This is a genomic window from Pseudomonas sp. NBRC 111143, from assembly GCF_001320965.1.
GTDB classification, from domain to species: Bacteria; Pseudomonadota; Gammaproteobacteria; order Pseudomonadales; family Pseudomonadaceae; genus Aquipseudomonas; species Aquipseudomonas machongensis.
Window position 1 is genome coordinate 1 of record NZ_BCBT01000044.1, and the last position, 55183, is coordinate 55183.

59 protein-coding genes (1 of these 59 cut by a window edge) are annotated in these 55183 nt (G+C 63.3%); 25 read left to right on the forward strand and 34 right to left on the reverse strand.

The genetic code is table 11. The features are described from left to right. The first annotated feature begins 131 nt into the window (after window positions 1–131). Both APH44_RS20760 and rlmF read left to right on the forward strand, forming a co-directional pair. On the forward strand, window positions 132–2978 hold the full coding sequence (locus APH44_RS20760; RefSeq protein WP_054894357.1) for a valine--tRNA ligase: 2847 nt from the start codon (window positions 132–134) through the stop codon (window positions 2976–2978). A gap of 170 nt (window positions 2979–3148) precedes the next feature. Then, complete coding sequence (gene rlmF, locus APH44_RS20765; RefSeq protein ID WP_054894358.1) at window positions 3149–4105, forward strand: 23S rRNA (adenine(1618)-N(6))-methyltransferase RlmF; 957 nt, start codon at window positions 3149–3151, stop codon at window positions 4103–4105. Between the two features lie 50 nt (window positions 4106–4155). Here the strand turns inward: rlmF and APH44_RS20770 are convergent, their stop codons facing one another. Continuing rightward, complete coding sequence (locus tag APH44_RS20770; RefSeq protein ID WP_054894359.1) at window positions 4156–4437, reverse strand: HU family DNA-binding protein; 282 nt, start codon at window positions 4435–4437, stop codon at window positions 4156–4158. A gap of 23 nt (window positions 4438–4460) precedes the next feature. Further along, on the reverse strand, window positions 4461–4742 hold the full coding sequence (locus tag APH44_RS29820) for a hypothetical protein (RefSeq protein ID WP_125930668.1): 282 nt from the start codon (window positions 4740–4742) through the stop codon (window positions 4461–4463). Between the two features lie 85 nt (window positions 4743–4827). On the opposite strand from APH44_RS29820, the gene yejK reads away from it, so the two are divergent. Continuing rightward, a complete protein-coding gene (gene yejK / locus APH44_RS20775) occupies window positions 4828–5835 on the forward strand; it encodes a nucleoid-associated protein YejK (protein ID WP_054894360.1) in 1008 nt (335 codons plus the stop codon). Here the strand turns inward: yejK and APH44_RS20780 are convergent. Then, window positions 5816–6154 carry a GIY-YIG nuclease family protein gene (locus tag APH44_RS20780; RefSeq protein ID WP_054894361.1) on the reverse strand — a complete coding sequence of 113 codons (339 nt, stop codon included), beginning with the start codon at window positions 6152–6154 and terminating at the stop codon, window positions 5816–5818. The two genes, yejK and APH44_RS20780, sit on opposite strands and share 20 nt — an antisense overlap. A 36-nt stretch (window positions 6155–6190) precedes the next feature. Here APH44_RS20780 and APH44_RS20785 point away from each other — a divergent pair, with 36 nt between their 5' ends. Continuing rightward, window positions 6191–7060, forward strand: coding sequence for a hypothetical protein (locus tag APH44_RS20785; RefSeq protein ID WP_156343775.1), 870 nt, complete (start codon window positions 6191–6193; stop codon window positions 7058–7060). Window positions 7061–7068: 8 nt separating this feature from the next. Here APH44_RS20785 and APH44_RS20790 read toward each other — a convergent pair whose 3' ends face one another. The 13 genes from APH44_RS20790 to APH44_RS20850 form a co-directional block, all read right to left on the reverse strand. Continuing rightward, window positions 7069–7536: a nuclear transport factor 2 family protein gene (locus APH44_RS20790; RefSeq protein ID WP_054894363.1), complete on the reverse strand. Its 468-nt coding sequence runs from the start codon at window positions 7534–7536 to the stop codon at window positions 7069–7071. 102 nt (window positions 7537–7638) lie between these two features. Beyond that, window positions 7639–8919, reverse strand: a complete 1281-nt coding sequence (locus tag APH44_RS20795) for an MFS transporter (RefSeq protein WP_054894364.1) — start codon at window positions 8917–8919, stop codon at window positions 7639–7641. Window positions 8920–8932: 13 nt separating this feature from the next. Next, window positions 8933–9580, reverse strand: a complete 648-nt coding sequence (locus APH44_RS20800) for a FadR/GntR family transcriptional regulator (RefSeq protein WP_054894365.1) — start codon at window positions 9578–9580, stop codon at window positions 8933–8935. Window positions 9581–9700: 120 nt separating this feature from the next. Continuing rightward, window positions 9701–10750 (reverse strand): histidinol-phosphate transaminase, encoded by a 1050-nt coding sequence (gene hisC / locus APH44_RS20805; RefSeq protein ID WP_054894366.1) that lies wholly within the window; start codon window positions 10748–10750, stop codon window positions 9701–9703. 2 nt (window positions 10751–10752) lie between these two features. Further along, entirely contained in the window at window positions 10753–12075 is a 1323-nt protein-coding gene (gene hisD, locus APH44_RS20810; protein WP_054894367.1) for a histidinol dehydrogenase, read from the reverse strand. A 127-nt stretch (window positions 12076–12202) separates the two neighbouring features. Beyond that, entirely contained in the window at window positions 12203–12838 is a 636-nt protein-coding gene (gene hisG, locus APH44_RS20815) for an ATP phosphoribosyltransferase (RefSeq protein ID WP_054894368.1), read from the reverse strand. Window positions 12839–12941: 103 nt separating this feature from the next. After that, the gene (gene murA / locus APH44_RS20820; RefSeq protein ID WP_054894369.1) at window positions 12942–14207 is read right to left on the reverse strand and encodes a UDP-N-acetylglucosamine 1-carboxyvinyltransferase; all 1266 of its coding nucleotides are present in this window, start codon (window positions 14205–14207) and stop codon (window positions 12942–12944) included. A gap of 24 nt (window positions 14208–14231) precedes the next feature. Continuing rightward, window positions 14232–14471, reverse strand: a complete 240-nt coding sequence (locus APH44_RS20825) for a BolA family protein (protein WP_054894370.1) — start codon at window positions 14469–14471, stop codon at window positions 14232–14234. Between the two features lie 118 nt (window positions 14472–14589). Then, window positions 14590–14892 (reverse strand): lipid asymmetry maintenance protein MlaB, encoded by a 303-nt coding sequence (locus APH44_RS20830; protein ID WP_054894371.1) that lies wholly within the window; start codon window positions 14890–14892, stop codon window positions 14590–14592. Next, window positions 14889–15542 carry a phospholipid-binding protein MlaC gene (locus APH44_RS20835; protein WP_054894372.1) on the reverse strand — a complete coding sequence of 218 codons (654 nt, stop codon included), beginning with the start codon at window positions 15540–15542 and terminating at the stop codon, window positions 14889–14891. Before APH44_RS20835 ends, APH44_RS20830 begins: the two co-directional genes overlap by 4 nt. 9 nt (window positions 15543–15551) lie before the next feature. Next, a complete protein-coding gene (gene mlaD / locus APH44_RS20840; RefSeq protein WP_054894373.1) occupies window positions 15552–16037 on the reverse strand; it encodes an outer membrane lipid asymmetry maintenance protein MlaD in 486 nt (161 codons plus the stop codon). Then, window positions 16037–16834: a lipid asymmetry maintenance ABC transporter permease subunit MlaE gene (gene mlaE, locus APH44_RS20845; RefSeq protein ID WP_054894374.1), complete on the reverse strand. Its 798-nt coding sequence runs from the start codon at window positions 16832–16834 to the stop codon at window positions 16037–16039. The genes mlaD and mlaE overlap by 1 nt, the downstream gene beginning before the upstream one ends. Further along, the gene (locus APH44_RS20850; RefSeq protein WP_054894375.1) at window positions 16834–17643 is read right to left on the reverse strand and encodes an ATP-binding cassette domain-containing protein; all 810 of its coding nucleotides are present in this window, start codon (window positions 17641–17643) and stop codon (window positions 16834–16836) included. The genes mlaE and APH44_RS20850 overlap by 1 nt, the downstream gene beginning before the upstream one ends. Before the next feature lie 245 nt (window positions 17644–17888). On the opposite strand from APH44_RS20850, the gene APH44_RS20855 reads away from it, so the two are divergent. From APH44_RS20855 to APH44_RS20900, 10 genes are all read left to right on the forward strand, one after another. Beyond that, entirely contained in the window at window positions 17889–18863 is a 975-nt protein-coding gene (locus APH44_RS20855) for a KpsF/GutQ family sugar-phosphate isomerase (protein WP_054894376.1), read from the forward strand. Further along, on the forward strand, window positions 18864–19388 hold the full coding sequence (locus APH44_RS20860) for an HAD family hydrolase (protein ID WP_054894377.1): 525 nt from the start codon (window positions 18864–18866) through the stop codon (window positions 19386–19388). It begins immediately after the preceding gene. 8 nt (window positions 19389–19396) lie between these two features. After that, entirely contained in the window at window positions 19397–19969 is a 573-nt protein-coding gene (gene lptC, locus APH44_RS20865; protein ID WP_054894378.1) for an LPS export ABC transporter periplasmic protein LptC, read from the forward strand. After that, window positions 19956–20480, forward strand: a complete 525-nt coding sequence (gene lptA / locus APH44_RS20870; RefSeq protein ID WP_054894379.1) for a lipopolysaccharide transport periplasmic protein LptA — start codon at window positions 19956–19958, stop codon at window positions 20478–20480. The genes lptC and lptA overlap by 14 nt, the downstream gene beginning before the upstream one ends. Next, window positions 20481–21206 (forward strand): LPS export ABC transporter ATP-binding protein, encoded by a 726-nt coding sequence (gene lptB, locus APH44_RS20875; RefSeq protein WP_054894380.1) that lies wholly within the window; start codon window positions 20481–20483, stop codon window positions 21204–21206. 173 nt (window positions 21207–21379) lie between these two features. Next, window positions 21380–22873: an RNA polymerase factor sigma-54 gene (locus APH44_RS20880; protein WP_054894381.1), complete on the forward strand. Its 1494-nt coding sequence runs from the start codon at window positions 21380–21382 to the stop codon at window positions 22871–22873. A 78-nt stretch (window positions 22874–22951) separates the two neighbouring features. Next, window positions 22952–23260 (forward strand): ribosome hibernation-promoting factor, HPF/YfiA family, encoded by a 309-nt coding sequence (gene hpf, locus APH44_RS20885; RefSeq protein WP_054894382.1) that lies wholly within the window; start codon window positions 22952–22954, stop codon window positions 23258–23260. A 12-nt stretch (window positions 23261–23272) separates the two neighbouring features. Continuing rightward, the gene (gene ptsN, locus APH44_RS20890) at window positions 23273–23737 is read left to right on the forward strand and encodes a PTS IIA-like nitrogen regulatory protein PtsN (protein WP_054894383.1); all 465 of its coding nucleotides are present in this window, start codon (window positions 23273–23275) and stop codon (window positions 23735–23737) included. Window positions 23738–23739: 2 nt separating this feature from the next. After that, complete coding sequence (rapZ, locus tag APH44_RS20895) at window positions 23740–24594, forward strand: RNase adapter RapZ (protein ID WP_054894384.1); 855 nt, start codon at window positions 23740–23742, stop codon at window positions 24592–24594. Between the two features lie 20 nt (window positions 24595–24614). Further along, window positions 24615–24887 carry an HPr family phosphocarrier protein gene (locus APH44_RS20900; protein ID WP_054894385.1) on the forward strand — a complete coding sequence of 91 codons (273 nt, stop codon included), beginning with the start codon at window positions 24615–24617 and terminating at the stop codon, window positions 24885–24887. Between the two features lie 34 nt (window positions 24888–24921). Here the strand turns inward: APH44_RS20900 and APH44_RS20905 are convergent, their stop codons facing one another. The 6 genes from APH44_RS20905 to pmbA all read right to left on the reverse strand — a co-directional run bounded on the left by APH44_RS20905 (window position 24922) and on the right by pmbA (window position 30176). Further along, a complete protein-coding gene (locus APH44_RS20905; RefSeq protein WP_054894386.1) occupies window positions 24922–25815 on the reverse strand; it encodes a ZIP family metal transporter in 894 nt (297 codons plus the stop codon). 11 nt (window positions 25816–25826) lie between these two features. Further along, entirely contained in the window at window positions 25827–26438 is a 612-nt protein-coding gene (locus APH44_RS20910) for a superoxide dismutase (RefSeq protein WP_054894387.1), read from the reverse strand. Between the two features lies 1 nt (window position 26439). After that, the gene (locus APH44_RS20915) at window positions 26440–26901 is read right to left on the reverse strand and encodes a hypothetical protein (protein ID WP_054894388.1); all 462 of its coding nucleotides are present in this window, start codon (window positions 26899–26901) and stop codon (window positions 26440–26442) included. Window positions 26902–26929: 28 nt separating this feature from the next. Then, window positions 26930–28306 (reverse strand): lyase family protein, encoded by a 1377-nt coding sequence (locus tag APH44_RS20920; RefSeq protein ID WP_054894389.1) that lies wholly within the window; start codon window positions 28304–28306, stop codon window positions 26930–26932. After that, window positions 28299–28700 (reverse strand): FagA protein, encoded by a 402-nt coding sequence (locus tag APH44_RS20925; RefSeq protein WP_082421003.1) that lies wholly within the window; start codon window positions 28698–28700, stop codon window positions 28299–28301. The genes APH44_RS20920 and APH44_RS20925 overlap by 8 nt, the downstream gene beginning before the upstream one ends. 129 nt (window positions 28701–28829) lie before the next feature. Next, on the reverse strand, window positions 28830–30176 hold the full coding sequence (pmbA, locus tag APH44_RS20930; RefSeq protein ID WP_054894390.1) for a metalloprotease PmbA: 1347 nt from the start codon (window positions 30174–30176) through the stop codon (window positions 28830–28832). A 109-nt stretch (window positions 30177–30285) separates the two neighbouring features. On the opposite strand from pmbA, the gene yjgA reads away from it, so the two are divergent. Beyond that, window positions 30286–30807, forward strand: coding sequence for a ribosome biogenesis factor YjgA (yjgA, locus tag APH44_RS20935; RefSeq protein WP_054894391.1), 522 nt, complete (start codon window positions 30286–30288; stop codon window positions 30805–30807). A 140-nt stretch (window positions 30808–30947) separates the two neighbouring features. On the opposite strand, the gene tldD is transcribed toward yjgA, so the two are convergent. The 8 genes from tldD to mreB form a co-directional block, all read right to left on the reverse strand. Further along, a complete protein-coding gene (gene tldD, locus APH44_RS20940; protein WP_054894392.1) occupies window positions 30948–32387 on the reverse strand; it encodes a metalloprotease TldD in 1440 nt (479 codons plus the stop codon). 2 nt (window positions 32388–32389) lie between these two features. Further along, the gene (locus tag APH44_RS20945; RefSeq protein ID WP_054894393.1) at window positions 32390–33241 is read right to left on the reverse strand and encodes a carbon-nitrogen hydrolase family protein; all 852 of its coding nucleotides are present in this window, start codon (window positions 33239–33241) and stop codon (window positions 32390–32392) included. Window positions 33242–33249: 8 nt separating this feature from the next. Further along, window positions 33250–37071, reverse strand: a complete 3822-nt coding sequence (locus APH44_RS20950) for a YhdP family protein (protein ID WP_054894394.1) — start codon at window positions 37069–37071, stop codon at window positions 33250–33252. A 73-nt stretch (window positions 37072–37144) separates the two neighbouring features. Beyond that, entirely contained in the window at window positions 37145–38602 is a 1458-nt protein-coding gene (rng, locus tag APH44_RS20955) for a ribonuclease G (RefSeq protein ID WP_054894395.1), read from the reverse strand. 54 nt (window positions 38603–38656) lie between these two features. Then, window positions 38657–39253, reverse strand: coding sequence for a nucleoside triphosphate pyrophosphatase (locus tag APH44_RS20960; RefSeq protein WP_054894396.1), 597 nt, complete (start codon window positions 39251–39253; stop codon window positions 38657–38659). 29 nt (window positions 39254–39282) lie between these two features. Next, complete coding sequence (gene mreD / locus APH44_RS20965; RefSeq protein ID WP_054894397.1) at window positions 39283–39771, reverse strand: rod shape-determining protein MreD; 489 nt, start codon at window positions 39769–39771, stop codon at window positions 39283–39285. After that, the gene (mreC, locus tag APH44_RS20970) at window positions 39771–40817 is read right to left on the reverse strand and encodes a rod shape-determining protein MreC (RefSeq protein ID WP_082420955.1); all 1047 of its coding nucleotides are present in this window, start codon (window positions 40815–40817) and stop codon (window positions 39771–39773) included. Before mreC ends, mreD begins: the two co-directional genes overlap by 1 nt. 175 nt (window positions 40818–40992) lie before the next feature. Then, the gene (gene mreB / locus APH44_RS20975; protein ID WP_003255163.1) at window positions 40993–42030 is read right to left on the reverse strand and encodes a rod shape-determining protein MreB; all 1038 of its coding nucleotides are present in this window, start codon (window positions 42028–42030) and stop codon (window positions 40993–40995) included. Window positions 42031–42232: 202 nt separating this feature from the next. On the opposite strand from mreB, the gene gatC reads away from it, so the two are divergent. The 6 genes from gatC to APH44_RS21005 all read left to right on the forward strand — a co-directional run bounded on the left by gatC (window position 42233) and on the right by APH44_RS21005 (window position 47396). Continuing rightward, window positions 42233–42520, forward strand: a complete 288-nt coding sequence (gene gatC, locus APH44_RS20980; protein WP_054894398.1) for an Asp-tRNA(Asn)/Glu-tRNA(Gln) amidotransferase subunit GatC — start codon at window positions 42233–42235, stop codon at window positions 42518–42520. Between the two features lie 15 nt (window positions 42521–42535). Further along, window positions 42536–43987: an Asp-tRNA(Asn)/Glu-tRNA(Gln) amidotransferase subunit GatA gene (gene gatA / locus APH44_RS20985; protein ID WP_054894399.1), complete on the forward strand. Its 1452-nt coding sequence runs from the start codon at window positions 42536–42538 to the stop codon at window positions 43985–43987. Window positions 43988–43998: 11 nt separating this feature from the next. After that, window positions 43999–45444, forward strand: a complete 1446-nt coding sequence (gene gatB, locus APH44_RS20990; RefSeq protein WP_054894400.1) for an Asp-tRNA(Asn)/Glu-tRNA(Gln) amidotransferase subunit GatB — start codon at window positions 43999–44001, stop codon at window positions 45442–45444. A gap of 112 nt (window positions 45445–45556) precedes the next feature. Continuing rightward, window positions 45557–45907, forward strand: coding sequence for a septal ring lytic transglycosylase RlpA family protein (locus tag APH44_RS20995; RefSeq protein ID WP_054894401.1), 351 nt, complete (start codon window positions 45557–45559; stop codon window positions 45905–45907). Window positions 45908–45967: 60 nt separating this feature from the next. Continuing rightward, window positions 45968–47011, forward strand: coding sequence for a calcium/sodium antiporter (locus APH44_RS21000; protein WP_054894402.1), 1044 nt, complete (start codon window positions 45968–45970; stop codon window positions 47009–47011). 10 nt (window positions 47012–47021) lie between these two features. After that, on the forward strand, window positions 47022–47396 hold the full coding sequence (locus APH44_RS21005) for a carboxymuconolactone decarboxylase family protein (protein ID WP_054894403.1): 375 nt from the start codon (window positions 47022–47024) through the stop codon (window positions 47394–47396). Between the two features lie 107 nt (window positions 47397–47503). On the opposite strand, the gene APH44_RS21010 is transcribed toward APH44_RS21005, so the two are convergent. Both APH44_RS21010 and APH44_RS21015 read right to left on the reverse strand, forming a co-directional pair. Next, window positions 47504–48865: an amino acid permease gene (locus APH44_RS21010; protein WP_054894404.1), complete on the reverse strand. Its 1362-nt coding sequence runs from the start codon at window positions 48863–48865 to the stop codon at window positions 47504–47506. Between the two features lie 52 nt (window positions 48866–48917). Continuing rightward, window positions 48918–49859: an AEC family transporter gene (locus tag APH44_RS21015; protein ID WP_054894405.1), complete on the reverse strand. Its 942-nt coding sequence runs from the start codon at window positions 49857–49859 to the stop codon at window positions 48918–48920. A 190-nt stretch (window positions 49860–50049) separates the two neighbouring features. Here APH44_RS21015 and APH44_RS21020 point away from each other — a divergent pair, with 190 nt between their 5' ends. Continuing rightward, a complete protein-coding gene (locus APH44_RS21020; RefSeq protein WP_156343776.1) occupies window positions 50050–51675 on the forward strand; it encodes a phospholipase in 1626 nt (541 codons plus the stop codon). A 14-nt stretch (window positions 51676–51689) separates the two neighbouring features. Then, on the forward strand, window positions 51690–51878 hold the full coding sequence (locus APH44_RS21025; RefSeq protein ID WP_054894407.1) for a hypothetical protein: 189 nt from the start codon (window positions 51690–51692) through the stop codon (window positions 51876–51878). 58 nt (window positions 51879–51936) lie between these two features. Here APH44_RS21025 and APH44_RS21030 read toward each other — a convergent pair whose 3' ends face one another. Further along, window positions 51937–52497, reverse strand: coding sequence for a response regulator transcription factor (locus APH44_RS21030; RefSeq protein WP_054894408.1), 561 nt, complete (start codon window positions 52495–52497; stop codon window positions 51937–51939). After that, the gene (locus tag APH44_RS21035) at window positions 52494–53753 is read right to left on the reverse strand and encodes an ATP-binding protein (protein ID WP_054894409.1); all 1260 of its coding nucleotides are present in this window, start codon (window positions 53751–53753) and stop codon (window positions 52494–52496) included. The genes APH44_RS21030 and APH44_RS21035 overlap by 4 nt, the downstream gene beginning before the upstream one ends. Window positions 53754–53952: 199 nt before the next feature. Here APH44_RS21035 and APH44_RS21040 point away from each other — a divergent pair, with 199 nt between their 5' ends. Then, the gene (locus tag APH44_RS21040) at window positions 53953–54666 is read left to right on the forward strand and encodes an SIMPL domain-containing protein (RefSeq protein ID WP_054894410.1); all 714 of its coding nucleotides are present in this window, start codon (window positions 53953–53955) and stop codon (window positions 54664–54666) included. A 374-nt stretch (window positions 54667–55040) separates the two neighbouring features. Continuing rightward, window positions 55041–55183, forward strand: partial view of an ABC transporter substrate-binding protein gene (locus APH44_RS21045; protein WP_054894411.1) — the start only. Its footprint extends 1483 nt past the window's final position; the window shows 143 of its 1626 coding nt (coding positions 1–143); its start codon is at window positions 55041–55043; its stop codon lies off the right edge, out of view.

Genomic DNA, 55183 nt, shown 5'->3' on the forward strand with positions numbered 1-55183 from the left:
GCCTGTGGGAGCGGGCTTGCCCGCGAAAAGCACACCATCGTCGTGCAATATAACGATCCCATGTCCCCTGCGCCCTGCCCGTTGTATACTCTTCGGCTTTTCCGTATTTATGCCTAAGGGTCCCGCCGCGCATGGATAAGACCTACCAGCCGCACGCCATCGAAACTTCCTGGTACAACACCTGGGAGTCCGAGAACTATTTCGCCCCGCAAGGTGCAGGCGAGTCCTACACCATCATGATCCCACCGCCGAACGTGACCGGCAGCCTGCACATGGGTCATGGGTTCAACAACGCGATCATGGACGCCCTGATCCGCTTCCGCCGCATGCAGGGGCGCGACACCCTGTGGCAGCCGGGTACCGACCACGCCGGCATCGCCACGCAGATGCTGGTGGAGCGCCAGCTCGAGGCGAAAGGCCAGAACCGCCACGACCTGGGCCGCGAAAAGTTCCTGGAGAAGGTCTGGGAGTGGAAGGATCAGTCCGGTGGCAACATCAGCCGCCAGATCCGTCGCCTGGGTTCGTCGGTCGACTGGAGCCGCGAACGCTTCACCATGGATGACGGCCTGTCCGAAGCCGTCAAGGAAGCCTTCGTGCGCCTGCATGAAGACGGCCTGATCTACCGCGGCAAGCGTCTGGTCAACTGGGACACCAAGCTGCACACCGCGATTTCCGACCTCGAAGTGGAAAACCACGACGAGAAAGGCCACCTGTGGAACCTGCGCTACCCGCTGGCCGATGGGGCCACCACGGCCGAAGGCAAGGACCACCTGGTCGTTGCCACCACCCGCCCGGAAACCCTGCTCGGTGACGTCGCCGTTGCCGTCAACCCGACCGACGAGCGCTACCAGGCGCTGATCGGCAAGTTCGTCGAGCTGCCGCTGGTCGGACGCCGCATCCCGATCATCGCCGACGACTACTGCGATCCCGAGTTCGGTACCGGCTGCGTGAAAATCACCCCGGCCCACGACTTCAACGACTATGAAGTCGGCAAGCGCCACAACCTGCCGCTGCTGAACATCTTCGACAAGAACGCCACCGTGCTCGCCGCGGTCCAGGCCTTCAACCTCGATGGCAGCGTCAACGAAAACCTCGACACCTCGCTGCCTGCGCAGTACGCCGGCCTCGACCGCTTCGTGGCGCGCAAGCAAATGGTTGCCGACCTGGACGCGCAGGGGCTGCTGGTCAGCGTCGATGACCACGCCCTCAAAGTGCCGAAAGGCGACCGCTCGGGTACCGTCATCGAGCCGTGGCTGACCGACCAGTGGTACGTCTCCACCAAGCCGCTGGCCGAGCCTGCCATCGCCGCCGTGGAAGACGGTCGCATCCAGTTCGTGCCGAAACAGTACGAGAACATGTACTTCTCCTGGATGCGCGACATCCAGGACTGGTGCATCAGCCGCCAGCTGTGGTGGGGCCACCGCATCCCGGCGTGGTACGACGAGGCCGGCCAGGTCTATGTCGGCCGCAACGAGGAAGAAGTGCGGACCAAGCACGGCCTGGGCAGCGATGTGGTCCTGCGCCAGGACGACGACGTGCTCGACACCTGGTTCAGCTCGGGCCTGTGGACTTTCTCCACGCTCGGCTGGCCGGAACAGACCGAGTTCCTGAAGAAATTCCACTCCACCGACGTACTGGTCACGGGCTTCGACATCATCTTCTTCTGGGTCGCCCGGATGATCATGCTGACCATGCACCTGATCAAGAACGAGGATGGCACCCCGCAGGTCCCGTTCAAGACCGTGTATGTGCATGGCCTGGTGCGCGATGGCCAAGGCCAGAAGATGTCCAAGTCCAAGGGCAACGTGCTCGACCCGCTGGACATCGTCGACGGCATCACGCTCGAAGCGCTGCTGGAAAAACGTACCAGCGGCCTGATGCAGCCCAAGCTCGCCGAGAAGATCGCCAAGCAGACCAAGGCCGAATTCCCCGAGGGTATCGCCAGCTACGGCACCGATGCCCTGCGCTTCACCTTCTGCTCGCTGGCTTCCACCGGCCGTGACATCAAGTTCGACATGGGCCGCGTCGAAGGCTACCGCAACTTCTGCAACAAGATCTGGAACGCTGCCCGCTACGCGCTGGACAAGGGCGAGGACTGCGGCCAGAACGGCGAGGCCTACGAGTTGTCGCTGGCCGATCGCTGGATCATCTCGCAACTGCAACGCACCGAAGCGGAAGTGACCCGCCAGCTCGAGCAGTTCCGCTTCGACCTGGCCAGCCAGGCGCTGTACGAGTTCGTCTGGAACCAGTACTGCGACTGGTACCTGGAGCTTTCCAAGCCGGTACTGTGGGATGAAAATGCGCCCATCGAGCGCGCCCGCGGTACTCGCCGTACCCTGGTCCGCGTGCTGGAAGTGGTACTGCGCCTGGCGCATCCGTTCATGCCGTTCATCACCGAGGAGATCTGGCAGCGCATCGCGCCGCTGGCGGGCGTCCAGGGCAAGACCATCATGCTGCAGCCTTGGCCGGTGGCCAATGAGAGCCGCATCGATGCCGGCGCCGAAGGCGACATCGAATGGCTCAAGGAGCTGATGGTCGGCCTGCGCAACATCCGCGCCGAGATGAACATCGGCCCGGGCAAGCCCCTGCCGCTGTTCCTGAAGAACGCCAATGCCGACGACCAGCGTCGCCTGCAGGAAAACGAAGCGCTGCTCAAGAAGCTGGCCAAGGTCGAGACCTTCACCGTACTCGGCGAGCAGGACGAAGCGCCGCTGTCGGCCACCGCACTGGTAGGCGATCTGCAGGTACTGGTACCGATGGCCGGCCTGATCGACAAGGACGCTGAGCTTGCACGCCTGAACAAGGAAATCCAGCGCCTGCAGGGTGAGGTCCAGCGTGTCGGCGGCAAGCTGTCCAACGCCGCCTTCGTCGACAAGGCACCGCCTGCGGTGATCGAGAAGGAACGTGCCAAACTGGCCGAGTCCGAACAGGCCCTGGCCAACTTCACCGAGCAGCATGCGCGGATTGCAGCGCTGTAACCTGACATTGCTGAACTGACCGGCGAGGGCTTCGCCCTCGTTCGCGGCCAAGGCCGCTCCCACAGGAATGGGCTGTCTTCAAAGAGCCCCACTATCCTGTGAGAGCGGCCTTGGCCGCGAATGGGCCGCCGTGCGGCCTTTGGCCAGTGCAAGCGACACCGGACACGAGCATGACCCAGAACAAACCCACCCTGCATCCGCGCAATCGCCACCAGGGCCGCTACGACTTCCCCAGCCTGATCAAGGCCCATCCTGACCTGGCCCGGTTCACCATCACCAACCCCCACGGCAAACCGAGCATCGACTTCGCCAACCCCGAGGCCGTGCGCGTGTTCAACCGTGCCTTGCTAAAGGCCCAGTACGGCATCCAGCACTGGGACATCCCCGCGGACTACCTGTGCCCGCCGATCCCAGGACGCGCCGACTACATCCACGTGCTGGCCGACCTTCTGGCCGAAGACAACGGCGGGCAGGTCCCACGCGGCGCCCAGGTGCGCGTGCTGGACGTCGGCGTCGGCGCCAACTGCATCTACCCGCTGCTCGGCCATAGCGACTATCGCTGGCGCTTTCTCGGCTCGGATATCGACGCCACGGCGCTGGCCTCGGCCAAGGCGATCGTCCAAGCCAATGGCCTGAACAAGGCCATCACCTTGCGTCAGCAGGCCAACCGCAAGCACATCCTCAGCGGCCTGCTGCAGGACGACGAGCGCTTCGACCTGACCCTGTGCAACCCGCCCTTCCACGGCTCGCGCGAGGAGGCCACCCGTGGCAGCCAGCGCAAATGGAAGAATCTGGGCAAGCAGGATCCCACCCGCAAGCTGCCAGTGCTGAACTTCGGCGGACAGAACAACGAGCTGTGGTGCGAGGGCGGCGAGATCCGCTTCGTCACCCAACTGGTGAACGAAAGCGTGCAGTACGGCGAGCAGGTGCTGTGGTTCACCAGCCTGGTGTCCAAGGTCAGCAACCTGTCGGGTATCGAAGCGGCGCTCAAGAAAGCGGGCGTGAAAGCCCAGCGCGTCGTCGAGATGGGCCAGGGCCAGAAACAGAGCCGCATGGTGGCCTGGAGCTTCCAGGACGACGCCATGCGCAGCGCCTGGCATGTCGCGCGAGGCAAGGCGCAGGCATGAAAAAACCGCGCCCGGACAAGCCGGGCGCGGTATCAATGAAGCATCGACAATTACTTGTTGATGGCGTCGTTCAGGACCTTGGCTGGTACGAACTTGACGACTTTCTTGGCAGCGATTTCGATGGCAGCGCCAGTCGAAGGGTTACGGCCAGTGCGGGCAGGACGCTCGGAGACTTTCAGCTTGCCGATGCCTGGCAGGGTGATTTCAGCGCCGTTTTCCAGTTGGTCAGCGACGATCTGGCCCAGTTGCTCCAGAGCGTTGCGCGCGGTGGTTTTCGGCGCGTCGATGGCTTCGGCGATGTCGGCAATCAGTTGGTCTTTGGTCAATGCCATGGTGGTGTTCCTTCCCTATCAAATCAGAGGTATGCAACGTGCTTCATCGTTATCGGGCCTGCACGGAAGGTCCGGCGAGCCTCGCCAATCGCGTATGTAGATACGAAAATCAGCGTTTGGTTCGACACGACGCAAGCGAGCTGCCAGCAATGCGCCACCCCAAGGGGCGCAAGACGGCGCAAAGCTAACACAGGAACCAGGAAATATCCGCTGTCGACCGTGATTTTATTGAGGTTTTTCGGGGGTTTGCCCGAAAAGCGCAGATTTTTGAACAAAAAACGAACAACTGGCATTTCCGCCAACATCTGGCCACTGCATCACCCCTGCCCTGCGGTAAACTGAGCCACTTTGCAGCGCGGTATCGCACCGCCCATCCTTTCAGAGAATTCCATGCCAATCCGTCATTGCATCGTTCACCTGATCGACAAGAAGCCCGACGGCAGCCCCGCCGTGCTCCATGCGCGAGACACCGAACTGGCGGCGTCGGAGGCCATCGAGAACCTCCTGGCCGACCTCAACGACAGCTATAACGCCAAACAGGGCAAGGCCTGGGGCTTCTTCCACGGAGAGTCCGGCGCCTACCCGCTCAGTGGCTGGCTCAAGCAGTATCAGGAAGAGGAAAAGGACTTCACCACCTTCAGCCGCATCGCAGTCGAGCACCTGCAGAAGCTGATGGAAGAGTCGAACCTGTCCACAGGCGGTCATGTGCTGTTCGCCCATTATCAGCAAGGCATGACCGAGTACCTGGTCATCGCCCTGCTGCACCACAGCGAAGGTGTGGCGGTGAACGCCGAACTCGACGTCACCCCGTCACGCCACCTGGACTTGGGGCAACTGCACCTGGCCGCGCGAATCAACCTGTCCGAGTGGAAGAACAATCAGCACTCGAAGCAGTACATTTCCTTCATCAAGGGCAAGAACGGCAAGAAGGTGTCGGACTACTTCCGCGATTTCATCGGCTGTCAGGAAGGTGTCGACGGCCCTGGTGAAACCCGAACCCTGCTCAAGGCGTTCAGCGACTTCGTCGAGAGCGAGGATCTGCCCGAGGAAGCGGCGCGCGAGAAGACCCAGACCCTGGTTGACTATGCCACCAGCCAGACCAAGCAGGGCGAGCCGATCACCCTGGAGGAGCTGTCGAGCCTGATCGACGAAGACCGCCCCAAGGCGTTCTTCGACCACATCCGCAACAAGGACTATGGCCTGTCGCCGGAAATTCCTGCGGACAAACGCACCCTGAACCAGTTCCGCCGTTTCACTGGACGTGCCGAGGGTCTGTCGATCAGCTTCGAGGCCCACCTGCTGGGCTCGAAGATCGAGTATGACGAAGAAGCCGGAACCCTGGTGATCAAGGGCCTTCCGACACAACTGATCGATCAGCTCAAGCGCCGCAAGGACTGAGTTCGACCGTCGCCCCACCCTGCGCGAAGGAGGCGACCAGCGCCTCCTTCGCCGATTTGCGCAGCTTTTTCACCAGCCGCTCCTGACGCAGGGCTTCGCCTTTGTCCGGCCACTGCTCGACATAGACCAACGCCTGCGCCGGGCTGGTCTTGAAATAACGCGCGCCCTGCCCTTTCTGATGCTTCTGGAAGCGTCGCTGCGGATCGTCACTGATGCCGCAATACAGCGAGCCATTGGCCGCTCGTACGAGGTACACGTACCAGGGCTTGGCCTCCCGTTCGGGAATATCTTCACTCGCCACAGGGATCCTGAGTGTCATTAGTTTGGAGAGCCCATCCATATCCAGGGCTCTACCATGTTGAAAAAATGTTCCCGGCTACTAGCCACAGCTGCGCTGCTAACGCCATTCCTGGCCCAGGCGTCCCTCGGCGAGCGAACCGCTGCGCAGATGCAGGAAAACTATGATGCTGCACCGGTTGACTGTGGGGGTTCGGCCATTTCGGCCCACGGTTGTTCGGGCGTACTGATCCGCGCGACCAAACCATCCCCCAAGTATCACACCTGGCATCATAGCCCGAACAACAAGGAAAAAGGCGGCGTCTCGTTCTCTTACCTGCGCACCGACCTGCCAATCACAAGCCTGGCTGCCGATGCCCGCAGCGGCTTTACCCTGTACCCGCGCATGCAGCGCCCGGCAGGGTCGATCAGCTATCAGGTGCTGTGCGCCTGGCCAACCGATGGCGATACCTGGACGCGCGAACAACAAGGGTGTGGCAACAACAGCCAAACCACCTCGACCGAGCGCCTGTGCCATGAGCAAGGCATCACGACCGCTCACGCCTGGATCGACGAGTTCCGCCGCTCCGGGGACTACAAGCGCCAATGCGCATTCGATGTGCGTGACACCCGCAAGAGCGAGCGCGCCGACGCCTTCTACCAGAGCCTGACGGCACAGCGAATGTTCGCCTCCGAACTACCATTCCCTTGGAATGAAGTCATCGTTCAAGCCTGGGAAGAGGACCAATCCCACAGACTGCCGATCCAGTCGTTCTTCCACATCGAAGGCATGTGGGGGGCGCTCGAGCAAGCACAGGCGGACCAGAAGGACTGGTACGAGACCTACGGCGCCTACATCCCGATCATCCGCATCCGCATGCCGCAAGAGGCCCATGACAAGGCCACCTTCAGCTATCACAGTAACGAACAGGCGGTTCCCACGTCCTGAAAAAGCGATCAGCGCGCCTGGAATGCCAGCAGGCCTTTGGTGGCCTGCTGGCGGACCTTGTTTCTTACCAGAGGGCTCCACCCCAGTAACAAGCCGGGCGTACCCAGGGCTTGGCGCGACCAACGCCACAGGTCGAAACTGTCGTCATGCTGACAGATCAAGCCGTCACGGATCACGAAACGAGCCTGGATATCATTGACCACGGTACGGCCGGTCTGGCTGAACAGGTAGGTGGCGACCCAATGGGCACTGCCACCCTGTGCATCCGCGTGCACGCTGTCGAAGGTCAGGGAAAAGTCCTTGGCGCGGGTGGTCAGCATCCGCCACATGTCACCCACGTCCTGGCCACGCAAAGTACCGAAAGCCGGATCACTGAAGACGATGTCACCGCTGTAGCAGGCCACCATGGCCTCGGCGTCCAGGCGCTGGAAGGCCTGATAGAAACGGGTGATCAGGGCGCTGTTGGCGTCACTCATGGGGCAGGTCCGTCCAGGGAATCGAAAGCTGCACGATAATCCGCGCCCCGCCTTCGCGCCATGGTCATTTGCGCCATGAATGCATCCAGCGTCACACCAGTTTCACACCCGCTCGCTGACGACCTGCACATGCAGCGCCCGCCCGGCCCCCAGACCGAAGACGATCGCCCCCAGCCCCAGCACCGCGAAGATCCAGCCGACCGCTGCCCAGCCACCGGTGAGGTCATGTACCAATCCGACCGCGAACGGGCCCATCGAAGCTAGCGTGTAACCGACGCCCTGGGCCATGCTCGACAAGTTCGCCGCCACGTGCGAATCCTTCGAACGCAGCACGATCAGGGTCAAGGCCAGGGCGAAAGTACCGCCTTGCCCCAGCCCCAGCAGCACCGCCCAGCCCCACAGCCCCGAGATCGGCGCATACAGGCATCCGAACAAGCCGCCGAGGGTGACCAGCATCACCACCACGATCGCCAGCCGCTGATCCTTGCCGCGGGTCGCCAGCCAGGGCGCACTGAGCGAGCTGATCAACTGCACCAGCACCGACCCCGAAAGCACCAGACCGGCTTGCGTGGGGCTCAGGCCACGACCGATGAGAATCGACGGCAGCCAGCCGAACACGATGTAGGCCAGCGAGGACTGCAGCCCCATGTACAGCGTCACCTGCCAGGCCAGTCGATCGCGCCACAGCCCACGCACCCGATAGGCCGCCTGGTGCGCGCCATGCCCTTGGCGCGCCTGGGGCGCCCACACCAGCATCGCCAGCAGCGCGGGCAACAGCCAGAAGCCCAGCCCCATGGCCCAACTGTCGCCGAAGTACTGGCTCAAGGGCACAGTGCTGCCCGCGGCCATCGCTGCGCCGAGGCACAGGGCCATCGTGTAGACGCCAGTCAGGGTGCCGGCATGAGCGGGGAAATCACGCTTGACGATGCCCGGTAGCAGCACGCCGATGATGCCGATGCTGGCACCGGCGATCAGGCTGCCGACGAATACCCCGGTCGCACCGAGTGCACTGCGCAGCAGGATCCCCAGCGCCAGGGTAAGGAGGATGCCCAGAATCACCCGCTCGCTGCCAAAACGACGCGCCAGGATCGGCGCCAGCGGCGCGAACAGGCCCAGGCACAGGACTGGCAAGGTCGTCAGTAAACCTGCCGCGGAAGCATTGAGCCCCAGCCCCTCGGACACCTGGCCCAGCACCGGCGCCATGCTCGACAGCGCCGGGCGCAGGTTCAACGCGACCAGTACCAACCCCAGCAACAGCAACCAAGGTCGGCGCAGCACCACGGGCTGCTGCTGGACCTGTTCGTCGTCAGCCTCGGCATCGATCAGCAGCTCATCGAGTTCAGGGTCGTGCTTGGAGTGGTTGTACGTCAGTTGTTCAGGCATGGGGCACTCGGGCTCAGGATTCGATGAGGGCCCGGCTCAGGCGCTTGGCCGCGTCCGGGTCGCGTTGTTCGATGGCGTCGAGGATCTGCACATGCAGGTCGAACACTCGTTGACTGCGGGGAAGCGCACTCATGTTGTGCTGCACCGCTGCAGCGACGACGCTGGAAAAGTAGCGGTACAACTCGCTCAGTGCCGGGTTGTGCGCAGCGTCCACCAGGCGCTGGTGGAACACCAGGTCACAGGCCACATAGGTGTCCAGATCGCCGTGGAAGTGCCCACAGCTGCGCTCCAGGGCCTCGCGCAAGTCGCGCAGATCATCGTCGGTGCGCCGCAGGGCGGCGAGGCCGATGGCCTCGGCTTCGAGGATGCAACGGGTCTCGCGGGCCTGCTCGACCGTGCAGCGCGAGATGGCCTGCACTGCCTGCAAAGGGTCTTGGGCGGTGCGCAGATAGCTGCCGTCGCCCTGGCGCACTTCTACCAGACCACTGAAGGCCAGCACACGCATGGCCTCACGCACGGTATTGCGGCTGATGCCCAGTTCCAGGGCCAGTTCCGGCTCGGTGGGCAGGCGCTGTCCTACAGCCCAGGCGCCCTGGGCAATGCGCTCGCGCAATTGGTCCACGGCTTGCTCCACCAGAGAGCGCTTGATCAACAGGGACATACTAACGTCCAGTCATCGGATGAATTTACAAGCGGCAACAATAGCGCTGAAAAGCATCGCGGGGCAAGTCGGAGCGGCGATGCAGCGATCCGACTTGCCCCGCGACAGGAACGACGCGAACTACCCGTTCAACGCATCGATCAACGCCTGGTTCATCTCCGGCGTGCCTACGGTAATCCTCAGGAACTGCGCGATCCGTGCCTGCTTGAAGTGCCGCACGATCACCCCCTGCTCACGCAGGCGCGCCGCCAGTTCAGCCGCATCCTGTTGCGGGTGCCGGGCGAAGATGAAGTTGGCCGCCGATGGCAGTACCTCGAAGCCCCGCGCCGTCAACTGCTCGACCAGGGCCTCACGGCTGTCGATGACCTTGCGGCAGGTCTCGTCGAAGTAAGCGCGATCTTCGAACGCTGCCGCCGCGCCGATGATCGCCATGCGATCGAGCGGATAGGAGTTGAAGCTGTTCTTGATCCGCTCCAGTGCCTCGATCAGGTCCGGATGCCCCACTGCCAGCCCCACCCGCAGACCCGCCAGCGAGCGCGACTTGGACAGGGTCTGGGTCACCAGCAAATTGTCATAGCGGTCCACCAGTGCGATGGCGGTTTCGCCGCCAAAGTCGATGTAGGCTTCGTCCACGACCACCACCGAGTCGCGATTGGCCCGGAGCAATCGCTCGATGGCCTCGAGCGGCAGCAGGCAGCCAGTCGGTGCGTTAGGGTTGGGGAAGATGATCCCGGCATTGGGCTTGTTGTAGTCCTCGATGCGGATCTGGAACTGCTCGTCCAGCGCCACCTGCTCGAAGTCGATACCGTACAAGCCGCAGTACACCGGATAGAAGCTGTAGCTGATATCCGGGAACAGCAGCGGCGCGCCGTGCTGGAACAGGCCGTGGAAGATGTGCGCCAGCACTTCGTCCGAACCGTTGCCGACGAAGACCTGCTGCGGGGTGACCTTGTAGTAATCAGCCACAGCCTGCTTGAGCCGGTCGCTGTTCGGATCCGGGTACAGGCGCAGGTTGTCGCTCAGCTCGCCACGCATGGCCTCCAACGCCTTGGGCGAAGGCCCATAGGGGTTTTCGTTGGTATTGAGCTTGACCAGGCGAGCCAGCTTGGGCTGCTCACCCGGCACGTAAGGCACCAGGTCCTTGACGAAGGGGCTCCAGAATCGACTCATGTTCAGTTCCCCTTCTCGTTGAGGATGCGGTATTCGGCGCTACGGGCATGGGCGGTCAGCGACTCGCCACGGGCCAGTACGGATGCAGTGTGACCGAGCTCGGATGCGCCCTGCTCGGAGCAGAAGATGATCGACGAACGCTTCTGGAAATCGTACACCCCCAGCGGCGAAGAGAACCGTGCGGTGCCGGATGTGGGCAACACGTGGTTAGGGCCTGCACAGTAGTCACCCAGGGCCTCGCTGGTGTGGCGGCCCATGAAGATCGCACCGGCATGGCGGATCTGCGGCAACCAGGCCTGCGGATCGGCGACCGACAATTCGAGGTGTTCCGGGGCGATGCGGTTGGCGACCTCGATGGCCTGCTGCATGTCACGCACCTGGATCAGGGCGCCTCGACCGTTGATCGACTTCTCGATGATCTCGGCGCGCTCCATGGTGGGCAGCAGCTTGTCGATGCTGGCCGCCACGCGGTCGAGGAAGGCCGCATCAGGGCTGACCAGGATCGCCTGCGCATCTTCGTCGTGCTCGGCCTGGGAGAACAGGTCCATGGCGATCCAGTCCGGATCGGTCTGGCCATCACATACCACGAGGATTTCCGAGGGTCCGGCGATCATGTCGATGCCGACTTGACCGAACACATGGCGTTTGGCGGTGGCTACGTAGATATTGCCAGGACCGACGATCTTGTCGACCTGCGGCACGCTCTCGGTGCCGTAGGCCAACGCCGCGACTGCCTGGGCGCCACCGACGGTGAACACGCGATCGACGCCGGCGATGCAGGCCGCAGCCAGCACCAGCTCGTTGATCTCTCCACGCGGGGTCGGCACTACCATGACCACCTCACCGACACCGGCGACCTTGGCGGGGATGGCATTCATCAGTACCGATGACGGGTACGACGCCTTGCCGCCAGGCACGTACAGCCCTGCGCGATCGAGCGGGGTGACTTTCTGGCCGAGCACGGTGCCATCAGCTTCGGTGTACTGCCAGGAATCCTGCTTCTGTCGTTCGTGGTAGCTGCGCACGCGGTTGGCGGCAGTTTCCAGTGCCTCGCGCTGGGCTGCGGAGATCCGAGTCAGGGCCAGTTCCAGGCGCTCGCGACCCAGGATCAGGTCATCGATGGACTTGGCATCAACGCCATCGAAACGCTGGGTGAACTCCACCAGCGCCGCATCGCCACGCTCGCGCACGGCTTTGATGATGTCGAGCACCCGCTGGTTGACCGCGTCATCGGACACGCTTTCCCAGCTCAGCAGATGATCCAGATGTCGCGCGAAATCCGGATCAGCAGCGTTGAGACGGGCAATTGCAGTGGACACGGTCATGACGAGGGCCTCGTTTTATTGGCGAATGCTCAGGCGCCCTAGGCTACCAGTCCATCCGCGCGGGCACCCGAGAAAAGTGGCTATGACGCGGATAGACGGGCGCGACAGCGAAGGTCGCGCGCAGAAGTCAGCCGCGGTGTCGCGATTCGACAGCCTTGCGCAGGGTGTCGATGAGATTCTGGATACGGGCGTGCTGCATCTTCATGGAGGCCTTGTTCACCACCAGGCGCGAACTGATCGTGGCGATCAGCTCCTGTGGCTCGAGGCCATTGGCGCGCAGGGTGTTGCCGGTATCCACCACGTCGATGATCTTGTCGGCGAGGTTGATCAGCGGGGCCAGCTCCATGGAGCCATAGAGCTTGATGATGTCGACCTGGCGGCCTTGTTCGGCGTAATAGCGCTTGGCTACGTTGACGAACTTGGTGGCCACACGCAGACGCCCCTTGGGCTCGGGTGCACCAACGACGCCAGCGGTCATCAGCTTGCACTTGGCGATCTGCAGGTCGAGCGGCTCGTACAGGCCCTGGCCGCCGTATTCCATCAACACGTCGTTGCCGGCCACACCCAGGTCGGCGGCACCATGCTCGACGTAGGTCGGCACGTCGGTGGCACGCACGATGAGCAGGCGCACGTCGTCCTGCGTGGTGGGGATGATCAGCTTGCGGCTCTTGTCCGGGTTCTCGGTCGGCACGATACCGGCCTCGGCCAGCAGCGGCAGGGTATCGTCGAGAATACGGCCTTTGGAAAGCGCGATGGTCAACATTGCAACGTCGGTCCTTAAGCGGCTACAGCCGGCCAGGTCATCGACCTGGCCGTGTTCGATTCGGCTGGCACGTCCGTGTGCCGATCACAGGCAGATAGCGCGACTAGCCCGGTACGCGACGGATCTTCGCGCCCAGCATCTGCAGTTTTTCCTCGATGCACTCGTAACCACGGTCGATGTGGTAGATGCGGTCGATCAGGGTATCACCTTCGGCGACCAGCGCAGACAGTACCAGGCTCGCCGAAGCGCGCAGGTCGGTAGCCATCACGGGCGCACCCTTGAGCGCCTTGACCCCGGTGACGATGGCGGTATTGCCCTCGACCTGGATCTGCGCGCCCATGCGGTGCATCTCGTACACGTGCATGAAGCGGTTTTCGAAGATCGTCTCGATCACGGCGCCCGTGCCTTCGGCAATGGCGTTGAGGGAGATGAACTGTGCCTGCATGTCGGTCGGGAATGCCGGATACGGCGCGGTACGCAGGTTGACGGCCTTGGGCCGCTTGCCGTGCATGTCCAGCTCGATCCAGTCTTCACCGGTCGTGATGTCGGCACCGGCTTCCTTGAGCTTCTCCAGGACGGCTTCGAGGATGGTCGGATCGGTATCCTTGACCTTGACGCGGCCGCCGGTAACAGCAGCAGCGACGAGGTAGGTACCGGTCTCGATACGGTCGGGCATCACACGGTAGCTGGCCGAGTGCAGGCGCTCGACACCATCGATGGTGATGGTGTCGGTACCGGCGCCCTGGATATTCGCACCCATGGCGATCAGGAAGTTGGCCAGGTCGACCACTTCAGGCTCGCGCGCGGCGTTCTGCAGCACGCTGCGGCCCTTGGCGAGCGCAGCAGCCATCATGATGTTCTCGGTACCGGTCACGCTGACCGTGTCGAAGAAGAAGTGCGCGCCACGCAGGCCGCCTTCTGGGGCCTTGGCCTTGATGTAACCGCCTTCGACTTCGATCTTCGCGCCCATGGCTTCAAGGCCACGGATGTGCAGGTCGACCGGGCGCGAACCGATGGCGCAGCCACCTGGCAAGGCGACTTCGGCCTCGCCGAAGCGGGCGACCATCGGGCCGAGCACCAGGATCGAGGCGCGCATGGTCTTGACCAGCTCGTAGGGCGCAACCAACGTCTTGATGGTGCGTGGATCGATCTCCACCGCCAGCTTCTCGTCGATCACAGGCTCGATGCCCATGCGCCCGAACAGCTCGATCATGGTGGTGATGTCGTGCAGGTGCGGCAGGTTGCCGACGGTGACCGGGCCATCGGCCAGGAGCGTGGCCGACAGAATCGGCAGGGCGGCGTTCTTCGCGCCGGAAATGCGGATCTCGCCGTCGAGGCGCGCGCCGCCAGTAATAATCAGTTTGTCCATTTCAATCTCGCCGCCAACGTTGGCTCAGGTGCGCTCAGCCCAGGCTGCGCTGCTGAAAAATTTCATCGTTACCGCATGGATGCTGCCGTTGGCGATCCACGGATTCAGGTGAGCATAGATCGCCTGCTGACGCTTGACCGGGCTCTGGCCGGCCAGCTCGTCGCTGATCACGTTCAACTGGAAGTTGCAGCCTTCGCCTTCAACTTCGACCCGGGTTCCCGGCAGTTTTTCTTCAAGGAAGCTCTTAACTTCTAAGGCCTGCATGCTCAACCTCAATCGGCGCCCAGTGCGCGCGGGTCGGCCATGATACAAAAAAGCCCCTCGCCTGCGAAGCCCATACGAGGACGCGCTGACCGAGGGGCCTTCCCTTGATGACGGGCCATCAGCCCGCCAGCACTTCATCGAGGTCGTAGACCTCGGCGATTTCACGCATGTCTGCAGGCATGCCGCGCACTTCCCAGGCCTTGCCAGCGGCCTGGGCATCACGCATGAACGCCAGCAACAATGACAACCCCACGCTGCTGGACTTGCTCACGGCCGAGCAGTCGAGCACCAGCCGCTGCTCGCGGCTGGCGGCGATCAAGGCCTTGCCCTGCTTGCGCAGTGCCGGCCCGCTGCGGTAGTCCAGCACACCGGCCAGGCGCAAGACACCCGGCTCGGTCATCGTCATGTCGGCTTCACTCATTTGACCGTCTTCTCGGGAGAGCTGTCGGCAGCTTCCTTGGCCTTGGCCACTTCGCCAGCCCAGCCGTCGATGGTCTTGTCGAGGTTGTTGCCATTACGGTTCATCGCGTCGGCGAACTGATCGCGGAACAGCTTGCCGATATTGATGCCATTGACGATGACATTGCGCACCTTCCACTCACCACCGATGTTTTCCAGGGTGTACTGGACCGGGTATACCGCACCATTGTTGCCAGACACCTTCATGCCCACCGAGGCACGCTGGCCATCATCCGGCTTGGCTGGATCGACGGTGATGCCCTGGTTGTCGTATTCAAGCAGTGCGTTGCCGTAGAACTGAAACAGGCTGCGGCGGAAATTCTCCTGGAAGCGCTGCATCTGCTCGGGCGTGGCCTTGCGCGAGTACTTGACGGTCATGATGCTCCGGGAGATGCCGTCAGCGTCGACCACCGGGCCAAGGATGCGATTGAGCGCATCATAGAAAGCTGTCGGGTTGGACTTGTACTGCTCCTTGTTCGCCTTGAGGTCGGACAGCAGTTCAGTGGTGGTGCCCTGAACCACGTCGCGCGGAGACTGGCCCGGCGCCGCCAGGGCCATCAGGGGGAAGGCCGCCAGCAGGACCAGCAAGCCACGTCGCAGGATCGAAATCATGGAAACTCCTCAATTAGCTGGTTGGGCTTCTTTCGGTTCCTTGCCAACGGAGTTGAGCAGGAACTTGCCAATCAGATCTTCCAGCACCAGGGCCGACTGGGTGTCGTGGATGGTGCTGCCATCCTTGAGCACCTGCTCTTCACCGCCCACGCTGATGCCGATGTACTTCTCGCCGAGCAACCCGGCGGTCAGGATCGAAGCAGTGGAATCGGTCGGCAGGTTGTCGACCGACTTGTCCAGCTGCAAGGTGACCCGACCGGTATAGGAGTCGCGATCCAGATCGATGGCCGTGACCTTGCCGATGGTCACACCGGCCATGGTCACTTTAGCTCTGACAGTCAAACCGGCGATATTGTCGAAGTACGCATAAACTTTATAGGTGTCGCTGGTCGGACTGGCCGACAGGCCGCTGACACGCAGGGCCAGCAGCAGCAGCGCCAGGATCCCGGCCAGGAGGAACAGGCCGACACCGATTTCCAGGGTGCGGTTTTGCATCAGAAATCTCCAAACATCAAGGCGGTCAGAATAAAGTCCAGACCCAGGACTGCCAACGAGGCATAGACCACGGTCCTGGTGGTGGCACGGCTGATCCCCTCTGAAGTGGGTTCGCAGTCATACCCCTGGAATACGGCGATCCAGGTGACGACGAAGGCAAACACCAGGCTTTTGATCAGCCCGTTGATCACGTCATCGCTGAAGGAAACACTGTTCTGCATGTTGGCCCAGAACGAGCCCTCGTAGACCCCCAGCCAGTCCACGGCCACCCACGATCCACCCCAGATGCCGACCACGCTGAAGATCAGCGCCAGCAGCGGCAGCGAGATGAAGCCGGTCCAAAGGCGCGGGGCGACGATGTACTTGAGCGGGTCGACACCGATCATCTCCAGGCTGGAGAGCTGCTCGGTGGACTTCATGTTGCCGATCTCGGCCGTCAGCGCCGAACCCGCACGCCCGGCGAACAGTAGCGCCGTGACGACCGGTCCCAGCTCGCGCAGCAGCGTCAAGGCGACCATCTGGCCGACGGCCTGCTCGGAGCCGTACTTGGTGAGGATGCTATAGCCCTGCAGGGCCAGCACCATGCCGATGAACATGCCGGATACCACGATGATCGCCAGCGACAGCACACCCACCGAATAGAGCTGCTTGGTCAACAGCTGGAAGCCGCCACCGATGCCGCCACGTCCGGCCAGGGCATGGAAGAGGAACAGGCACGAGCGCCCGAGCACGGCCAGCACGTCGATGGCGGCGCGCCCGAACAGGCGAATGCGTTCGAGTATGGATTTTCTGCGCATCAACGCGTCCCCAGCAGATCGGCGCGGTAGTCTGGCGCAGGAAAGTGGAATGGCACCGGACCGTCCGGATCGCCCTTCATGAACTGGCGGATACGCGGGTTGTCCGAACCCATCAGTTCGTCCGGCGTGCCCTGCCCCAGCACCTGGCCATCACCGACCACATAGATGTAGTCGGCAATGCTCGCGGTCTCGGCCAGGTCATGCGAGACGACGATACTGGTGATGCCCAGGGCGTCGTTGAGCAGGCGGATCAGTCGCACCAGAACGCCCATGGCGATAGGGTCCTGGCCGACGAAAGGCTCGTCGTACATGAGAATCTGCGGATCCAGCGCAATCGCCCGGGCCAGCGCCACACGGCGCTTCATGCCGCCTGACAGCTCGTCCGGCATCAGGTCGATGGCACCGCGCAGGCCCACGGCCTGCAATTTCATCAGGACGATGTCGCGAATCATCTCGTCGGACAACTGGGTGTGCACGCGCAGCGGGAAGGCCACGTTCTCGAAGACATCCAGGTCGGTGAACAGCGCACCACTCTGAAACAGCACCCCCATCTGCTTGCGGGCATCGAACAGGTCGCTGCGCGACAGGGCCGGCAGGTTCTGCCCGCCTACCCAGACTTCGCCACTGGAGGGGCGCAGCTGCGCGCCCATCAGGCGCAGCAGGGTTGTCTTGCCGCACCCGGAAGGCCCCATGATGCCAGTGACCTTGCCGCGGGGGATACGGATGTCGACATTGCTGAAAATGCTGCGCGAACCGCGTTTGAAGGTGACGCCCTTCAACTCGACCGCGTAGGCGCTATCCGAACTCATCTAGACTCCTTGCAATGCAGCCTCGTCTACATGGACGCCTGCCTTCATCATGAAGGCACACGCATCCCTGGCGGGCCGAATAGCGGCGAACTATAGCACCGCGCAAAGTTGTCCCCAAGGCCATTTCCCCGAGTCGTTCAGGCACCGTACAGCAATTTTGCAACTGCCTACGACAACTCGAAGGTGAGCGTTTCAAACATTGCCGCTATAATCGGCGCCTTTTCATCAGGCATTGCTTTTTCGACATGAGCCAATCCAGCGAGCTGATCCAATCTGCCCAGCGCACCCTGCGCCTGGAACTCGAGGCCGTAGAAGGCCTGCGGGCCCGTATCGACGACAATTTCGTCAAGGCCTGCGAGCTGATCCTGGCCAGCAAGGGGCGGGTTGTCGTGGTCGGCATGGGCAAGTCCGGCCATATCGGCAACAAGATCGCCGCCACCCTCGCCAGCACCGGCACCCCGTCGTTCTTCGTGCACCCGGCCGAAGCCAGCCACGGCGACATGGGCATGATCACCCGCGACGATGTCATCCTCGCCCTGTCCAACTCCGGCAGCACCGCAGAGATCGTCACGCTGCTGCCGCTGATCAAGCGCCTGGGCATCCAGATGATCAGCCTGACCGGTAAGCCCGACTCACCACTGGCACAGGCCGCCGAAGTCAACCTCGACGCCAGCGTCGCCCAGGAAGCCTGCCCGCTGAACCTGGCACCCACCTCGTCCACCACCGCCGCCCTGGTCCTGGGCGATGCCCTGGCCATCGCCCTGCTCGAGGCTCGCGGCTTCACCGCCGAGGATTTCGCGTTCTCCCATCCGGGTGGCGCCCTGGGCCGTCGCCTGCTGTTGAAAGTCGAGAACGTCATGCACGCGGGCGACGAACTGCCCCAGGTGCAGCGCGGCACACTGCTCAAGGACGCCTTGCTGGAAATGTCGCGCAAGGGCCTGGGCATGACCGTGGTCATGGAGCACGACGGCCGCCTGGCCGGCGTCTTCACCGACGGCGACCTGCGTCGTAGCCTGGATCGCAACATCGACGTGCACAAGACGCTCATCGACGAAGTCATGACCGTTCACGGCAAGACCGCCCGCGCCGAAATGCTCGCCGCCGAAGCCTTGAAGATCATGGAAGACCACAAGATCAGCGCACTGGTAGTGGTCGATCACCAGGATCGTCCGACCGGCGCCCTGAACATGCACGACCTGCTGCGTGCCGGAGTGATGTAAATGACCCAGGACCTGATGCAACGCGCCCAAGCCATCAAGCTGGCCGTCTTCGACGTGGACGGCGTGCTGACCGACGGCCGCCTGTACTTCCTCGAGGACGGCAGCGAATTCAAGACCTTCAACACCCTCGATGGCCACGGCATCAAGATGCTCATGGCCTCGGGCGTAACCACCGCGATCATCAGTGGACGCAAGACCCCCGTGGTCGAGCGCAGGGCAAAGAACCTGGGCATTCCACACCTGTTCCAGGGCCGCGAAGACAAGCTGGTGGTGCTGGACGGCCTGCTCGCCGAGCTGGGCCTGAGCTACGAGCAGGTCGCCTACCTGGGCGACGACCTTCCCGACCTCCCGGTAATCCGCCGGGTGGGCCTGGGCATGGCCGTGGCCAATGCCGCGACCTTCGTCCGCGAGCACGCCCACGGCGTCACCCAGGCACGCGGCGGCGAAGGCGCAGCCCGCGAGTTCTGTGAACTGATCATGCAGGCCCAGGGTACCCTGGACGCTGCCAACGCCCATTACCTGTAGGCCACGCCATGCTCAGCAAGAAACTTCGAAATGCCGTGCTGCTGGCAGCCATCGCTGCGCTGCTGGTGGCGGTCGGCTACTGGAACATCAGCCCCGAGAGCTTCCTCGACAAGCCCACGGCCCAGGTCGACGAAAGCGCCATCGACTACTATGCGATCAACGCCCACAGCGTACAGTACCTGCCCGACGGCAGGCTGCAATACGAAATGACCGCGGACAAGGTCGAGCACCTGAAGGCCAGCGAAGTCACCCTGGTGACCACGCCAGACATGCACATCTACCGCGGGACAGCGTTCCCATGGCATGTGCAGAGCGTGCGCGCCGAGGTCAACCCGGACGGTACCGAGGTCGAACTGATCGACAACGTGCGGATCGCCCGCACCGACGAAAAACAACGCGACACCCTGATCACCAGTAGCCGCATGACGGTGTTCCCGCAGAAGCAATATGCGCAGACCGCCCAAGCCGTTAGAATCGACGGCGCCGGTGGCACGACTACGGGTGTAGGAATGAAAGCATATTTGGAAGACGGCAGGATGGACCTGCTGTCCAACGTAAGAGGACAGTATGAGGCTCGTTAAAACCCTCCCCCTTTTGCTCAGCCTGAGCGCAGCACTGGGAAGCGCGAGCGCCTTGGCCCTGCCGAACGACCGTGACCAGCCAATCCGCATCCAGGCGGACAACGCGCATCTGGACGACAAACAGGGCGTTGCCACCTACACCGGCGATGTGATCATCACCCAGGGCTCGATGATGATCAAAGGCAACACCGTGACCATGACTCGCGCCGCCTCCGGCGACATCGACGTCGTGACCTCGGTGGGCAACCTGGCCTACTTCGAGCAACAGCAGAGCGCTGCAAAACCCGACAAGATGAAGGGCTGGGCCGTCACCATCCAGTACCAGGCGCAGAAGGATATCGTCATCCTCACCGACCGCGCCAAGGTCGAGAACGAAGGCAACACCACCGAAGGCGAGAAGATCGTCTACAACACCAAGACCCAGGTGGCGACCGCTGGCCGTGGTGGTAACGTGACCGCACCTCGTCAGCGTATCGACATGGTGATCCAACCGAAGAAAAAGGCCGAGTAAATGGCAACCCTCAAAGCCCAGCACCTGGCCAAGAGCTACAAGGGCCGCCAGGTCGTCCGCGACGTCAGCCTGTCGATCGACAGCGGCCAGATCGTCGGCCTGCTCGGCCCCAACGGCGCCGGCAAGACCACCTGCTTCTACATGATCGTAGGGCTGGTCCAGGCCGACCAGGGCCGCGTGCTCATCGACAGCAACGATGTCAGCCACCAGCCCATGCATGGCCGGGCCCAGGCAGGCATCGGCTATCTGCCGCAGGAAGCGTCGATCTTCCGCAAGCTGTCGGTCGCCGACAACATCATGGCCATCCTCGAGACCCGCAAGGACCTGGATCGCGATGGACGGCGCAAGGAGCTGGAAAGCCTGCTGCAGGAGTTCCATATCAGCCACATCCGCGACAACCTCGGCATGAGCCTGTCCGGCGGCGAACGCCGTCGCGTCGAAATTGCCCGCGCGCTGGCGACTGCGCCGAAATTCATCCTGCTGGACGAACCCTTCGCCGGCGTCGACCCGATTTCCGTGGGTGATATCAAACAGATCATCCACCATCTGAAGGCCAAGGGCATCGGCGTACTGATCACCGACCACAACGTGCGCGAAACGCTCGACATCTGCGAGACCGCCTATATCGTCAACGATGGTCAACTGATCGCCGAAGGCGACGCCGAGACCATCCTGGCCAACCAGTTGGTCAAGGAAGTCTACCTGGGCCACGAGTTCCGACTCTGACGCCCGGGAGCTGCCTGGAGCATTGGAAATGCCTGGTGAAACGGGCTTAAGTGTTACAGTGCTCTAGGCAAACGCTACAATTTCAGGCATATAACTTGCTTAAGATTTGGCGCTCCGGCGCCCTGTAGTGGATGGCGCATGCGCGCCGGCGAACAAGGTATTAAGCCCCAGCCATGAAACCATCGCTCGTCCTAAAAATGGGCCAGCAACTGACGATGACCCCGCAGTTGCAACAGGCCATCCGTCTGCTCCAGCTCTCCACCCTGGACCTCCAGCAGGAAATCCAGGAAGCGCTGGAGTCCAATCCGATGCTCGAACGTCAGGAAGACGGCGACGACTTCGACAACAGCGATCCGATGGCGGAAAACGGCGAAAGCAAACCTGCCGCCGAAGCCCAGGACAACAGCTTCCAGGAAACCACCGTCAGCACGGAAAACCTCGAAGAAGGCGAGTGGAACGAGCGCATCCCCAACGAATTGCCGGTCGACACGGCCTGGGAAGACATCTACCAGACCAGCGCCAGCAGCCTGCCCAGCAACGATGACGACGAGTGGGACTTCACCACCCGCACCTCTGCCGGCGAAAGCCTGCAGAGCCACCTGCTGTGGCAGCTCAACCTGGCACCGATGTCCGACACCGATCGCCTGATCGCGGTCACCCTCATCGACAGCATCAACGACCAGGGCTACCTGGAAGACAGCCTCGAGGAAATCTGCGCCGGATTCGATCCCGAGCTGGACATCGAGCTGGATGAAGTCGAAGCGGTGCTGCACCGCATCCAGCAATTCGAGCCGGCCGGCGTCGGCGCCCGCAACCTGGGCGAATGCCTGCTGCTGCAACTGCGCCAGCTGCCGGCAAGAGTGCCGTGGATGGCCGAGGCCCAGCGCCTGGTCACCGACTACATCGACCTGCTCGGCAGCCGCGACTACAGCCAGCTGATGCGTCGCATGAAGCTCAAGGAAGACGAGCTGCGCCAAGTCATCGAGCTGGTGCAAAGCCTCAATCCGCGCCCGGGTTCGCAGATCGAATCCAGCGAGCCGGAATACGTGATCCCGGACGTCATCGTACGCAAGGACAGCGACCGCTGGCTGGTCGAACTGAACCAGGAAGCGGTGCCTCGCCTGCGAGTCAATCCGCAGTATGCAGGCTTCGTCCGCCGCGCCGACACCTGCGCCGACAACACCTTCATGCGCAACCAACTGCAGGAAGCGCGCTGGTTCATCAAGAGCCTGCAAAGCCGCAACGAGACGCTAATGAAAGTGGCCACGCAAATCGTCGAACATCAGCGCGGCTTCCTCGATCATGGCGACGAAGCCATGAAACCGCTGGTGCTGCACGACATTGCCGAAGCGGTAGGCATGCACGAATCGACCATTTCGCGGGTCACCACACAGAAGTACATGCACACCCCCCGCGGCATCTACGAATTGAAATACTTTTTCTCGAGCCACGTGAGCACCGCCGAAGGCGGCGAATGCTCGTCTACGGCAATCCGCGCGATCATCAAGAAACTGGTGGCCGCGGAAAATCAGAAAAAGCCATTGAGTGACAGCAAGATCGCTGGTTTACTGGAGGCACAAGGCATCCAGGTAGCCCGCCGCACCGTCGCCAAGTACCGCGAATCGCTGGGGATTGCCCCGTCGAGCGAGCGCAAGCGATTGATGTAGCGCCGGGATGTGCCACAGCGTTTCAGTGGCAGGTGCAATACCTGCCTCTTTATGCACGGGCAACAAAGGAGAAGCTGTATGCAAGTCAACATCAGTGGCCAGCATGTAGAAGTCACCCAACCACTGCGCGAATACGTGCTCGAGAAGCTCGCCCGCGTGGAAGGACATTTCGACAAGATCACCAATGCAACGGTGATCATGAAAGTCGAAAAGCTGCAGCAGAAGGTTGAAGCGACACTCCAGATTCCCGGCGGCGAAGTGGTCGCCAACGCCGAACACCAAGACATGTATGCCGCGATCGACGCACTGGCTGACAAGCTCGACCGCCAACTGAAAAAACACAAGGAAAAACAGCAAAGCCTGCTGCAAGGTGCAGCTGCCCGCTGATCCCCCTCATCCATGATCCGACTTGAAACCATCCTGACCCCCGGCCGTTCCCTCGTGAACGTGCCGGGCGGCAGCAAGAAGCGCGCCCTGGAAAAGGTCGCCAACCTGATTGCCGAGCAAGTACCTGAGCTTGCGATGCAAGACGTCTTCGAGAAGCTCATCGCTCGCGAAAAACTGGGCTCCACCGGTTTCGGTAATGGCATCGCCATTCCTCATTGCCGCCTGGAAGGTTGTACTGCCCCCGTCAGCGCCCTGCTGCATCTGGACGCTCCCATCGACTACGACGCCATCGACGGCGCCCCTGTGGACCTGCTGTTCGTGCTGCTGGTCCCGGAAGCGGCCACCGATGCCCACCTCGAACTGCTGCGCCAGATCGCCAGCATGCTCGATCGCAAGGAAGTCCGTGATCGCCTGCGTGCCGCCGACAGCAGCGAAGCCCTCTACCAGGTAGTCCTGGACGCACAGAACGAGCACTGAACATGCGCCTGATCATCGTCAGCGGCCGGTCCGGCTCCGGCAAGAGCACCGCGCTCGATGTGCTGGAAGACAACGGCTACTACTGCATCGACAACCTGCCCGCCGGGTTGCTGCCGCAGTTGGCGGAAAACGCGCTGATCAATACCGAACTGATGCAACCCAAGGTCGCCGTGTCCATCGATGCGCGCAACCTGCCAAGCCATCTGTCGCGCTTCCCCGAATTGCTCGAGGACGCTCGCGCGCGCCACATCCAATGTGACGTGCTGTACCTGGACGCCGACGAGGACACGCTGCTCAAGCGGTTCTCCGAAACCCGCCGTCGCCACCCTCTGACCAACGCGGACCGTTCGCTCGCCGAAGCGATCCGCGTCGAAAGCGAACTGCTCGGCCCCATCGCCGACCTCGCCGACCTCAAGATCGATACCACCAGCCTTAATCTTTACCAACTGCGTGACTCGATCAAGCTGCGCCTGCTCAACCAGCCTGAACCCGGCACCGCTTTTCTCGTCGAATCCTTCGGTTTCAAACGCGGCATGCCGGTGGACGCCGATCTGGTGTTCGACGTGCGCTGCCTGCCAAACCCTTACTGGAAACCCGAGTTGCGCGAGCACTCGGGCCTTGAAGCGCCAGTGATCGAGTACCTGGCAGCACAACCGGACGTCGAGGAGATGTTCCAGGACATCTCCAGCTACCTGTTGAAGTGGCTACCGCGCTTTGCCGCCAGCAACCGCGCCTACGTCACCATCGCCATCGGCTGCACCGGCGGACACCACCGCTCTGTCTATATCACCGAGCGCCTCGGACAACTGCTGCAGCGAACCCTGAAAAACGTCCAGGTCCGTCACCGCGACCTCTAACCCACAGGATCCACCCCACGATGCCCGCCCGCGAAATCACCATCATCAACAAGCTGGGCCTGCACGCCCGGGCGGCAGCCAAGTTCGTCGGCGTGGCCGGGAAGTTCCCCTGCCAGGTTCGGGTCGGGCGAGCCCCCGACAAGCTGGTGGACGGCAAGAGCATCATGGCAGTGATGATGCTGGCCGCGGGCAAAGGCACCCAAGTGCACCTGCATACCGAAGGCGAGCAGGACAACGACGCACTGGATGCACTGGTGGCGCTGATCAACAATTATTTCGACGAAGGCGAGTAAGCTCCCGCCCCGTCCCGTCCCTCGCCTGACAACCTCAGGACATCGCAGTGTCCATCACCATCATCAGGCAGAAGCCGATGCATAACCCCAGGCTTGCCAGGCGATGATTGCCATTGCTGCGTGACTCGGGAATGATTTCCTGGGTCACCACCAGCAACATCGCTCCTGCCGCACACGCAAGCCCAAGCGGTAGCAGCAGCTCGGCAACATTCACCAGCCAGGCACAGATCACCGCCGCTACCGGCTCCACCAGCCCGGATGCAGCACCGATCATGAAGGCCTTGAACCGCGACATCCCTGCACCTGCCAACACCAACGCGATCACCAGCCCCTCCGGCACGTCCTGCAGGGCAATGCCCATGGCCAGGCTGTCGGCGTCTGGCATGCCGCCGCCAGCGGAAACACCAATAGCCATGCCTTCCGGGATGTTGTGCGCGATGATCGCGGCCACGAACAACCAGATCCGCGCAGCGATCACCGGCTGATTGCCTTGCCCGACCATGGACTCCGGCGAAACCCCGGAGATTCTCAAGTCGACCAGGAACAGGCACAGCGCCCCGAACAACAGCCCGGCACTGATCAGGCCACCGGCGCCCCAAGGGCTGAAGCCAATGGACTGAGCCGCATCAAGGCCCGGGATGATCAGAGAGAACGCGGTGGCTGCCAGCATCACCCCGGCACCGAAGCCAAGCAAGGTGTCAGCCACCGCCACCGGCATGTTGCGGATCACCAGCACCGGTACCGCGCCCAGCGCCGTGCCCAGTGCGCACAATGCACCGCCTTCAAGCGCACGTAACATGCGCGGCTCCAGGTCCAACCAGGCGATGCCCCGCGCCACCAACAGCGCGGTGCCGACAAGCAACAGCAAAGTCCCAAGCGCCAGTCGGAACAGGCGCACACTGCTGACAGACATCACCTCGGAGCGCATGACAGATCGACTCACTTCAGGGCTTCAAGGTAGCGACGCTCAACTTCCGTCCAATCGACGACGTTGTAGAAGGCACCGATGTATTCCGGACGACGGTTCTGGTACTTCAGGTAGTAAGCGTGCTCCCACACGTCCAACCCCAGGATCGGTGTGTTGCCGTGCATCAGCGGGCTGTCCTGGTTGCCGCTGCTCTCCACCACCAGCGTCTTGGCCGGGGTCACGCTGAGCCAGGCCCAACCGCTGCCGAAACGGGTCAGCGCGGCCTTGGTGAACGCCTCCTTGAACGCCTCGAAGCCGCCGAGCTGCGTATCGATGGCTTGGGCGATCTGCCCCTGGGGTTGACCACCGCCCTTGGGCGACATGACGGTCCAGAACAACGCATGGTTGGCATGGCCACCGCCTTGGTTGATCACCGCTCCTTGCAGCTTTTCGGGCAACTGCTTGACCGCGCCGACCAGCTTGTCGATCGGCCATTCGGCCCACTCGGTTCCCTCGATGGCGGCGTTGAGGTTGTTCACATAGGTCTGGTGGTGCTTGCTGTGGTGAATCTCCATGGTCTGGGTATCGATGTGCGGCTCCAGCGCATCGTAGGCGTAAGGCAGTGCAGGCAAGGTGTGGGGCATGTCAGTGAATTCCGTATGCAGGTGAACGGTGGGTGGCATCCGGCCGGGCAGCCAGTTCGCTTGCTTCAGGCACGTGGCGATTGAGCAAGCGCTCGGTGCGTGGGTACTGGCCGTATTCGGCGATAAAGCTCAACAGCTCGGTGTAGGTACGCCCGCTGTGGCGCAACGCGGCATCACGCAGGGCCAGGGGCAGGCGCGGCTCCTGACTGGCATGGAGCAGCCGCTGATGGGCCGCACACAGGTAATCGGCGCTTTCGTGGGGCTGATTCAGGCGCAGGTGCAGGTCAGCCAGGTTGTGGTGGGCGATGACAAAGGCCGCTACCGCCTCGTCAACGTCATGCCAGCGCTCGAACAGCACCTGCGCCAGGGCCAGGGCTTGCAGGTAGTGCTCCCGGGCGTCTACCAGTTCGCCTTGGTCGAACAGGCGATTAGCGGTTTCCGTAGTGCGTTTCCAATGCTGCATGACGTGTCTCCTGGGCGAGGACCGTGGATCAGATACCGCCAGCTGTGAGTTTTTCCGGATCCAGCAGGGCCTCGAGCTGATCACGCGACAAGTCGGTATGCTCCAGCGCCACTTCCACGATCGGGCGACCTTGCTTGTAGGCGGTCTTGGCAATCTCGGCGGCCTTGAGGTAGCCGATGATCGGGTTCAGTGCCGTGACCAGGATCGGATTGCGCGACAGCGCCTCCTTGAGCTTCGGCTCATTGACCTTGAAGCTGGCGATCGCCTTGTCTGCCAGCAGTCGACTGGCGTTGGCCATCAGCTCGATGCTCTCCAGCAGGTTGCGGGCGATCACCGGCAGCATGACATTGAGTTCGAAATTACCCGACTGGCCGGCGACGGCGATGGTCGCGTCGTTGCCGATAACCTGGGCGGCAACCATCGCAGTGGCCTCGGGGATCACCGGGTTGACCTTGCCCGGCATGATCGAAGAGCCCGGTTGCAACCCCTCGAGCTCGATTTCGCCAAGTCCGGCCAGGGGGCCGGAGTTCATCCAGCGCAGGTCGTTGGCGATCTTCATCAGCGCGACAGCGGTGGTCTTGAGCTGGCCGGACAACGCCACGGCCGTGTCCTGGGAGCCGATCAGGGCGAACAGGTTTTCCCCAGGGGTGAACGGGATACGGGTCAGGTCGCTCAGTTCACGGGCAAAGCCCACGGCGAATTGCGGGTGGGCATTGATCCCGGTGCCGACCGCTGTGCCGCCTTGGGCCAGCGCCTGCAGGGCGGGCAAGGTGGCTTCCAGATGCGCTTGGGCGCCCTTGATCTGTGCCGCCCAGCCCCCCAGGACCTGACTCATGCGCACCGGCATGGCATCCATCAGGTGGGTGCGGCCGGTCTTGACGTAACGGTGAACCTCGACAGCCTTGGCCTCGATCACCTGAACCAGATGCCCCAGCGCCGGCAGCAGTTGCTCGTGCAGGGCCAGCGCTGCGCTGACATGAATGGTGGTCGGAATGATGTCGTTGCTGCTCTGACCGCAATTGACATGGTCGTTGGCGTTGATCTCGTCACCCAGCACACGACTGGCCAGGGTTGCGATGACCTCGTTGGCGTTCATGTTGGAGCTGGTGCCGGAGCCGGTCTGGAACACGTCCACCGGGAAATGCTGGATGAAGCCCTCGGCCAGCAGTTGCTCGACCGCCTTGACGATGGCACCGCCCTGCTCCGCGCTCAGTTGCTCCAGCGCGATGTTGGCCTTGGCTGCTGCGGCCTTGGCCAACAGCAGTGCCCGAATGAACTGCAGCGGCATGCGCTGGCCGCTGACCGGGAAGTTGTCGACCGCGCGCTGGGTCTGGGCACCATATAGCGCCTGGGCAGGCACCTGCAGTTCGCCCATGCTGTCACGCTCGATACGGGTATTACTCATCATCGGATCCTTGCATCAGTTCATCGGGGGAAATCGAAGGCAGCAACACGCAACTGGCCAGTTGCATCGCATAGGGCTGCCAGCGCTCGTTCTGCTCGCAACGGTCGAGGTTGCGCAGGTCAAGCAGCGGGCGCCAGGCCTGATCAAGGCACTGGCAGCGCCAATGCCAGGGCAACATGCGGTCGCAGGCGGTATCCAGCAGCAGACGGAAGGAGGTCAACGCCACGGTCCAGGGCGAGGTCTCGGTGCAACAGACCAGATAGCGCCCCTCGGCCAGATAGTGTTCGATCAGCCGCGGCTCGTCCGGCTCGAGGGCACAGCGGATGCGCCGACTCAACCAGCGCCAGTTTTCCAGGTAGGGCAATTCGTGGAGGACGGTTTTCATGAACATCATCGCCGGGGTTACTGGATAATGATATTCATTATTAATTGATAATTAGAATCACTTCAAGGGCGGAGCCACAAACAAAAAACCCGGCGCGATGGCCGGGTTTGTCGTCAAGCGTGGGTCAGCGGTGCGCCGTCAGCTACCGGCGACGGTCATCCGTTCGATCAGCACCGAACCGCTGTGAATATTGCTGCGCGTTTCAATATCGCTGCCAATCGCCACAATCTGCTGGAACATGTCTTTCATATTGCCGGCGATGGTCACTTCCTGGACCGGGAACTGGATTTCACCGTTCTCCACCCAGAAACCCGCAGCGCCACGGGAGTAGTCGCCCGTTACCATGTTAAGGCCATGCCCCATCAGTTCGGTCACCAGCAAGCCGCGCCCCATGCGACGGATCAGTGCAGCCTGGTCCTCGACGCCATGGGTGACGAACAGGTTATGCACCCCGCCTGCGTTGGCGGTGCTGGGCAGTTTGAGCTTGCGACCGGCATAGGTACCCAGGATGTAGGACACCAGTTCGCCCTTGTCGATGAACGGTTTGGCATAAGTGGCCAGGCCATCGCCGTCGAACGCGGCACTGCCCAGCGCACGTGGAATGTGCGGACGCTCGTCAAGGGTCAGCCAGGTCGGGAACAGACGCTGGCCCAGGGTGCCTTCAAGGAACGACGACTTGCGGTAAAGGTTGCCGCCAGAGATCGCCGACAGGAAGCTGCCGAACAAGCCGCCGGCCAGTTCCGCAGCGAACAGCACCGGCACCTCGCAGGTCGGCACTGGACGTGCGCCCAGACGGCTGGCGGCACGCTGGGCAGCGCGCTGGCCAATACTGCGCGGGTCGGCCAGCAATTGGCCCTGGCGATTGACGTCGTACCAGTAGTCGCGCTGCATCTGCCCTTCGCCTTCGGCGATCATCACACAGCTCAGGCTGTGGCGCGTCGAGGCGTAGCCACCGATGAAGCCGTGACTGTTGCCATACACCCGCACGCCCTGGTGCGTGTTGAGGGTGGTGCCGTCGGCATTGAGAATACGCTTGTCGGCATCGAAGGCGGCCGCCTCGCACTCCAGGGCCATCTCGATGGCACGCTCGGGCTCGATGTCCCAATCGTGGTAGAGGTCGAGGTCGGGCATTTCACGCGCCATCAGTGCCGCGTCGGCCAAGCCCGAGCACTCATCCTCTGAGGTGTGGCTGGCAATTGCCAATGCAGCAGCCACTGTTTCGCGAATGGCCTCCGGACCGCTCGCCGAAGTACTGGCCGAGCCCTTGCGCTGGCCCACGTAGAGGGTGATGCCAAAGCCCTGGTCGCGGTTGAACTCGACTGTTTCGACCTCGCGCTGGCGCACGCTTGTGGACAGGCCCTGCTCCAGCGAAACCGCCACCTCGCAGGCGCTGGCGCCCTGGCGGCGCGCTTCGGCAACGATCGCCTCGACCTGCTCCTGCAACGCTGGCAGGTCCTTAGGACCTACGCTCTGGACTGCACTCATGGTTTTCTCCACTCAAATTCTGCGTTCGGCGAGGGCCATTCTTCGACCGGGCCGGACAAAGCGGCCCCCGACTGGTTATCATGGCGGCGATTTCCTGCGGACTGCCACCATGGTTGATTCATACGACGACGCCTTCGACGGCGAAAAAAGCAAGACCCAGATCAAGCGCGAGCTGCATGCACTGGTCGAACTCGGCGAGCGCCTCACCACGCTCAAGCCCGATATCCTCGCGCGCCTGCCACTCACCGACGAGTTGCGCAAAGCACTGGAGGAAGCGTCCAAACACACCGCCCACGGTGCCCGCAAACGCCACATGTCGTTCGTCGGCAAGCTGATGCGCGTACAGGACCTGGATGCCATCCATGCGCTGCTCGAGCAGATAGACAGCTCCACGCGCCAGTACAACGAACGTTTCCACGGCCTCGAGCGCTGGCGCGACCGGTTGATCGACGGCAACGACGAAGACCTCGAGCGCTTCGTCCAGGAGTTCCCCGATACCGATCGCCAGCAACTGCGCTCGCTGATCCGCCATGCCCAGCACGAAAAGGCGCGGAACAAGCCGCCTGCCGCTGCGCGCAAGGTGTTCAAGTACATCCGTGACCTCGACGAGCTGCAACGCGGCCTGCGCTGAGCACCGCCACCGACCGCTTGTAGGCGCGGCATCGCGTCGCGAAAGGGCTGCACGGCAGCCCCGTCTGTGTCGCCGAGATCTCGAGGCCGCCTGGCGGCCTTTGCGCGACACAAGGCCACTCCTGCAGGCAGGGCTTGTCATCAAGCCCCGGTACCGCCCACGGTGATCGCGTCCAGCTTCAGGGTCGGCTGACCAACGCCAACCGGCACCGACTGCCCATCCTTGCCACAGGTACCGACTCCGCTGTCCAGGGCCAGGTCGTTACCGACCATCGACACTCGGCTCATCGCCTCCGGCCCATTGCCGATCAGGGTCGCACCCTTGACCGGCGCGGTGATCTTGCCGTCTTCGATCAGGTACGCCTCGCTGGTGGAGAACACGAACTTGCCACTGGTAATGTCCACCTGGCCGCCGCCGAGATTGGCGCAGTAGATGCCCTTCTTCACCGAGGCGATGATCTCCTGCGGGTCACTCTCGCCGGCACGCATGTAGGTGTTGGTCATGCGCGGCATCGGCAGGTGCGCGTAGGATTCGCGTCGACCATTGCCGGTCACCGCCATACCCATCAGGCGGGCATTGAGCTTGTCCTGCATGTAGCCCTTGAGAATGCCGTTCTCGATCAGCGTGGTGCATTCGGTCGGCGTGCCTTCGTCATCGACGCTCAGCGAACCGCGACGGCCTTCCAGCGTGCCGTCATCGACGATGGTGCACAGCTTCGACGCCACCGCCTCACCGATCCGCCCGCTGTAGGCCGAGCTGCCTTTGCGGTTGAAATCACCTTCCAGACCGTGGCCGACCGCTTCATGCAGCAGTACGCCCGACCAACCGGGACCGAGCACTACCGGCAGCGTGCCGGCCGGTGCAGGTTGCGCCTCGAGGTTGACCAGCGCTTGGCGCAGCGCCTCGCGGGCATAGCCCATCACCCGCTCTTCGGTGAAGTAGCGGTAGTCGGTACGCCCGCCCCCGCCCTGGCCGCCCCGCTCGCGGCGACCGTTGTGTTCGACGATGACGCTGACGTTGAAACGCACCAGCGGCCGCACATCCGCGGCCAGGCTGCCATCGGCCGCCGCCACCAGGATCCGCTCCCACACGCCCGCCATGCTCACGCTGACCTGCTGGATACGCGGGTCGAGGGCACGAGTGGCAGCATCGACGCGCTTGAGCAGTTCGACTTTCTCGGCGCGGCTCAGGACATCGAGCGGGTTGCCCGGTGCGTACAGGGCGGTCACGTCCTGGCTGCGGAAGGCCTGCACCTTGCCGTTCTGGCCGGCGCGGGAGATCGAGCGGGCGGCGCGCGCCGCTGACGTCAGGGCTTCAAGGTTGATTGCGTTGCTGTAGGCGAAGCCGGTTTTCTCGCCAGACAATGCACGCACGCCGACACCCTGGTCGAGGTTGAAACTGCCTTCCTTGACGATACCGTCTTCCAGTGCCCAGGTTTCCGAGATCTGCCCCTGGAAATACAGGTCGGCAGCGTCGATGCCGGGCCCTGCCAACTCACCCAGCACAGCCTGCAGGCTGTCCAGGGTCAGTCCGCCCGGGGCCAGGAGCTGCTCGCTGACGGTGGATAACATCTGGCTCATAGTCACTCCGAGGTGTGCGCAGGCCGCAAGGCGTCCTGCGAGAAAAAGCGCCGGTGCGAAACTACCGGCATGCGCGCCCGTATGGACGCTTGTTCTTCAGCGTCGCGCTCGGCGAGCAATATCGCTTCGCCATGCGCATGTTCGGCGACGATCCGCCCCCAAGGGTCGACGATCGCCGCATGGCCATGGGTTTCCCGCGGGCCTGGATGAATACCGCCCTGCGCGGCGGCCAGCATGTAGCACTGGGTTTCGATGGCGCGGGCACGGATCAACACTTCCCAATGTGCCGCGCCGGTCACCGCAGTGAACGCCGACGGGGCGCTGATCAGCTCGGCCCCGGCAGCGCGCAGGGCGCTGTAGAGCTCGGGAAAGCGCAAGTCGTAGCACACCGACAAGCCCAGGCGTCCAACCGGCGTATCGGCCACCACCACCTGCGCGCCATGGGCGTAATCGTCCGATTCACGGTAGCGCCCGCGGTTGTCGGCCACGTCCACATCGAACAGGTGCAGCTTGTCGTAACGCGCGGCGATCTCGCCGTGTTCGTCGACCAGCAGCGAGCAGGCATGGGCCTTGGCCTCGGGCTCATCGACCGGCGGCAACGGCAAGGTGCCGGCAACAATCCATAACCTGAGGTCGCGTGCGGCGCGTTTCAACCACGGCAGGATCGGGCCTTCGCCAAGCGCCTCGGCGCGACCGATCGCCGCCGCATCGCGCCGCCCCATGGCCGCGAAATTCTCCGGCAGCACCGCCAGCCGTGCACCGCTGTCAGCGGCCTGCTCCAGCAGCACGTGAGCCCGCTGCAGGTTGGCCAGTACGCCGTCCTGGCTGACCATCTGGATCACTGCTGACTTCATGACCACTCCTAGCGCGATTTATCGAAAGGTTTCACAAAGGTGATTTTAGGCTCTTTGACCGGACCTTCGACCCGATAGTGCACGCTGGCGAAGCGCGCGACCCGATCGCCGATCAGCCGATCGACAAGGAACAACGCGCCGCCGACCGCAGGTGCCCCGACGAGCAGCGCCGCCAACGGCAGGTTGTTGGTGACCGGCAGGGTCACCTGCAGGTTGGCATCGATACGGTCGCGCACAAAGTCGAGGGTGCCATCGAGCTCGAAATTGCTGGAGGGGCCGGTGACAGCGATCGGTTCACGGGTGACATAAACGCCCTCGCTGGCCACCAGCAGGCCCTTGACCCGATCATAGGCCAGCCCCTCGCCGAACAGGTCGGAGAAGTCCAGGCGCAGACGACGACCAATGGAGTTGAAGTTGAGCAGGCCGAACACCCGCAACGCCTGGGCGCTCCCCTCGACCTCGACGAACTGGCCGGTGCGCAGCGAGGCATCGAGGCTGCCGGAGAATCGCTTGAGGTTGACCCAGGCCGGCGAACCCGGCCAACGACCATCGACATCCATGCGGAAATCGCGGCTGGTGACCGTGGGCGCGAAGCCCCAGGCCTTGAGCACGTCACCCAGGTCCTTGCCGTCCAGGCGCCCCTTGTACCAACTGTTGGTGCTGCCGGGAACACCTTCCCAGCCGCCGCTGCCGTCGATGTGAAGGCCCTTGAGATTGAGGTCGATGTCGTCCAGCGACACACCACGGGCATTCGGCCGCAGCTTGACCGAGGCGCTGCCGAACAGGTCGTCACCGCGATACAACTTGTCGATGCTCAGGTCCAGGACCGGCGCCTTGCGCGGGTCGAAGGTGGCCAGCGGATCAGGCGCATCTTCGGCCTGGGCTTCCTGCGGATCGGCCGGCGGCAGGCGCAAGGTCTGCAGTTTCACCACCATGGGCGCGGCCTTGGCATCCGGGATCCGCGCATTGCCGATCACTTCCTTGCTGTCCAGGCGCAGGTCCCAGGCGCTGGCAACACGAGCCAGGCGCACCACTGCCTGGTTGAGGTCGGTGCCGAATGCCTTCAACTGGCCAATGCTCACATCCACGCTCTGCAGGCCCTGTCGTGCGCTGCCACCTGGGTCTTGACCTGCATATTTGTCCAACTGCTGCTGCCAGGGCTCAAGGTCCAGCGATTCGAGGCGCCCACGCACCCGCAGGCCCTGGCCGCCCGGCACGCTCGCATCGCCACCGCCGAGCACCAACTCGCCGCGTCCCTGGGCCAGCTTGTCGAGCGAAGCTGCGTAGGCCAACCGCGCCACATCGGCGTAGCTTGCGTCAAAGCGCCGCTCGGCACCTTGCAGGTTCATGCTGAAGCTACTGTCGCGTGACTCGCCCGCCGTCTTGCCGAAGGGCGCTGGCAGGTCGATGGTCAGGCCCTTGAGCGACGAGTTGACGCTCAGGCGATTGTCGCGGCTCCCCAGGCTGACCTGAAGTTGGTAGGGAATATCGCCCGAGGCCGGGAGTGCCTGCTTGAACTGCAGCCAGTCGGTCAACGACTTGAGCGGCACCTGGCCGGTGGCGTTGATCCGGGTCTGAATCTGGCCACCCTGCCCTTCGGCGAGAATCTGCGCAGTCACCGGCCTGTCGAAGGCCTGGAGGCTGATGCCCTTGCCGCTCAAGCCCTTGTCGAGGTCGAAGGTGAAGTCACCCTTCAAGCGGCTCAGATCGAGTGCCGGCGGCTCCACCTTGAGCCGGGCATCCGAAGTCGAGAAATCCACCAGCACCTTGGGACGCAGACCGTGCTCCAGCGGGATGTCCAGCTTGACCTTGCCCTGCAGCGGGCCCTCGCCTTCCCAGCCGGCGAAGATCTCGCCAGTACCGATCGGCGCCTCTTTCAGAATCTTCAGGCCGTCGCCCAGGCTGCCGTCGAACTCGCCGTCCAGGTACAGGCGGCTATGCTGGTCGCCCTCGACATGGGGAATGTTGACGCTGACATCACTGACCCGGGTGTCGAGCAGCAGACCCTTGCTGGCCTGGATGCGCACACCGGTATCCTCGATGTACACATTGCCGTCCACCTGCTGCACCTGCGGCCAGCCCGGCTGGAAATCGAGCGCTGCGTCATGCACCTTGAAGAACAGGCTGATACTGCGCGAATGCGCCGGGGCGTTGTGGTTCAGCGATCCCTGGTACTGGAAATAGCCCTCGTCGACCGCACCCTTGACGATGGCACTGCGAAGCCACTCATCCAGCGCCGGGCTGAGCACTTCCGGCAGGTACTTGGCCGTGTAGCGGCCATCGCCCTCGGTGAGGCCGACACGCAGGTCCATATAATCGGCCTGCTCTTCGTGGAACCTGAAACGAATGAGAAAATCGGCGGCGATCTTGCCCTCATCGCCCAGCACCTTGATGTAGGGCGCGATGAGGGTGAAGCCGTCCTTGTCGAGCGCCCAGGTCAGGCGGGCATTGGCTTTCTGGTAGTGCCAGGGTTTGCCGAAGATGGGGTACAGATGCAGCATGAAGGCATCGGTATCCAGGCGTAGTTCGCCGTGCCCGAGATCGCCGCTGATGCTGCCGCTGACATTGCCCGCTGCGGGCGCTCCGTGATACGCATCGAAGCCGATCTTATCGAGATTGGCGGCGAACTGCAGGCGCTGGTCACCTTCGGCATGGGGACGGATGTCGAGCTGGACGTTACGCAGCGTGCCGGTCACGTTAAGGGCGTCGACGACGGTCATCAGGTTGTCCGGCAGCGGTGCCAGGCCATCGATCAGCGGGGTCAGCGGCGTCAGGTCGAGACGATCGGCCTGGACATGCCACACATCCTCGGCAGCCTCCTGCCCAGGACGCTGGCGCGCTTGCAAATGTGTTTCCCAGCGGGTTTCACCGATACTCGCAGCCAACGAATCGACCACGATCTCGTAGCCCTCCTTGCCGCGGCGCACCCAACTGGACAGCGCCAGGTTGTCGAGAGTCACGGTCTTGCGCCCGGCATAGGCGCCCCGCAGCTGCGGCGCGTTCAGGCGGGCGACGGCGCGCTGCAACTGACCTTTGTTCCAGTCGATCCAGAATTCGCCCCCCGCACGCAGGGTCTTGGCTCGCCACTGCCCGAGCAGGCTTGGCGGCACCCAGCGCGCCCAATCGCTCTGCGGCAGGCTGACATAGGCCTCCAGGCGTCCATCGCGCCAGGCGTCGGGGGTGGCGCGGCTGCGCAGGTTCAACGCCAGGGGCTGGCCGTCGGGCAGGGTCGCGCGCATCTCCAGGCGCTGGCGCGACGGACCGGCTTGCAGACCAAGGCTGACATAGGTGAGCGTGACCGAATCACGGCGCCACGGCTGGAAGGTAACCTGGCTGTCGAACACATCGACCCTGCCCAGTTGCTGGAGGCGTTGCAGCAATTGGGCGGGGTCGATGGGCGCATCGTCTTTCTTCGGCAGGCCTTCAAGGGTCCAGGCACCTTGCTGGTCTTCATGCAGGATCAGTTGCAGGCCGCCGAGCTGGACATGCGCCAACCGCACTTCGCGAGCCTTCAAGCTGGCCCACAGGTCGGGCACCAGCTTGACGTCATCCAGGCGCAAGGCTGCAGAGCCTTCGCCCAATTGCAGGTCGCGCAGCCTGAGCAACGGGGCCAGACCACTCCATCGCCCTTCGAGCGCCCCCACATGCACAGGCAAGCCCAAGGCTTGCTGGGCCTTGTCTTCGAGGTCGGCCCGGTATTCGGCCACCAACGGCACCAGTTGCCGACCGAGGCTGACATACAGTGCCACCAGCACCGCGAGCAAGGCGCACAGCCCCAGCCCCCAACGGGTCAACGCGCCTAGAACGCGGGTCAGACGTTCCATGGCCATTGCCCTCCGAGTCGTCCATTAACTATGGCCGCAAGCGGTGTTTTCGCCACTGGGCGAACGGTTTCAGAACGCGTCAGAGCAGCACCACATCATATTGTTCCTGGGAATACATGGACTCGACCTGGAAGCGAATGGTTCGCCCGATGAAGGCCTCCAGTTCGGCGACGTTGCCTGACTCTTCGTCCAGCAGCCGATCGACTACCTTCTGGTTGGCCAGCACGCGGTAGCCTTCTGCCTGGTAAGCCCGCGCCTCACGAAGAATTTCGCGGAAGATTTCGTAACAAATAGTCTCTGGCGTCTTCAGCTTGCCGCGCCCCTGGCAGGCCAGGCAGGGCTCGCACAGCACCTGCTCTAGGCTTTCACGGGTACGCTTGCGGGTCATCTGTACCAGGCCCAACTCGGTAATGCCGATGATATTGGTCTTGGCATGGTCGCGCTCGAGCTGCTTTTCCAGCGTGCGCAGGACCTGGCGGCGGTGCTCTTCGTCCTCCATGTCGATGAAGTCGATGATGATGATGCCGCCGATGTTGCGCAGGCGCAGCTGTCGCGCAATGGCGGTGGCCGCTTCGAGATTGGTCTTGAAAATGGTCTCTTCGAGGTTGCGATGGCCGACGAAGGCGCCGGTATTGACGTCGATGGTCGTCATCGCCTCGGCAGGATCGACCACCAGGTAGCCCCCGGACTTGAGCGGCACCTTGCGCTCCAGGGCGCGCTGGATCTCGTCCTCGACCCCATAGAGGTCGAAGATCGGCCGCTCGCCGGGATAATGCTCGAGGCGGTCGGCGATTTCGGGCATCAGCTCACCGACGAATTGCGTGGTCTTCTGGAAGGTTTCCCGCGAGTCGATGCGGATCTTCTCGATCTTCGGATTGACCAGGTCGCGCAAGGTGCGCAACGCCAGGCCGAGGTCTTCGTAGATCACTGTCGGCGCACCGCAGGCCTGGATCTGGCTGCCGATCTGCTCCCACAGGCGACGCAGGTAGCGGATGTCCTGGAGGATGTCTTCAGCACGCGCGCCCTCGGCGGCGGTGCGCAGGATGAAGCCACCGGCGTCCTTGATGTTCTCTTGCGCCATCGAGTCGCTGACCACCTGTTTAAGACGGTCACGCTCGGCTTCGTCCTCGATTTTCAGCGAAATGCCGACATGGCTGCTGCGCGGCATGTACACCAGGTAGCGCGACGGGATCGACAACTGGGTGGTCAGGCGCGCGCCCTTGGTGCCGATGGGATCCTTCGTCACCTGCACCACCAGGGCCTGGCCTTCGTGGACCAGTGCGGTGATGGTCTCGACCGCCGAGCCTTCACGCTGGGAGATCTCCGAGGCGTGGATGAACGCCGCACGCTCCAGACCGATATCGATGAAGGCGGCCTGCATGCCGGGCAGCACACGCACCACCTTGCCCTTGTAGATATTGCCGACGATGCCACGGCGCTGGGTGCGCTCGACATGCACCTCCTGCAGCACGCCGTTCTCCACCACTGCCACGCGTGACTCCATCGGCGTGATGTTGATCAGGATCTCTTCACTCATGGCAGGCTCTCGTCAAAGGTCTTCGGTAATGATGGATCGCTGTCGGGCGGCTGGCTAGCGCTGGACGGTATCCTCATGCTGCCAGCAGGGAATGCCGAACTGCTCCAGCAACTCGGCGGTTTCGCTCAGGGGCAGGCCGACCACGGCCGAATAACTGCCTTCGATGGCGCTGACGAACACCGCACCCAGGCCCTGGATCGCATAGCCACCGGCCTTGTCCAACGGTTCACCACTGTCCCAGTAGCGACATGCTTCATCGAAAGAGATGGTACGGAAACGAACCTTGGTCGCCACGCACAGGCTCAGGGAGCGCGTGCCGTCGGTCACGGCCACGGCAGTGAGCACCTGGTGCTCGCGCTTGGACAGGTCGCCCAGCATCGCCAGGGCGTGCTCGCGGTTTTCCGGCTTGCCGAGGATCTGGCCGTCGAGCACCACGGCGGTATCGGCGCCGAGCACCACGCCCGGGGCATCGAGCAGGTTGAAACCGGCCACCGCCTTGGCTTGCGCCAGGCGCTCGACGTAGGCCTGGGCGGCTTCGCCGACCTGCGGGGTTTCGTCGATGGGGGCGCTGACCACGGTGAATGGCACGCCAATCTGCGCCAGCAGCTCACGTCGACGTGGGGAGCCGGAGGCCAGGTGCAGTCGAGTCATGGGGACATCTCCGTGTCAGTGGCGACGCGTCAGTGGATATGCAGGCGTCGGCGCATGCCGCGCAGGGCGAAGCTGATCCAGGGCCAGAGCAAGGCGCTGATCACCGCCGACCACACCAGTGCAAGCGTCGGCAGGCGATTGCCGGTCAGGGCGCTGAGCCACAGCTGGATCAACTGGGCGATGCCGAACACCACCAGGATCACCAGGCTCTGCTGCCACATGGGGAACATGCGCAGGCGTTGTTGCAGGGACAGCACCAGGAAGGTGATCAAGGTGAGGATCAACGCGTTCTGCCCCAGCAGGGTGCCGTAGAGCACGTCCTCGGCCAGGCCGAGCACGAAGGCGGTGGTCATGCCGACCTTGCTGGGTACGGCCAGGGTCCAGAACGCCAGCAAGAGGGCCAGCCACATGGGGCGGAACACTTCCATGAACTGCGGCATCGGCGTGACGCTGAGCAGCAGGCCGATGACGAAGGTCAGCCAGATGGCCCAGCCGTTTCTGCTACGGGTACTGGCCATCATTCTCTCCGGGGCTGTGCAGGCGACGCGGGTGCGGCTGGCGGGTGTGAGGTGGACGAGCCGTGGGCTGGCGCGGTGGCGGCAGGTGCTGGCGCATGGGCCGGTGCGCCGCTCGCAGGCGCAGTTGCCGGTGCTGGCACGGCTGCCGGCTTGGCACTCGCACCGTCCTGACGGTCGGCCTCTTCCTGGGCGATCGCTGCATCAGTGGCACGCTGCTCAGGCGTACGTCGATCGCTGAACACCAGCAACATGTACCGGCTGCGATTGAGGGCGGCGGTAGGAATGGCGCGAACGATGGCGAACGGCTGACCGGAGTCGTGGATCACCTCGTTGACCGTGGCCACCGGATAACCGGCCGGGAAACGCTGCCCCATGCCGGAGCTCACCAGCAGATCGCCTTCCTTGATGTCGGCGGTATCGGCCACGTGACGCAGTTCCAGGCGCTCCGGGTTGCCGGTGCCGCTGGCAATGGCGCGCAGGCCGTTGCGGTTGACCTGCACGGGAATGCTGTGGGTAGTGTCGGTCAGCAGCAGCACACGCGAGGTGTAGGGCATCAGCTCGACCACCTGGCCCATCAGGCCGCGGGCATCGAGCACCGGCTGGCCGAGGAACACACCGTCGCGCTCGCCCTTGTTGATCAGGATGCGATGAGTGAAGGGATTGGGATCGACCCCGATCAACTCGGCGACTTCGACCTTTTCGTTGACCAGTGCCGAAGAATTGAGCAATTCGCGCAGGCGCACGTTCTGCTCGGTGAGCGCGGCCAGCTTCTGCAGACGCCCCTGCAACAGCAGGGCTTCGGTCTTGAGCTTCTCGTTTTCAGCGATCAGCTCGGTGCGGCTGCCGAACTGCCCGGCCACGCCCTGCCACAGACGCTGCGGCAAGTCGGTGACCCAATAGGATTCCATCAGCACCAGCCCCATCTGGCTGCGTACCGGCTTGAGCACGTCAAAGCGCGAGTCGACCACCATCAGCGCGACCGACATCACCACCAGCACGAGCAGACGAACGCCCAGCGAAGGGCCCTTGGAGAAAAGCGGTTTAATGGGCCGTTCCTCGTGGACGACGATTCAAGCGGTCATTGCACGAGGTCAATGCAACCACCAGCCTGCGGATTGACGGAAACGACGCCCGACGGACGTCAACAGCGCATACAGGTAGCACTGTGCGTGCCACCTGTAAACCAGGCGATCTTCAGCGACGGCTGGACAGCGCCAGGACTCACTCGCTGGAGAGCAGGTCCATGGCGTGCTTGTCCATCATCTCCAGCGCACGACCACCGCCACGGGCGACGCAGGTCAGCGGGTCTTCGGCAACGATCACCGGCAGGCCGGTTTCCTGGGCCAGCAGCTTGTCGAGGTCACGCAGCAGCGCGCCACCGCCGGTCAGCACCAGGCCACGCTCGGCGATGTCGGACGCCAGCTCCGGCGGCGACTGCTCCAGGGCACTCTTGACCGCCTGGACGATGGTCGCCAGCGATTCCTGCAGCGCCTCGAGCACTTCGTTGGAATTCAGGGTGAAGGCACGCGGTACGCCCTCGGCCAGGTTGCGGCCGCGCACGTCGACTTCGCGGACTTCGCCACCCGGGTAGGCGGTACCGATTTCCTGCTTGATGCGCTCGGCGGTGGATTCACCGATCAGGCTGCCGTAGTTGCGGCGCACGTAGGTGACGATGGCTTCGTCGAAACGGTCGCCGCCCACACGTACGGATTCGGCGTAGACCACGCCGTTGAGCGAGATCAGGGCGATTTCGGTGGTACCGCCACCGATGTCGACGACCATCGAACCGCGGGCTTCCTCGACCGGCAGGCCGGCACCGATGGCGGCAGCCATGGGCTCTTCGATCAGGAACACTTCACGGGCACCGGCGCCCAGCGCCGATTCACGGATGGCACGACGCTCGACCTGAGTCGACTTGCACGGTACGCAGATCAGCACGCGTGGGCTGGGCTGCAGGAAGCTGTTTTCGTGCACTTTGTTGATGAAGTACTGCAGCATCTTCTCGCAGACGCTGAAGTCGGCGATCACGCCATCCTTCATCGGACGAATGGCAGCGATGTTGCCGGGAGTGCGGCCGAGCATGCGCTTGGCTTCGGTACCGACGGCCACGACGCTTTTCTGGTTGCCGTGGGTACGGATGGCAACAACCGAGGGCTCATTCAGGACGATACCGCGCTCACGCACGTAAATAAGGGTGTTGGCAGTACCCAGGTCGATGGACAGATCGCTGGAAAACATGCCACGCAGTTTCTTGAACATGGGAAAGTGACCCTGGGGAAAGCGTGGGTAAAAAAGTGCGGCAAACTCTAACAATGGCAGGGATTTTGGGCAAGGAGCCAATATGTTAAATTGGCAGTTTTTCCGAGCACGCCAGCCGATGATCGCGGCCGTATGACCGCCAGAATCCCGGCATGTTCCTCATTACGGAAGCATTCTGTTTCTGTTTTTCCTGGAGATCCCCATGGCGCTTCAACGCTGTGACGTGGAAAAGATCGCCCATCTGGCCCGTCTGGGCCTCAATGAAGGCGAACTGCCACGCATTACCGATGCCTTGAACAGTATTCTCGGGCTGGTCGACCAGATGCAAGCCGTCGACACCACCGGCATCGAGCCCCTCGCCCACCCGCTCGAAGCCACCCAGCGCCTGCGTCCCGACCAGGTGACCGAAAGCAACCAGCGCGATCGCTACCAGGCGGTGGCACCCTCGACCGAGAACGGTCTGTACCTGGTTCCGAAAGTCATCGAGTAAGGGATAGAGCCTGCCATGCATCAACTCACTCTGGCCGAGATCGCCCGCGGACTCGCCGACAAGTCGTTTTCCTCCGAAGAGCTGACCGGCGCGTTGCTGTCGCGCATCAAGCAGCTCGACCCACAGATCAACAGCTTCATCAGCGTCACCGAAGCGCAGGCGCTGGCACAGGCCCGCGCCGCCGACGCCCGTCGCGCCAATGGCGAAACCGGCGCACTGCTGGGCGCACCGATTGCCCACAAGGACCTGTTCTGCACCCAGGGCGTACGCACCAGCTGCGGCTCGAAGATGCTCGACAGCTTCACCGCCCCCTATGACGCCACCGTGGTCGCCAAGCTCGCCGAAGCCGGCATGGTCACTCTCGGCAAGACCAACATGGACGAATTCGCCATGGGTTCGGCCAACGAATCCAGCCACTACGGCGCGGTGAAGAACCCGTGGAACCTCGAGCACGTGCCAGGCGGCTCGTCGGGTGGCTCCGCCGCAGCCGTGGCCGCGCGCCTGCTGCCGGTCGCCACCGGTACCGACACCGGCGGCTCGATCCGCCAGCCAGCCGCACTGACCAACCTCACCGGCCTCAAGCCCACCTACGGCCGCGTCTCGCGCTGGGGCATGATCGCCTACGCCTCCAGCCTCGACCAGGGCGGCCCGATGGCTCGCACCGCCGAAGACTGCGCCCTGCTGCTGCAAGGCATGGCCGGTTTCGACGCCAAGGATTCGACCAGCGTCGACGAATCGGTGCCCGACTACAGCGCCAACCTCAACGCCTCGCTGCAGGGCCTGCGCATCGGCCTGCCGAAGGAGTACTTCGGCGCCGGCCTCGATCCGCGCATCGCCGAACTGGTCCAGGCCAGCGTCAAGGAACTGGAGAAGCTCGGCGCGGTGGTCAAGGAAATCAGCCTGCCGAACATGCAGCACGCCATCCCGGCGTACTACGTGATCGCGCCGGCCGAAGCCTCCTCCAACCTCTCGCGCTTCGACGGCGTACGCTTCGGCTACCGCTGCGAAAACCCGAAAGACCTCACCGACCTGTACAAGCGCTCGCGTGGCGAAGGCTTCGGCGTTGAAGTACAGCGCCGGATCATGGTCGGCACCTACGCCCTGTCGGCCGGCTACTACGACGCCTACTACGTCAAGGCCCAGCAGATCCGCCGCCTGATCAAGAACGACTTCATGGCTGCCTTCGAACAGGTCGACGTCATCCTCGGCCCGACCACGCCGAACCCGGCCTGGAAACTCGGCTCGAAGAACGCCGACCCGGTCGCCGCCTACCTCGAGGACGTCTACACCATCACCGCCAACCTCGCGGGCCTGCCCGGCCTGTCGATGCCGGCTGGCTTCGTCGATGGCCTGCCGGTGGGCGTGCAACTGCTGGCCCCGTACTTCCAGGAAGGCCGCCTGCTCAACGTCGCGCACCGCTACCAGCAAGTCACCGACTGGCACACCCGCGCCCCCAACGGCTTCTGAGGAATTCACACATGCAATGGGAAGTTGTGATCGGGCTGGAGATTCATACCCAGCTCGCCACCCAGTCGAAGATATTCTCCGGCAGCGCCACCACCTTCGGCTCCGAGCCGAACACCCAGGCCAGCCTGGTCGACCTGGGCATGCCCGGCGTACTGCCGGTGCTGAACCAGGAGGCCGTACGCATGGCCTGCATGTTCGGCCTGGCCATCGATGCCGAGATCGGGCCGCGCAACGTGTTCGCGCGCAAGAACTACTTCTACCCCGACCTGCCCAAGGGCTACCAGATCAGCCAGATGGACCTGCCGATCGTTGGCAAGGGCCACCTGGACATCGCCCTGGAAGACGGCACCCTCAAGCGCATCGGCGTCACCCGCGCACACCTTGAGGAAGATGCCGGCAAGAGCCTGCACGAAGATTTCAACGGCGCCACCGGGATCGACCTGAACCGCGCAGGCACACCGCTGCTGGAAATCGTTTCCGAGCCGGACATGCGCAGCGCAAAAGAGGCCGTGGCCTACGTCAAGGCCATCCACGCCCTGGTGCGCTACCTGGGCATCTGCGACGGCAACATGGCCGAAGGCTCGCTGCGTTGCGACTGCAACGTCTCGGTTCGCCCGAAAGGCCAGGTCGAGTTCGGTACCCGCTGCGAGATCAAGAACGTCAACTCGTTCCGCTTCATCGAACGGGCGATCAACAGCGAGATCCAGCGCCAGATCGACCTGATCGAGGACGGCGGCAAGGTGGTCCAGGAAACCCGCCTGTACGACCCGAACAAGGACGAGACCCGTTCCATGCGCAGCAAGGAGGAAGCCAACGACTACCGTTACTTCCCCGATCCGGACCTGCTGCCGGTGGTCATCGAGCCAAGCTTCCTCGAGACCGTCCGCGCCTCGCTGCCCGAACTGCCAACGCAGAAGGTCGAGCGCTTCCAGAGCCAGTACGGCCTGTCGGCCTACGACGCCAACGTGCTCGCTAGCAGCCGCGAACAGGCCGACTACTTCGAGCAGGTGGCCAGCATCGGCGGCGACGCCAAGCTGGCGGCCAACTGGGTCATGGTCGAGCTGGGCAGCCTGCTGAACAAGCTGGGTGTCGAAATCGACCAGTCGCCGGTCAGTGCCGAGCTGCTCGGCGGCATGCTGCAGCGTATCCGCGACAACACCATCAGCGGCAAGATTGCCAAGACCGTGTTCGAGGCCATGGCTGCCGGTGAAGGCGATGCCGACAGCATCATCGAGAGCAAGGGCCTCAAGCAGGTGACCGACACCGGCGCGATCGACAAGATGCTCGATGAAGTGCTGGCCGCCAACGCCGAGCAGGTCGAACAGTACCGCGCCGCCGATGAAGCCAAGCGCGGCAAGATGTTCGGTTTCTTCGTCGGCCAGGCGATGAAGGCTTCCAAAGGCAAGGCCAACCCGGGGCAGGTGAACCAATTGCTCAAGGCCAAGCTCGAAGGGTGACCTGAACGCCCTCGTTCGCGGGCAAGTCGGAGCGGCGGTTCGGCGCTCCGACTTGCCCGCGAATGGAAGCACCGGAGAGCACCTGCCTTGCTGAAAAAAAAACCTCACCGCCCTGGCTCTTTTCTCTGCCTTGGCCGGCTGTGCCAGCCATGACGTCGACCCACGCGGCTACGACGAAACCGGCACCGCCTCCTATTACGGTTCCCGCCACCACGGCAAACGCACTGCCAGCGGCGAAGCCTTCAACCAGCACGGCCTCACCGCCGCCCATCGCACCCTGCCGTTCGGCAGCCAGGTGCTGGTGACCAACCTGTCCAACCAGCGCAGCGTGGTGGTGCGTATCAACGACCGCGGCCCCCACACCCGTGGCCGACTGATCGACCTGTCACGCGCTGCCGCAGAAAAAATCGGCATGCTCCGTAGCGGAACGGCGCGAGTCCGGGTACAAGGTCTGAGCGACTGACCTGACTGGAGCCCTGCCATTTTCGACCTCGCCACCCTCCCCACCTTCAGCCTCCTGCAACTGGGCACGGGCCTGGTGCTGTTGGTCATCGGCGCCGAACTCCTGGTACGCGCGGCCCTGCGCCTGGCCACGCGCCTGCACGTGCGGCCGCTGATCATCGGCTTGAGCCTGGTGGCCTTCGGCAGTACCGCACCACAACTGACAGTCAGCCTGCAGGCGGCCTACCAGGGCGCGCCGGACGTGGCGGTGGGCAGTGTGATCGGCAGCAATATCTTCAATGTGCTGGTGATCCTCGGGCTTGCTGCGCTGATCATCCCGCTGCGCGTTTCGCGGCAACTGGTACGCCTGGACATCCCGTTGATGATCGCGGCCAGTGCAGTGGTCTACCTGCTGGCAGCCAACGGCGAACTGGGCAGGCTCGAGGGCGCGCTGTTGCTGCTGGGCCTGCTGGGCTACCTGGGCATGCTCTGGCATCAGTCACGCCACTATTCCCGCACCTATCCTGCGCCCGACGCCGCTCGCCGCAGCCCGGGCCGCTTCTGGAGTACCGTGGTGCTGCAGACCCTGTTCGGGCTGGTGCTGCTCAGCCTCGGCGGGCACTTGCTGCTGGAGGCGGCGGTCGAGGTCGCCACCGACCTGGGCCTGTCCGAGCGGATCATCGGCCTGACCGTGGTCGCGGTCTGCACTTCGCTACCGGAACTGGCCGCCGCGCTGATCGCCGCCCTGCGTGGCGAGCGCGAGATCGCCGTGGGTACGGTGATCGGCAGCAACCTGTTCAACCTCTTGGCAGTGCTGGGGCTGACTGCCTTGACCACGCCCGAACCGCTGACCATCTCACCCAACGCCCTGGCGTTCGACCTGCCGGTGATGCTCGGGGTCGCCGTCCTTAGCCTGCCCGTGTTCTATTCCGGCTACCGGATCACCCGCGCCGAAGGGCTGGTGTTCCTCGCGCTCTACCTGGCTTACGGCCTGCATGTGGTGGCCTTCACCACCGGCATGCCACTGGCCGGGCGCCTGGAGCGCCTGATGCTGTTCTACGTCATGCCGGTGCTGGCGGTGGTACTGCTATACACCACGCTTCGCGCCTGGCGCCGCCAACACTGAGGAAAACGCAATGACCGACAACAAGAACGCCGGTGAGCAGGTTCGGCGCCAGGTGATGGGGGACGCTTTCGTGGATCGCGCCCTGGGCAATGCCACCGAATTCACCCAGCCCCTGCAGGACTTCGTCAACGAGCATGCCTGGGGCAGCGTCTGGTCCCGCGAGGGGCTGCCATTGAAGACTCGCAGCCTGATCACCCTGGCGGCGCTGACCGCACTGAAGTGCCCACAGGAGCTCAAGGGTCATGTTCGCGGGGCATTGAACAATGGCTGTACGGTGGAGGAGATTCGCGAAGCGCTGCTGCATTGCGCAGTGTACGCAGGGGTGCCGGCGGCGATCGATGCGTTCCGCGCGGCACAGGAAGTGATCGACAGTTATCAGGCCTGAGCTCGCACCGGCCTCTTCGTGGGTAAACCCGCTCCCACAGGCACGCCGCTGTGCGGACTCTGGGGGAGCGGGCTTACCCGCGAAAAAAGCGACGCATCAGCGCAGATTCATCCGTTGGCCTGACGCGCCTTCTTCACCCGGAACGCCACCCACAGCGCTGCGATCCACAGCGGAATCAGCATCACCGAGATGCGCACTGGCGGGGTGAGGTACATCACCACCAGGATCAACGCTATGAACGCCAGGCACAGGTAGTTGGTCAGCGGATGCCCCCAACTGCGGTAGAACGGCGTAATGCCCGCGGCCAGCTTGGCCTTGCGGAACTTGAGGTGGGTGATGCTGATACTCGCCCAGTTGATCACCAGCGCCGATACCGCCAGGGCCATCAGCAAACCGAACGCCTCGCCCGGCATCAGGTAGTTGATCACCACGCACAAACCCGTCGCCAGCGCCGAAACGCCCAGTGCCACCAACGGCACACCGCTGCGGCTGACCTTGAGCAACTGGCGCGGTGCATCGCCCTGGCTGGCCAGGCCGAACAGCATGCGGCTGTTGGCGTAGACGCAGCTGTTGTAGACCGACAGCGCGGCGGTCAGCACCACGACGTTGAGCACGGTAGCGACCACGTCGCTGTCCAGCTCATGGAAGATCATCACGAACGGGCTACCGCCCTGCACCACCTTCTGCCACGGGTACAGCGCCAGCAGCACGGCAAGCGCGCCGATATAGAAGATCAGGATGCGGTAGACCACCTGGTTGGTGGCCTTCGGGATGCTCTGGCGCGGATTGTCCGCCTCGGCAGCGGTGATACCCACCAACTCCAGGCCGCCAAAGGAGAACATGATCACCGCCAGCGCCATGATCAGCCCGGTGATGCCATTGGGGAAGAAGCCACCGTACTGCCACAGGTTGGCCACGCTGGCATCCGGGCCACCATGACCGCTGCCCAGCAGCCAGGCGCCGAAGCCGATCATGCTGACGATCGCCACTACCTTGACCAGGGCGAACCAGAACTCCATCTCACCGTAGACCTTCACCTGGGTCAGGTTGATGGCGTTGATCACCACGAAGAAGATCGCCGCCGTGGCCCAGGTCGGAAACTCCGGCCACCAGTACTGCACGTAGATACCCACGGCCGTCAGTTCGGCCATGCCAACCAATACGTAGACGACCCAGTAGTTCCACCCCGAGACGAAGCCGGCGAACTCGCTCCAGTATTGATGGGCGAAGTGGCTGAAGCTGCCGGCAACCGGCTCTTCGACCACCATTTCACCCAGCTGGCGCATGATCAGGAAAGCCATCAGGCCAGCGATCGCGTAGCCCAGCAGTACCGAAGGGCCGGCCAACTGGATGGTCTGGGCGATCCCCAGGAACAAGCCGGTGCCGATGGCACCGCCCAGCGCAATCAACTGGATATGGCGATTCTTCAGCCCGCGTTGCAACCCCGCGGGCGTGCTCTGGTCTTGCATGAAGTGTCCTTTAGTTCAGGAGGCAGTGTTGTTGTGTTGTGGCGGCCAGCATCTAGATCCACCCGCCCCATTGCAAGATGAATATGCCGATATTGGTGGTGATCGCCGCCATTAGCGTCGTGATCACGATGATAGACGCAGCCAGCTCGTGATTGCCATTAGCCGCGCGGGCCATGACATAACTGGCCGCCGCCGTCGGGCTGCCAATATAGAGAAACAGGATCCCCAGCTCCGCGCCGCGAAACCCGCACAGCCAGGCGCCCAGGGTGGCCACCAGCGGCAGCCAGACCATCTTCACCAGGCTGGCATCCACCGCGAGCTTGCCGCTGTCGCGCAGGGCTGCCAGCGACAGGGTGCCGCCGATGCAGATCAGCGCCAGTGGCAGGGTCATCTGCGCCAGGTAGTCACCCGAGGTCAGCAACCAGTTGGGCAGGGGCACCTGCCCATACGCCATGGGCGTCGCTGCCAGCACGCTGATGATCAGCGGGTTGCTGAAGATGCTCTTGCACAGGCTCCACGGGTCGGATTTCAAGCTCGGGCTGTACACCGCCAACACCACCGTCGACAGCGAGTTGTAGAGCAGGATCACCAGCCCGGCGAGTACCGCACCGAGGGAAATCCCGTAGTCGCCATAGAGGCTGGCCGCCAGTGCCAGGCCGATCACTCCGTTGTTGCCGCGAAACGCACCTTGCGTGTAGATGCCGCGGTCCTCTGGCGGGCTGCGCCAGATCGCCAGCCCCCAGGAGAGCGCAAAGCACACCAGGGTCGCGAGGATGAAGTAGAGGATGACCCCGGGCTTGACCGCCGTCGACAGGTCGGCGTGATAGATACCCAGGAACAGCAGCGCCGGCATGCAGGTGTTGAACACCAGCGAGGACGCGACCTTGATGAAGTTGTCATCGATCAAGCGGATGCGCTTGAGGAGCACGCCCATGAACAGCATGGCGAAAACCGGGGCCGTGATGTTCAACGTCTGGATAAGAAGGGCGAGCATTGCGCGCGATCCTGGAGAAGGTTGCCGATAGGGGGCTAATCATACGTCAGTGCCAGGTGATTGCGTCCGCCATGGATGAAGGATCTGTCCACAAACAGATCTTGACGTAGGAAATTTCCATCCTATTATCAAAATAACTGTATATGCGTACAGTTAATTGGAATTTTTCAGACATCGCATGGAGCAAACAATGTCAGAAATGCAATCACTGCCCGCAACCGGCCAGGCCAATCTGCTGGTCGCGGACCTCGACCGCTTGTTCGACCCTGAGGGCGTCCCCCTGGAGGGAGCGCACACGCATCTGGTGCTGGTGGTGGACGGCCATCACACCGTCAAATATCACCGCCTGCCGCCACTCGACACACCGAAGCCCAGCGGTCCCGAGCTGCGTTTCGAAGGCGGCGAACACACCGCCATCGGCGACAACATCCTGCTGCGCTTTGCCGCCAACCAACCACCGGTCGTGGCGCACCAGTCACCTCTGCCGTTGCCCAATGGCCTGAGCCTGACTTACGGCCAAGTGGTGGCTCTTGGCGGTGACTTCTATGGTGTGCCCGAACGCCCCATCGCCGATGGAGCAACACCCGCCGAACGCATCGAACGTTTCCTCCAGGCTTTCGACTCCTTGGCCCGCCTGCCGGCCTCCCGTGCCGAAGCCCAGGACATTCTGGCGGTCATGCAGGAAGAGATCTCGGCGGCCAATCGCGCCATCAAGGACGGCCGTCAACCCCATGAAGCCTATGACGCACTGGGCGACAGCCTGTCGGCGCGCTGGAATCGCATCACCGGAGGCGGCAGCGTGGCTTCGGATCTACTGCCACTGGGCCGCTACCTGAAACTGGCCGCCAGCAACTGGGACCATTTCGGCCGTTCGGCCCTGCTGGCTTACCAGGCCGGCCACGGCGCTGCACTGCAGCAGGCACTGCGCGCCCGTGACAGCGGCGACGAACGCGACCTGCAACTGGCCTATGCCATGAACGCCTTCGCCGACCACTTCCTTACCGACCTGTTCTCCGCCGGCCACCTGCGCGTACCGCGCAAGGCCCTGGCCGACACGGTCACGCCGAGCGATATCGGCTCGCTGGTGTCGCGCTTCATGCACGACGAGGACAGCAAGTATGGCCTGCGCGTACGCAATGCCGAAGGCGAGCAATGGCGGGCCTATGGCGACAAGCGTTATTTCGACAGCGTCGATGTGGCCAACCGACGCCAGGTCGGCCGCGCGGTACAGCGTTCGGCCGACGAAGTGTTCCAAGCCTTCGACAAGGGGCAGGCCACGTCGCCGGAGCAGTACGCCGCCCTGCGCCTGACGCCAGACCTGCAGGCAGCCGAACAGGACCTGGTGCCCGGCAATTTCGCTCCGCTCTACCGCCAGCAAGGCTCGACGGTGCTGCGACGCAAGAATGTGGCCGACCTCAACGACGGCCAGTACACCCGTGATTGGTGGGGCTGGAGCACTTACCTGCTGCTCAAGGACTACAAGCCCAACCGCCCGACGGGCTTCATCGATGCCCCGACAGCCTCGCCAGCCATCGTTGCCAACGGTTGGCAACGTCGCGAGCCGGATGGCCTGAACTGGCGTCGGGGTAACGCCGTGCGCTATGCCTTCAGTGTCGACGATGGCATCAACGAATCCTATATCGGCCCTTGGAATCCCTATAGCGAGCTGGGCGAGCAGTTCCACCCGACCGTGCAACTACCGCTCGATGCCCAACGCCGTGGGCGCAACCTGTTCCGCCAGTTTCGCGATGGCGCACCAGAGCTGATCGCTCGCCTCGACGGGCAGGCCACCACCTATATCGACCGTAACGCGTGACAAGGAGGTCACCGATGAACATCAGGATCAAACTGGAACTGGCTTCAGGCCAGTCGCTGCAAGGAATGCCGCTGGAGTTGCTGCGCGATGGGCAAGTGGTCGGGCGGGCGCGGGTGGGGCGGGATGGAGAGGTGTCGTTCGCGGTCGAGCCAGGCACAGGTGCGCTGGCGGTGCGAATGGATCGGGCAGTGATCGGGGGCTGATCTTCGCGGCGCCTGCTTCACGGGCAAGTCGGAGCAGACGCCGCGGTCTACCGATCGATCAGCGCCGCACCGGGCGCTTCTGCAGCTTGCGCTGCAAGGTGCGCCGGTGCATGCCCAGCGCCCGCGCCGTGGCGGAGATATTGCCCTCGTGCTCGGTCAACACGCGCTGGATATGCTCCCACTGCAGGCGGTCCACCGACATCGGGTTTTCCGGCACCAGGGTATCGAGGTCGGCATGTTCGGACAGCAGCGCCGCCAGCACATCGTCGGCGTCGGCCGGCTTGCACAGGTAGTTGCAAGCACCGCGCTTGATCGCCTCAACCGCAGTGGCGATGCTCGAATAGCCGGTCAGGATCAGCACGCGCATCTCCGGGTCCAGTTCCAGCAGCTTGGGCAACAGGACCAGGCCCGAGTCGCCCTCCATCTTCAAGTCCAGCGTGGCGTAGTCCGGCAAGTCCTGCTGGGCCAGGATCAATCCCTCTTCGGCGCTGGCGGCGGTGCTCACCCGAAAACCGCGGCGGCTCATGGCGCGGGCCATCACCCGGGTAAAGGTGGCGTCATCATCCACCAGCAGCAGGTGCGGCAGCTCTTCGCCTTCGATCTGGTTCTCGTCGCTCATCGTTCATCTCCTCGCTTGCCATGGGGCAGGCGCAGCTCGGTCAGGGTGCCGCCCTCTTCATGACTATAGAGTTTCACCGAGCCCCCCGCGCGGGTCACGCTGGCCTTGCTCAGGAACAGGCCCAGGCCGAAGCCTTTGCCCTTGGTGGTAAAGAAGGGTTTGCCGATCGCCTCGGCGATGGCCACCGGTACGCCGGCGCCATGGTCGCGGATGCTGATCAGGATATCCTGGGCATCCCAGTCCAGACGCACTTCGAGGTCATTCGGACAGGCATCGGCGGCGTTGTTCAGCAGGTTGAGCAGCGCCTGGGTGAGGTCGGGTGGCGGAATCAGCCGCGGCACCTCGCCATCGCGCAGGCGCTGGAAGCGGTAACTGGCTTCAGGGCGCATCAGGTGCCAGCGGTTGAGCGCCTCGTCGAGCCAGGCGGTGACCTCCTGCTCCTGCACATTCATGCGTCGGTTGGCTTCGGCGGCACGCACCAGTTGCTGCAGCGTCTGCTTGCACAGCTTGACCTGGTCCTGCAGTACCGCAAGGTCTTCCTGCAACTGCGGATCGGTATGGTCCTGGCGCATCTCGTTGATCAGCACGCTCATGGTCGCCAACGGCGTGCCCAGCTCGTGGGCGGCCCCAGCGGCCTGGGTGGCCACGGCCAGCAACTGTTCATCGCGCAGGCTTTCCTCGCGCCGCTCGGCACGCATCTGCTCCTGGCGGCGCAGCTCTTCGGCCATGCGCGCGGCGAAGAAGGTAATGACAGCAGCGGCCAGGGCGATGCTCAGCCACATGCCATACACCTGCATGGTGTCGCGCGCCAGCGGCAGCGTCTCCAGCGGGTAGAACTGCACCAGCAGCAGGCTGTAGGCGACCAGCGCAATGCCCGACAACACCAGTGAATAGATCCACGGCAGGGTCACGGCAGCAATCGCCAGCGGTACCAGGTAATAGGACACGAAGGGGTTGGTCGAGCCTCCCGAGTAGTACAGCAAGGCACTGTGGATCAGCAGGTCACAGGCCAGTTGCAGGGCGTACTCCATCTCAGTGACCGGCAAGGTCAGGCGCAGCCGCAAGGCGGTGAAGGCACACAGCAACGACGATAGCGCCAGGGTTGCCACCAGCGACAGCCATGGCAGCGGCAGCAGCTCGGTCCAGTAGGCCACGCCCACGGAGCCGGCCTGGGCGGCCAGGACCAGGATGCGAATGATGGTCAGGCGCCAGAGGTTCTGGCGAGTGGCGGACATTGGGTGTGCGGGGGCGAGCATGAGCTCTCCTGATGAGTGCTCCAGGACAATCGGCTGGAGTATACCGAAGCCATGGCCCCCGCTGCAGCAATGCGGCAAAGCGCCACACTCTGTCACAAAGTCATGATGGCATTGTTGAACCCACTACACTGTTTCCGGTCTGATTGGCCATGCGTGGAATGGACATCATCCCCACGCTTTCTATTTGAAGGAGTCATACATGCACATTTCCCGTCGCAGCGCCGCGTTCGTCCTGTCTTGTGGCATGCTCGCCAGCCTGCAGGCCCTGGCCGCAGACGAGCCACGCTACAACCAGGTTTCGCTGCGCGCCGAGGTCAGCAAGGAAGTGGCCCGCGACCTGATGGTCGTCACCCTTTACAGCGAAGCGCAGAACACCGACCCGGGCAAGCTCGCCAAGCAGATCACCGAGACCATGAACAAGGCGGTCCAGCAGGCCCGCGAAGTCAAGGACGTGAAGATCAGCCAAGGCAGCCGTAACAGCTATCCGGTCTACGACACCAAGGGCCAGAAGATCACCGGCTGGCGCGAGCGCGCCGAACTGCGCCTGGAAAGCGCCGACTTCCCTGCCCTGTCCAAGCTCACCGGTGAACTGCTGCAGGAACTGAAGATGGGCGGCATGGACTTCTCCATCGCCCCGGCCACCCGCAAGGCCAGTGAAGACGAGCTGCTCAAGGATGCAGTCAACGCCTTCAAGGCCCGCGCCCAACTGGCTACCGAGGCCCTCGGCGGCAAAGGCTACAAAGTGGTCAGCCTGAACCTCAACAGCAGCGGCTACCCGCGCCCCTACATGCGCAGCGCACCGATGGCGATGAAAGCCATGGCTGCGGATGAAGCGGCCTCGCCGGATATCGAAGCGGGCACCAGCGAAGTCAGCATGAATGCCGACGGGCTGATCGAAGTACAGATGCCGTGATCGCGGCTGCGCTCGACTGAGCGACCGGGGCCGCCGCCAGGACGGCCCCTTCCCTCCCCATCTCGCCGCACCTGTCGCAATGACAGCGGCGAAGCCCTTACCGCAGCTCTTCAGATGAATATTCCTACGCACCCTTAAAGTGCATCCTACATCCCTCAACGCTTCGAAACATGTCGCAAAATGCCAGCTTTTTTCTTGCGCAAACGTTCAACCTACGCAAAATTTACATGAATGCGACATCCATGTACGACCGTGCCACATTTCTGGCGCCGACTATCCTGTTGAGTGTTGCAATGGGTACACCCCCTGCATAAGTATCCGCAGGTCGGCTCACGAGGCCACCTCAAATCAAAAATGACAACAATGAGGCCACCATGCTCAAACACGCAGTCATTCCGTTCCTGGTAGGCGCAGGCCTGCTGGCTGGCGCCCCTGCCGCCCTCGCCGCGTCCAACCTGGTGTTCTGCTCCGAAGGCAGCCCCGCCGGTTTCGACCCGGGCCAATACACCACCGGAAC

What these genes read in the sequence shown, in the direction of transcription:
- APH44_RS20760 (WP_054894357.1), top strand. Translation starts at nt 132, where the DNA reads ATGGATAAGACCTACCAGCCGCACGCCATCGAAACTTCCTGGTACAAC.
- rlmF (WP_054894358.1), top strand. Translation starts at nt 3,149, where the DNA reads ATGACCCAGAACAAACCCACCCTGCATCCGCGCAATCGCCACCAGGGC.
- APH44_RS20770 (WP_054894359.1), bottom strand. Translation starts at nt 4,437, where the DNA reads ATGGCATTGACCAAAGACCAACTGATTGCCGACATCGCCGAAGCCATC.
- APH44_RS29820 (WP_125930668.1), bottom strand. Translation starts at nt 4,742, where the DNA reads ATGTTGGCGGAAATGCCAGTTGTTCGTTTTTTGTTCAAAAATCTGCGC.
- yejK (WP_054894360.1), top strand. Translation starts at nt 4,828, where the DNA reads ATGCCAATCCGTCATTGCATCGTTCACCTGATCGACAAGAAGCCCGAC.
- APH44_RS20780 (WP_054894361.1), bottom strand. Translation starts at nt 6,154, where the DNA reads ATGACACTCAGGATCCCTGTGGCGAGTGAAGATATTCCCGAACGGGAG.
- APH44_RS20785 (WP_156343775.1), top strand. Translation starts at nt 6,191, where the DNA reads ATGTTGAAAAAATGTTCCCGGCTACTAGCCACAGCTGCGCTGCTAACG.
- APH44_RS20790 (WP_054894363.1), bottom strand. Translation starts at nt 7,536, where the DNA reads ATGAGTGACGCCAACAGCGCCCTGATCACCCGTTTCTATCAGGCCTTC.
- APH44_RS20795 (WP_054894364.1), bottom strand. Translation starts at nt 8,919, where the DNA reads ATGCCTGAACAACTGACGTACAACCACTCCAAGCACGACCCTGAACTC.
- APH44_RS20800 (WP_054894365.1), bottom strand. Translation starts at nt 9,580, where the DNA reads ATGTCCCTGTTGATCAAGCGCTCTCTGGTGGAGCAAGCCGTGGACCAA.
- hisC (WP_054894366.1), bottom strand. Translation starts at nt 10,750, where the DNA reads ATGAGTCGATTCTGGAGCCCCTTCGTCAAGGACCTGGTGCCTTACGTG.
- hisD (WP_054894367.1), bottom strand. Translation starts at nt 12,075, where the DNA reads ATGACCGTGTCCACTGCAATTGCCCGTCTCAACGCTGCTGATCCGGAT.
- hisG (WP_054894368.1), bottom strand. Translation starts at nt 12,838, where the DNA reads ATGTTGACCATCGCGCTTTCCAAAGGCCGTATTCTCGACGATACCCTG.
- murA (WP_054894369.1), bottom strand. Translation starts at nt 14,207, where the DNA reads ATGGACAAACTGATTATTACTGGCGGCGCGCGCCTCGACGGCGAGATC.
- APH44_RS20825 (WP_054894370.1), bottom strand. Translation starts at nt 14,471, where the DNA reads ATGCAGGCCTTAGAAGTTAAGAGCTTCCTTGAAGAAAAACTGCCGGGA.
- APH44_RS20830 (WP_054894371.1), bottom strand. Translation starts at nt 14,892, where the DNA reads ATGAGTGAAGCCGACATGACGATGACCGAGCCGGGTGTCTTGCGCCTG.
- APH44_RS20835 (WP_054894372.1), bottom strand. Translation starts at nt 15,542, where the DNA reads ATGATTTCGATCCTGCGACGTGGCTTGCTGGTCCTGCTGGCGGCCTTC.
- mlaD (WP_054894373.1), bottom strand. Translation starts at nt 16,037, where the DNA reads ATGCAAAACCGCACCCTGGAAATCGGTGTCGGCCTGTTCCTCCTGGCC.
- mlaE (WP_054894374.1), bottom strand. Translation starts at nt 16,834, where the DNA reads ATGCGCAGAAAATCCATACTCGAACGCATTCGCCTGTTCGGGCGCGCC.
- APH44_RS20850 (WP_054894375.1), bottom strand. Translation starts at nt 17,643, where the DNA reads ATGAGTTCGGATAGCGCCTACGCGGTCGAGTTGAAGGGCGTCACCTTC.
- APH44_RS20855 (WP_054894376.1), top strand. Translation starts at nt 17,889, where the DNA reads ATGAGCCAATCCAGCGAGCTGATCCAATCTGCCCAGCGCACCCTGCGC.
- APH44_RS20860 (WP_054894377.1), top strand. Translation starts at nt 18,864, where the DNA reads ATGACCCAGGACCTGATGCAACGCGCCCAAGCCATCAAGCTGGCCGTC.
- lptC (WP_054894378.1), top strand. Translation starts at nt 19,397, where the DNA reads ATGCTCAGCAAGAAACTTCGAAATGCCGTGCTGCTGGCAGCCATCGCT.
- lptA (WP_054894379.1), top strand. Translation starts at nt 19,956, where the DNA reads ATGAGGCTCGTTAAAACCCTCCCCCTTTTGCTCAGCCTGAGCGCAGCA.
- lptB (WP_054894380.1), top strand. Translation starts at nt 20,481, where the DNA reads ATGGCAACCCTCAAAGCCCAGCACCTGGCCAAGAGCTACAAGGGCCGC.
- APH44_RS20880 (WP_054894381.1), top strand. Translation starts at nt 21,380, where the DNA reads ATGAAACCATCGCTCGTCCTAAAAATGGGCCAGCAACTGACGATGACC.
- hpf (WP_054894382.1), top strand. Translation starts at nt 22,952, where the DNA reads ATGCAAGTCAACATCAGTGGCCAGCATGTAGAAGTCACCCAACCACTG.
- ptsN (WP_054894383.1), top strand. Translation starts at nt 23,273, where the DNA reads ATGATCCGACTTGAAACCATCCTGACCCCCGGCCGTTCCCTCGTGAAC.
- rapZ (WP_054894384.1), top strand. Translation starts at nt 23,740, where the DNA reads ATGCGCCTGATCATCGTCAGCGGCCGGTCCGGCTCCGGCAAGAGCACC.
- APH44_RS20900 (WP_054894385.1), top strand. Translation starts at nt 24,615, where the DNA reads ATGCCCGCCCGCGAAATCACCATCATCAACAAGCTGGGCCTGCACGCC.
- APH44_RS20905 (WP_054894386.1), bottom strand. Translation starts at nt 25,815, where the DNA reads ATGCGCTCCGAGGTGATGTCTGTCAGCAGTGTGCGCCTGTTCCGACTG.
- APH44_RS20910 (WP_054894387.1), bottom strand. Translation starts at nt 26,438, where the DNA reads ATGCCCCACACCTTGCCTGCACTGCCTTACGCCTACGATGCGCTGGAG.
- APH44_RS20915 (WP_054894388.1), bottom strand. Translation starts at nt 26,901, where the DNA reads ATGCAGCATTGGAAACGCACTACGGAAACCGCTAATCGCCTGTTCGAC.
- APH44_RS20920 (WP_054894389.1), bottom strand. Translation starts at nt 28,306, where the DNA reads ATGAGTAATACCCGTATCGAGCGTGACAGCATGGGCGAACTGCAGGTG.
- APH44_RS20925 (WP_082421003.1), bottom strand. Translation starts at nt 28,700, where the DNA reads ATGATGTTCATGAAAACCGTCCTCCACGAATTGCCCTACCTGGAAAAC.
- pmbA (WP_054894390.1), bottom strand. Translation starts at nt 30,176, where the DNA reads ATGAGTGCAGTCCAGAGCGTAGGTCCTAAGGACCTGCCAGCGTTGCAG.
- yjgA (WP_054894391.1), top strand. Translation starts at nt 30,286, where the DNA reads ATGGTTGATTCATACGACGACGCCTTCGACGGCGAAAAAAGCAAGACC.
- tldD (WP_054894392.1), bottom strand. Translation starts at nt 32,387, where the DNA reads ATGAGCCAGATGTTATCCACCGTCAGCGAGCAGCTCCTGGCCCCGGGC.
- APH44_RS20945 (WP_054894393.1), bottom strand. Translation starts at nt 33,241, where the DNA reads ATGAAGTCAGCAGTGATCCAGATGGTCAGCCAGGACGGCGTACTGGCC.
- APH44_RS20950 (WP_054894394.1), bottom strand. Translation starts at nt 37,071, where the DNA reads ATGGCCATGGAACGTCTGACCCGCGTTCTAGGCGCGTTGACCCGTTGG.
- rng (WP_054894395.1), bottom strand. Translation starts at nt 38,602, where the DNA reads ATGAGTGAAGAGATCCTGATCAACATCACGCCGATGGAGTCACGCGTG.
- APH44_RS20960 (WP_054894396.1), bottom strand. Translation starts at nt 39,253, where the DNA reads ATGACTCGACTGCACCTGGCCTCCGGCTCCCCACGTCGACGTGAGCTG.
- mreD (WP_054894397.1), bottom strand. Translation starts at nt 39,771, where the DNA reads ATGGCCAGTACCCGTAGCAGAAACGGCTGGGCCATCTGGCTGACCTTC.
- mreB (WP_003255163.1), bottom strand. Translation starts at nt 42,030, where the DNA reads ATGTTCAAGAAACTGCGTGGCATGTTTTCCAGCGATCTGTCCATCGAC.
- gatC (WP_054894398.1), top strand. Translation starts at nt 42,233, where the DNA reads ATGGCGCTTCAACGCTGTGACGTGGAAAAGATCGCCCATCTGGCCCGT.
- gatA (WP_054894399.1), top strand. Translation starts at nt 42,536, where the DNA reads ATGCATCAACTCACTCTGGCCGAGATCGCCCGCGGACTCGCCGACAAG.
- gatB (WP_054894400.1), top strand. Translation starts at nt 43,999, where the DNA reads ATGCAATGGGAAGTTGTGATCGGGCTGGAGATTCATACCCAGCTCGCC.
- APH44_RS21005 (WP_054894403.1), top strand. Translation starts at nt 47,022, where the DNA reads ATGACCGACAACAAGAACGCCGGTGAGCAGGTTCGGCGCCAGGTGATG.
- APH44_RS21010 (WP_054894404.1), bottom strand. Translation starts at nt 48,865, where the DNA reads ATGCAAGACCAGAGCACGCCCGCGGGGTTGCAACGCGGGCTGAAGAAT.
- APH44_RS21015 (WP_054894405.1), bottom strand. Translation starts at nt 49,859, where the DNA reads ATGCTCGCCCTTCTTATCCAGACGTTGAACATCACGGCCCCGGTTTTC.
- APH44_RS21020 (WP_156343776.1), top strand. Translation starts at nt 50,050, where the DNA reads ATGTCAGAAATGCAATCACTGCCCGCAACCGGCCAGGCCAATCTGCTG.
- APH44_RS21025 (WP_054894407.1), top strand. Translation starts at nt 51,690, where the DNA reads ATGAACATCAGGATCAAACTGGAACTGGCTTCAGGCCAGTCGCTGCAA.
- APH44_RS21030 (WP_054894408.1), bottom strand. Translation starts at nt 52,497, where the DNA reads ATGAGCGACGAGAACCAGATCGAAGGCGAAGAGCTGCCGCACCTGCTG.
- APH44_RS21035 (WP_054894409.1), bottom strand. Translation starts at nt 53,753, where the DNA reads ATGCTCGCCCCCGCACACCCAATGTCCGCCACTCGCCAGAACCTCTGG.
- APH44_RS21040 (WP_054894410.1), top strand. Translation starts at nt 53,953, where the DNA reads ATGCACATTTCCCGTCGCAGCGCCGCGTTCGTCCTGTCTTGTGGCATG.